This is a genomic window from Promicromonospora sp. NPDC057138 (assembly GCF_042670845.1).
Taxonomy (GTDB): domain Bacteria; phylum Actinomycetota; class Actinomycetes; order Actinomycetales; family Cellulomonadaceae; genus Promicromonospora.
Genome location: NZ_JBHUUX010000017.1, coordinates 1 through 56,950, shown reverse-complemented (window position 1 = coordinate 56,950; position 56,950 = coordinate 1). Strand labels below are relative to the sequence as shown.

The 56,950-nt window shown below is 71.3% G+C and carries 49 protein-coding genes (1 of these 49 cut by a window edge); 21 read left to right on the top strand and 28 right to left on the bottom strand.

All coding sequences use genetic code 11. From position 1 onward, the window contains the following. Positions 1-343, bottom strand: partial view of a BTAD domain-containing putative transcriptional regulator gene (locus tag ACFT2C_RS12405; protein WP_377207364.1) — the 5' portion only. 3,275 nt of this gene lie to the left of the window's left edge; the window shows 343 of its 3,618 coding nt (coding positions 1-343); it begins with the start codon at positions 341-343; its stop codon lies off the left edge, out of view. A gap of 181 nt (positions 344-524) precedes the next feature. On the opposite strand from ACFT2C_RS12405, the gene ACFT2C_RS12400 reads away from it, so the two are divergent. Next, a complete protein-coding gene (locus tag ACFT2C_RS12400; protein ID WP_377207363.1) occupies positions 525-2,612 on the top strand; it encodes a glycoside hydrolase family 48 protein in 2,088 nt (695 codons plus the stop codon). A 101-nt stretch (positions 2,613-2,713) separates the two neighbouring features. On the opposite strand, the gene ACFT2C_RS12395 is transcribed toward ACFT2C_RS12400, so the two are convergent. The 3 genes from ACFT2C_RS12395 to ACFT2C_RS12385 all read right to left on the bottom strand — a co-directional run bounded on the left by ACFT2C_RS12395 (position 2,714) and on the right by ACFT2C_RS12385 (position 6,413). Further along, a complete protein-coding gene (locus ACFT2C_RS12395) occupies positions 2,714-3,727 on the bottom strand; it encodes an aldo/keto reductase family protein (protein ID WP_377207362.1) in 1,014 nt (337 codons plus the stop codon). A gap of 100 nt (positions 3,728-3,827) precedes the next feature. Then, positions 3,828-5,681 (bottom strand): SigE family RNA polymerase sigma factor, encoded by a 1,854-nt coding sequence (locus ACFT2C_RS12390; RefSeq protein WP_377207361.1) that lies wholly within the window; start codon positions 5,679-5,681, stop codon positions 3,828-3,830. A 69-nt stretch (positions 5,682-5,750) separates the two neighbouring features. Then, the gene (locus ACFT2C_RS12385) at positions 5,751-6,413 is read right to left on the bottom strand and encodes a YitT family protein (RefSeq protein WP_377207360.1); all 663 of its coding nucleotides are present in this window, start codon (positions 6,411-6,413) and stop codon (positions 5,751-5,753) included. A gap of 61 nt (positions 6,414-6,474) precedes the next feature. Here ACFT2C_RS12385 and ACFT2C_RS12380 point away from each other — a divergent pair, with 61 nt between their 5' ends. Continuing rightward, positions 6,475-7,968, top strand: coding sequence for a PLP-dependent aminotransferase family protein (locus ACFT2C_RS12380; protein WP_377207359.1), 1,494 nt, complete (start codon positions 6,475-6,477; stop codon positions 7,966-7,968). Between the two features lie 5 nt (positions 7,969-7,973). Here the strand turns inward: ACFT2C_RS12380 and ACFT2C_RS12375 are convergent, their stop codons facing one another. The 5 genes from ACFT2C_RS12375 to ACFT2C_RS12355 are packed head-to-tail and all read right to left on the bottom strand — an operon-like array spanning position 7,974 to position 10,899. Next, complete coding sequence (locus ACFT2C_RS12375; protein WP_377207358.1) at positions 7,974-8,774, bottom strand: putative hydro-lyase; 801 nt, start codon at positions 8,772-8,774, stop codon at positions 7,974-7,976. A 43-nt stretch (positions 8,775-8,817) separates the two neighbouring features. Beyond that, positions 8,818-9,027, bottom strand: a complete 210-nt coding sequence (locus tag ACFT2C_RS12370) for a hypothetical protein (protein ID WP_377207357.1) — start codon at positions 9,025-9,027, stop codon at positions 8,818-8,820. Further along, complete coding sequence (locus ACFT2C_RS12365; protein ID WP_377207356.1) at positions 9,024-10,115, bottom strand: quinone-dependent dihydroorotate dehydrogenase; 1,092 nt, start codon at positions 10,113-10,115, stop codon at positions 9,024-9,026. The genes ACFT2C_RS12370 and ACFT2C_RS12365 overlap by 4 nt, the downstream gene beginning before the upstream one ends. After that, on the bottom strand, positions 10,112-10,540 hold the full coding sequence (locus ACFT2C_RS12360) for a hypothetical protein (protein WP_377207355.1): 429 nt from the start codon (positions 10,538-10,540) through the stop codon (positions 10,112-10,114). Before ACFT2C_RS12360 ends, ACFT2C_RS12365 begins: the two co-directional genes overlap by 4 nt. Then, the gene (locus ACFT2C_RS12355) at positions 10,540-10,899 is read right to left on the bottom strand and encodes a hypothetical protein (RefSeq protein WP_377207354.1); all 360 of its coding nucleotides are present in this window, start codon (positions 10,897-10,899) and stop codon (positions 10,540-10,542) included. The genes ACFT2C_RS12360 and ACFT2C_RS12355 overlap by 1 nt, the downstream gene beginning before the upstream one ends. Before the next feature lie 159 nt (positions 10,900-11,058). On the opposite strand from ACFT2C_RS12355, the gene ACFT2C_RS12350 reads away from it, so the two are divergent. After that, the gene (locus ACFT2C_RS12350) at positions 11,059-12,585 is read left to right on the top strand and encodes a leucyl aminopeptidase (RefSeq protein ID WP_377207353.1); all 1,527 of its coding nucleotides are present in this window, start codon (positions 11,059-11,061) and stop codon (positions 12,583-12,585) included. A 75-nt stretch (positions 12,586-12,660) separates the two neighbouring features. On the opposite strand, the gene ACFT2C_RS12345 is transcribed toward ACFT2C_RS12350, so the two are convergent. Next, the gene (locus ACFT2C_RS12345; RefSeq protein WP_377207352.1) at positions 12,661-13,014 is read right to left on the bottom strand and encodes an oxidoreductase; all 354 of its coding nucleotides are present in this window, start codon (positions 13,012-13,014) and stop codon (positions 12,661-12,663) included. Positions 13,015-13,270: 256 nt separating this feature from the next. Here ACFT2C_RS12345 and lpdA point away from each other — a divergent pair, with 256 nt between their 5' ends. The 3 genes from lpdA to ACFT2C_RS12330 all read left to right on the top strand — a co-directional run bounded on the left by lpdA (position 13,271) and on the right by ACFT2C_RS12330 (position 17,730). Further along, a complete protein-coding gene (gene lpdA / locus ACFT2C_RS12340) occupies positions 13,271-14,731 on the top strand; it encodes a dihydrolipoyl dehydrogenase (protein ID WP_377207351.1) in 1,461 nt (486 codons plus the stop codon). Positions 14,732-14,760: 29 nt separating this feature from the next. Then, a complete protein-coding gene (gene sucB / locus ACFT2C_RS12335) occupies positions 14,761-16,593 on the top strand; it encodes a 2-oxoglutarate dehydrogenase, E2 component, dihydrolipoamide succinyltransferase (RefSeq protein ID WP_377207350.1) in 1,833 nt (610 codons plus the stop codon). Between the two features lie 159 nt (positions 16,594-16,752). After that, the gene (locus tag ACFT2C_RS12330) at positions 16,753-17,730 is read left to right on the top strand and encodes a TIGR01777 family oxidoreductase (RefSeq protein WP_377207349.1); all 978 of its coding nucleotides are present in this window, start codon (positions 16,753-16,755) and stop codon (positions 17,728-17,730) included. Here the strand turns inward: ACFT2C_RS12330 and ACFT2C_RS12325 are convergent. Then, positions 17,714-19,135 (bottom strand): hypothetical protein, encoded by a 1,422-nt coding sequence (locus tag ACFT2C_RS12325; RefSeq protein ID WP_377207348.1) that lies wholly within the window; start codon positions 19,133-19,135, stop codon positions 17,714-17,716. The genes ACFT2C_RS12330 and ACFT2C_RS12325 overlap by 17 nt on opposite strands. Positions 19,136-19,335: 200 nt before the next feature. After that, positions 19,336-20,424, bottom strand: coding sequence for a Gfo/Idh/MocA family oxidoreductase (locus ACFT2C_RS12320; protein WP_377207347.1), 1,089 nt, complete (start codon positions 20,422-20,424; stop codon positions 19,336-19,338). Positions 20,425-20,593: 169 nt separating this feature from the next. On the opposite strand from ACFT2C_RS12320, the gene ACFT2C_RS12315 reads away from it, so the two are divergent. The 7 genes from ACFT2C_RS12315 to ACFT2C_RS12285 all read left to right on the top strand — a co-directional run bounded on the left by ACFT2C_RS12315 (position 20,594) and on the right by ACFT2C_RS12285 (position 27,788). Then, on the top strand, positions 20,594-21,307 hold the full coding sequence (locus tag ACFT2C_RS12315; RefSeq protein ID WP_377207346.1) for an HNH endonuclease family protein: 714 nt from the start codon (positions 20,594-20,596) through the stop codon (positions 21,305-21,307). Between the two features lie 331 nt (positions 21,308-21,638). Next, entirely contained in the window at positions 21,639-22,634 is a 996-nt protein-coding gene (locus ACFT2C_RS12310; protein ID WP_377207345.1) for a type IV toxin-antitoxin system AbiEi family antitoxin domain-containing protein, read from the top strand. A gap of 142 nt (positions 22,635-22,776) precedes the next feature. Then, a complete protein-coding gene (gene lipB / locus ACFT2C_RS12305) occupies positions 22,777-23,487 on the top strand; it encodes a lipoyl(octanoyl) transferase LipB (RefSeq protein ID WP_377207344.1) in 711 nt (236 codons plus the stop codon). Between the two features lie 91 nt (positions 23,488-23,578). After that, positions 23,579-24,580 carry a lipoyl synthase gene (gene lipA / locus ACFT2C_RS12300; RefSeq protein WP_377207343.1) on the top strand — a complete coding sequence of 334 codons (1,002 nt, stop codon included), beginning with the start codon at positions 23,579-23,581 and terminating at the stop codon, positions 24,578-24,580. Positions 24,581-24,622: 42 nt separating this feature from the next. Continuing rightward, complete coding sequence (locus ACFT2C_RS12295) at positions 24,623-25,363, top strand: DUF4191 domain-containing protein (RefSeq protein ID WP_377207342.1); 741 nt, start codon at positions 24,623-24,625, stop codon at positions 25,361-25,363. 347 nt (positions 25,364-25,710) lie between these two features. After that, positions 25,711-27,135, top strand: coding sequence for a type I glutamate--ammonia ligase (gene glnA / locus ACFT2C_RS12290; RefSeq protein WP_377207341.1), 1,425 nt, complete (start codon positions 25,711-25,713; stop codon positions 27,133-27,135). A gap of 449 nt (positions 27,136-27,584) precedes the next feature. Continuing rightward, positions 27,585-27,788, top strand: coding sequence for a hypothetical protein (locus tag ACFT2C_RS12285; RefSeq protein ID WP_377207340.1), 204 nt, complete (start codon positions 27,585-27,587; stop codon positions 27,786-27,788). Positions 27,789-28,389: 601 nt separating this feature from the next. Here ACFT2C_RS12285 and ACFT2C_RS12280 read toward each other — a convergent pair. Continuing rightward, complete coding sequence (locus ACFT2C_RS12280; RefSeq protein WP_377207339.1) at positions 28,390-29,514, bottom strand: HAD family hydrolase; 1,125 nt, start codon at positions 29,512-29,514, stop codon at positions 28,390-28,392. Beyond that, entirely contained in the window at positions 29,511-29,777 is a 267-nt protein-coding gene (locus ACFT2C_RS12275) for a hypothetical protein (protein WP_377207338.1), read from the bottom strand. Before ACFT2C_RS12275 ends, ACFT2C_RS12280 begins: the two co-directional genes overlap by 4 nt. A gap of 251 nt (positions 29,778-30,028) precedes the next feature. Between ACFT2C_RS12275 and ACFT2C_RS12270 the strand changes: the two genes are divergently transcribed. The 3 genes from ACFT2C_RS12270 (at position 30,029) to ACFT2C_RS12260 (ending at position 32,649) form a co-directional block, all read left to right on the top strand. Next, entirely contained in the window at positions 30,029-31,432 is a 1,404-nt protein-coding gene (locus ACFT2C_RS12270) for a hypothetical protein (RefSeq protein WP_377207337.1), read from the top strand. A gap of 14 nt (positions 31,433-31,446) precedes the next feature. After that, on the top strand, positions 31,447-31,932 hold the full coding sequence (locus tag ACFT2C_RS12265; RefSeq protein ID WP_377207336.1) for an SAM-dependent methyltransferase: 486 nt from the start codon (positions 31,447-31,449) through the stop codon (positions 31,930-31,932). A 114-nt stretch (positions 31,933-32,046) separates the two neighbouring features. After that, positions 32,047-32,649, top strand: coding sequence for a hypothetical protein (locus ACFT2C_RS12260; protein WP_377207335.1), 603 nt, complete (start codon positions 32,047-32,049; stop codon positions 32,647-32,649). Positions 32,650-32,696: 47 nt separating this feature from the next. On the opposite strand, the gene ACFT2C_RS12255 is transcribed toward ACFT2C_RS12260, so the two are convergent. From ACFT2C_RS12255 to ACFT2C_RS12240, 4 genes are all read right to left on the bottom strand, one after another. Then, positions 32,697-33,044, bottom strand: coding sequence for a hypothetical protein (locus tag ACFT2C_RS12255; protein ID WP_377207334.1), 348 nt, complete (start codon positions 33,042-33,044; stop codon positions 32,697-32,699). Between the two features lie 29 nt (positions 33,045-33,073). Further along, the gene (locus tag ACFT2C_RS12250; protein ID WP_377207333.1) at positions 33,074-33,409 is read right to left on the bottom strand and encodes a hypothetical protein; all 336 of its coding nucleotides are present in this window, start codon (positions 33,407-33,409) and stop codon (positions 33,074-33,076) included. A 332-nt stretch (positions 33,410-33,741) separates the two neighbouring features. After that, the gene (locus ACFT2C_RS12245; protein WP_377207332.1) at positions 33,742-34,305 is read right to left on the bottom strand and encodes a DinB family protein; all 564 of its coding nucleotides are present in this window, start codon (positions 34,303-34,305) and stop codon (positions 33,742-33,744) included. Between the two features lie 319 nt (positions 34,306-34,624). Continuing rightward, positions 34,625-35,677 (bottom strand): peptide ligase PGM1-related protein, encoded by a 1,053-nt coding sequence (locus tag ACFT2C_RS12240; protein ID WP_377207331.1) that lies wholly within the window; start codon positions 35,675-35,677, stop codon positions 34,625-34,627. A gap of 551 nt (positions 35,678-36,228) precedes the next feature. On the opposite strand from ACFT2C_RS12240, the gene ACFT2C_RS12235 reads away from it, so the two are divergent. The 3 genes from ACFT2C_RS12235 (at position 36,229) to ACFT2C_RS12225 (ending at position 38,814) form a co-directional block, all read left to right on the top strand. Next, positions 36,229-37,065 (top strand): class II glutamine amidotransferase, encoded by an 837-nt coding sequence (locus tag ACFT2C_RS12235; protein ID WP_377207330.1) that lies wholly within the window; start codon positions 36,229-36,231, stop codon positions 37,063-37,065. Positions 37,066-37,103: 38 nt separating this feature from the next. Then, complete coding sequence (locus tag ACFT2C_RS12230) at positions 37,104-37,529, top strand: hypothetical protein (RefSeq protein WP_377207329.1); 426 nt, start codon at positions 37,104-37,106, stop codon at positions 37,527-37,529. Positions 37,530-37,623: 94 nt separating this feature from the next. Beyond that, complete coding sequence (locus ACFT2C_RS12225; protein ID WP_377207328.1) at positions 37,624-38,814, top strand: cation:proton antiporter; 1,191 nt, start codon at positions 37,624-37,626, stop codon at positions 38,812-38,814. A gap of 48 nt (positions 38,815-38,862) precedes the next feature. On the opposite strand, the gene ACFT2C_RS12220 is transcribed toward ACFT2C_RS12225, so the two are convergent. Both ACFT2C_RS12220 and ACFT2C_RS12215 read right to left on the bottom strand, forming a co-directional pair. After that, complete coding sequence (locus ACFT2C_RS12220) at positions 38,863-41,634, bottom strand: cation-translocating P-type ATPase (RefSeq protein WP_377207327.1); 2,772 nt, start codon at positions 41,632-41,634, stop codon at positions 38,863-38,865. A 110-nt stretch (positions 41,635-41,744) separates the two neighbouring features. Further along, a complete protein-coding gene (locus ACFT2C_RS12215) occupies positions 41,745-43,577 on the bottom strand; it encodes a GTP-binding protein (RefSeq protein WP_377207326.1) in 1,833 nt (610 codons plus the stop codon). Between the two features lie 182 nt (positions 43,578-43,759). On the opposite strand from ACFT2C_RS12215, the gene ACFT2C_RS12210 reads away from it, so the two are divergent. Then, positions 43,760-44,545, top strand: coding sequence for an alpha/beta fold hydrolase (locus ACFT2C_RS12210; RefSeq protein WP_377207325.1), 786 nt, complete (start codon positions 43,760-43,762; stop codon positions 44,543-44,545). Positions 44,546-44,711: 166 nt separating this feature from the next. Here the strand turns inward: ACFT2C_RS12210 and ACFT2C_RS12205 are convergent, their stop codons facing one another. Next, on the bottom strand, positions 44,712-44,945 hold the full coding sequence (locus tag ACFT2C_RS12205; protein WP_377207324.1) for a DUF433 domain-containing protein: 234 nt from the start codon (positions 44,943-44,945) through the stop codon (positions 44,712-44,714). Positions 44,946-45,070: 125 nt separating this feature from the next. Continuing rightward, a complete protein-coding gene (locus tag ACFT2C_RS12200) occupies positions 45,071-46,039 on the bottom strand; it encodes an EamA family transporter (RefSeq protein WP_377207323.1) in 969 nt (322 codons plus the stop codon). An 81-nt stretch (positions 46,040-46,120) separates the two neighbouring features. On the opposite strand from ACFT2C_RS12200, the gene ACFT2C_RS12195 reads away from it, so the two are divergent. Next, on the top strand, positions 46,121-47,014 hold the full coding sequence (locus ACFT2C_RS12195) for a LysR family transcriptional regulator (RefSeq protein WP_377207322.1): 894 nt from the start codon (positions 46,121-46,123) through the stop codon (positions 47,012-47,014). A 26-nt stretch (positions 47,015-47,040) separates the two neighbouring features. Here the strand turns inward: ACFT2C_RS12195 and ACFT2C_RS12190 are convergent, their stop codons facing one another. The 6 genes from ACFT2C_RS12190 to ACFT2C_RS12165 all read right to left on the bottom strand — a co-directional run bounded on the left by ACFT2C_RS12190 (position 47,041) and on the right by ACFT2C_RS12165 (position 56,870). Further along, positions 47,041-47,967, bottom strand: coding sequence for an OmpA family protein (locus tag ACFT2C_RS12190; protein WP_377207321.1), 927 nt, complete (start codon positions 47,965-47,967; stop codon positions 47,041-47,043). After that, positions 47,964-50,498 carry an Hsp70 family protein gene (locus tag ACFT2C_RS12185; RefSeq protein ID WP_377207320.1) on the bottom strand — a complete coding sequence of 845 codons (2,535 nt, stop codon included), beginning with the start codon at positions 50,496-50,498 and terminating at the stop codon, positions 47,964-47,966. Before ACFT2C_RS12185 ends, ACFT2C_RS12190 begins: the two co-directional genes overlap by 4 nt. Continuing rightward, positions 50,485-51,114 carry a hypothetical protein gene (locus tag ACFT2C_RS12180; RefSeq protein ID WP_377207319.1) on the bottom strand — a complete coding sequence of 210 codons (630 nt, stop codon included), beginning with the start codon at positions 51,112-51,114 and terminating at the stop codon, positions 50,485-50,487. The genes ACFT2C_RS12185 and ACFT2C_RS12180 overlap by 14 nt, the downstream gene beginning before the upstream one ends. A 40-nt stretch (positions 51,115-51,154) precedes the next feature. Next, positions 51,155-52,396 (bottom strand): hypothetical protein, encoded by a 1,242-nt coding sequence (locus tag ACFT2C_RS12175; protein ID WP_377207318.1) that lies wholly within the window; start codon positions 52,394-52,396, stop codon positions 51,155-51,157. A 57-nt stretch (positions 52,397-52,453) separates the two neighbouring features. After that, complete coding sequence (locus ACFT2C_RS12170) at positions 52,454-53,335, bottom strand: serine/threonine-protein kinase (RefSeq protein ID WP_377207317.1); 882 nt, start codon at positions 53,333-53,335, stop codon at positions 52,454-52,456. Between the two features lie 145 nt (positions 53,336-53,480). After that, positions 53,481-56,870, bottom strand: coding sequence for a bifunctional [glutamine synthetase] adenylyltransferase/[glutamine synthetase]-adenylyl-L-tyrosine phosphorylase (locus ACFT2C_RS12165; RefSeq protein WP_377207316.1), 3,390 nt, complete (start codon positions 56,868-56,870; stop codon positions 53,481-53,483). Between the last annotated feature and the right edge of the window lie 80 nt (positions 56,871-56,950).

The following is a 56,950-nucleotide window of genomic DNA, read 5'->3' as shown; positions in this document are numbered from 1 at the left end:
AAGCCGCCCGCGCCCGGTCCAGGTCGCTCGGGCCGCCGAGCGCGTATCCCGCGGGCGTGGACCGCACCACGTCGGGGCCGAGCGACCGGAGCCGGGACACGAGGCTCTGCAGGGCGGCACGCGGGTTGGCCGGCAGGTCGTCGGCCCAGAGCTCGTCGATCAGCGTCGATACCGTCACCGCACGGGGCGAGGCCAGCGCCAGCAGCGCCACGAGGGCGGCGGCGCGGGTGCCTCGCGGGGCGACCGGACCGGCGTCGGACAGGACGGCGACCGGCCCGAGAACCGCCACCGCCGGCCGGTCCTCGCGCGCTCCGGGCGCGGGGACGGAGGTGACGGGCAGCATGTGCGCCACTCTAAAGCGTGCGGCGGATCCGGGACCACGGAACTGACCCGCCGCACCCTGCTCGACGGCGCCCCGTGTGAATCAGTTAAGTCCGTTGCCTGCGCCGGCCCGCGCGCCGACCGTCTGAGGTGCGCCCGCACCGCGGGTGCCGTTCGACGACGCACGCACCGGAGGCCACGCCATGAACCGAGTCCGAAGGCGGTCAGTCCTCGCCGCCGCAGCACTGGCAGCCCTGTCGCTGGGCGCCCTGGGCATCCTTCCCGCGGCCGCCGGCCCGGCCGACGCCGATCCGGCAGGCGCCGGCCCGGACCCCGCCACGCGGGCGGCGCCCCGGGCCGTGACCGGCGAGTACGCGGACCGGTTCCTGGAGCTGTACGCGAAGATGCACGACCCCGCGAACGGCTACTTCTCCGCGCAGGGCATCCCGTACCACTCGGCGGAGACGCTCCTGGTGGAGGCGCCGGACTACGGCCACGAGACGACGTCGGAGGCGTACAGCTTCTGGCTGTGGCTGGAGACGTCGTACGGCCAGATCACGGGCGACTGGGAGCCGTTCAACCACGCGTGGGACACGCTCGAGGCGTACATGATCCCCACCACCGAGAACCAGCCGACCAACGGCGCGTACAACCCGGCGTCCCCGGCCACGTACGCCCCGGAGCACAACCACCCGAGCGCCTACCCGTCCCGGCTCGACTCGGGCGTCGCGGTGGGCCAGGACCCGATCGGCGCGGAGCTCCGCCAGACCTACGGCACCAGCGAGGTCTACGGCATGCACTGGCTGGCCGACGTCGACAACGTGTACGGCTTCGGCGCCGCGCCCGGCTCCTCGGAGCTGCTGGGCCCGGACTACGAGGGCACGTCCTACATCAACACGTTCCAGCGCGGCCCGCAGGAGTCGGTCTGGGAGACGATCCCGCAGCCCGCCATCGACGACTTCTCCTACGGCGGCCCGAACGGCTACCTGGACCTGTTCACCGGCGACGCGAGCTACGCCCGCCAGTGGAAGTACACCAACGCGCCCGACGCCGACGCCCGCGCCGTGGAGGCCGTCTACTGGGCCAAGCAGTTCGCGACCGAGCAGGGCGCCGGCGGCGAGATCTCCGGCACGGTCGACAAGGCGTCCAAGATGGGCGACTACCTGCGGTACTCCCTGTTCGACAAGTACTTCAAGGAGATCGGCTGCGAGTCGACGAGCTGTTCGCCCGGGTCGGGGCGCAGCTCGGCGCACTACCTGCTGTCCTGGTACTACGCCTGGGGCGGCGCGCTGGACACGAGCGGCCCCTGGGCCTGGCGCATCGGCTCCTCGCACGCCCACTTCGGCTACCAGAACCCGCTCGCGGCCTACGCCCTGTCCACCGACGCCGACCTGGTGCCGGCGTCCCCGACCGCCAAGGACGACTGGTCGACCAGCCTGGACCGGCAGCTCGAGTTCTTCCAGTGGCTGCAGTCCGCCGAGGGCGGCATCGCGGGCGGCGCCACCAACAGCGTCGACGGGGCCTACGGCTCGCACCCCGCGGGCACGCCCACGTTCTACGACATGGTGTACGACGAGGCGCCGGTCTACCACGACCCGCCGTCGAACCAGTGGTTCGGCATGCAGGGCTGGGGCGTGGAGCGGATAGCCCAGCTCTACCAGCAGACGGGCGACGAGCGGGCCAAGGCCATCCTCGACAAGTGGGTGCCCTGGGTGCTCGACGAGATCACCGTGACCGCCGACTCCTGGCAGGTGCCGTCCGAGCTGTCCTGGTCCGGCGCCCCGGACGCCTGGAACCCGGGCACCCCCGGGGCCAACACGGGCCTGCACGTCCAGGTCACGTCCCACGGGCAGGACGTCGGCGTGGCCGGCGCGATCGCGCGCACGCTCACCTACTACGCCGCGGTGTCGGGCGACCAGGAGTCCGCGGACACCGCCAAGGCGCTGCTCGACGCCATGTGGGAGCAGAACAGCGACGCGAAGGGCATCGGCACCGTCGAGTCCCGCGCCGACTTCCGCCGGTTCGACGACGAGTACCAGCCCGGCGGCGACGGCGTCTACGTCCCGCCGGGCTGGACGGGCACCTACCCGAACGGCGACCAGGCTTCGGCGGGCGTCTCGTTCCTGGACATCCGGTCGTTCTACGAGGACGACCCGATGTTCCCCGAGGTGCAGGAGTACCTCGACGGCGGCGACGTCCCGCAGTTCACCTACCACCGCTTCTGGGCCCAGACCGCCGTGGCGACGGCCATGGCCGAATACGACCGCCTCCTGGGCGCAGGCGCCGAGTGAACACTGCCGCGAAGTAGAGCGCCTGTCCGGTCTCGACAGGCTCGACCACCGGTGGTCGAGCCTGTCGAGACCGAACAGGCGCTCTCCTTCGTGACGATCGATCAGGCGGGGCGCTTCTTGGGCATGCCCTCGAGGGTCTTCGCCGGGTCCCGCACGACGACGCCGTCGAGGGCCGCGTCGATCTGCTTCAGCAGCTCCGCCGGGATGGTCACACCCGACGCCTTGACGTTCTCTGCGACCTGCTCGGGCCGCGAGGCGCCGACGAGCGCGGCGGCCACGTTGTCGTTCTGCAGCACCCACGCGACGGCGAGCTGCGCCATCGACAGGTCCAGCTCGGCGGCAACGGGCTTGAGGTTCTGCACGGCGGCCAGGGTCTCGTCGTTCATGAAGCGGCTGATCGTCTGCGCGCCGCCCTTCTCGTCGGTGGCCCGCGAGCCGGCGGGGGCCGGCTGACCCGGCAGGTACTTGCCCGACAGGACGCCCTGCGCCATGGGCGACCACACGATCTGCGAGACGCCGGCCTCCTTCGACGCCGGGACGACCTCGTCCTCGATGACCCGCCACAGCATCGAGTACTGCGGCTGCGAGGAGATCAGCTGGAAGCCGAGCTCCTTGGCCAGGGCCGCGCCGTCGCGGATCTGGTCGGCGGTCCACTCGGAGACGCCGATGTAGAGGGCCTTGCCCTGCCGGACGACATCGGCGAACGCCTGCATCGTCTCCTCGAGCGGGGTCTCCACGTCGTACCGGTGCGCCTGGTACAGGTCGACGTAGTCGGTGCCGAGGCGCGTCAGCGAGCCGTTGATGGACTCCATGATGTGCTTGCGCGACAGGCCCGTGTCGTTGGGGCCCTTGGGCCCGGTGGGCCAGTAGACCTTGGTGAAGATCTCGAGCGACTCGCGGCGCTCGCCCTTCAGCGCGTCGCCGAGCACCTGCTCTGCGGCCGTGTTGGCGTACACGTCAGCCGTGTCAAAGGTGGTGATGCCCGCGTCCAGGGCGGCGCGGACGCACGCCGAGGCGACGTCGTTCTCGACCTGCGAGCCGTGCGTGAGCCAGTTGCCGTACGTGATCTCCGAGATCTTGAGACCACTGTGACCGAGGTACCGATAGTTGACCATGGCCGCACCCTATGACAAACAGTCGAATCGAATCGACCCTCTCTGCGCGCCGGAAGGACCAAGTGCGTGGAGCGGCTGATCCAGGTCGCCGCCTCGCCACTCATCGCTCGAACCGGGCTCGGTGCAGCGACGCCGTACCGGTGTCCACGGCCTCCACCCGCCACGCGACGAGGTCCCCGGCGATCGCGACCGAGCCCACCCCGGCGCCCTGGTCCAGGACCTCGGTCCGTCCGTCGCCGAGCGCGTCGGCGAGCAGGTACGCGGTGTTCTCGTCCTCACCCGCCGTGCTCCACACCACGTCGCCCGCCGACACGCCGATCGACGTCACGACTTCCCCTGGGGCTCCCGGTTCGAAGGCCCGCTCCCGCCCCGTCCTGCGATCGAGCACGTGGACCGCGGCGCCGTCGTTCCACGCCACGAGCCTGTCGGAGACAGCGAGCTCGGTGCCCCAGCCGGACGCGTCCCCAGGCTCGGCCGGGGTGGCGGGCAGGATGATCTCCGTGCGCCCGTCGTCGCGGAAGGAGGTGATGGCGTGCCGCGTCACACCGTCGGCGCCCGTCTTCGCGGTCGTGGTGACCACCTCGTCGTCGTGGGTCGCGAACGTCAGCACATCCGTCGCGACGACGTGCTCGTCGCCCTCGCCGTCCACGGCTTTCGCCGAGACAGTGCGCACGCCCTCGCCGTCCGGTCCCGGAGCGACGGTCAGCCAGGCGACTCGTCCGGCGGTGAGCCCGATCCACGGGTCGCTGAGGACAGCGCCGTCCGCCGGCTGGTCGGACGCGTGGTGCTCCGCCACCGGAGACGGCCTCGATGTTCCTTCGTCGTACACGCGGATCTCCCAGACGTCCGGGTCGCCGTCGACCACCGGTGACTCGACCCAGGCCAGGCGGGCACCCTGGCGTACCGCCGCGAGAATCTTGGCGCCCCGGCCGTCGACCGGCCCCGAACCTGTGTACTCGACGGCGTGCGCGATCCCGTCCTCCTGGATCTCCACGGCCTCGACCACGGACGAGCCGGCACCGTCCGGCACCCCGGGCATCCCGGAATCCGGGGAGGACTTCACCATGAAGTACGAGCCGTCCGCGGCGAGCGTTGCCGTAGCGGTCTCGTCGCCCAGGACGGCGAAGGTCTCGCGCAGCGGCGCCACCTCCGCGGCGGGAACGGCCGGGGCGGTCGGGCCCGGCGCGGGCTCCGCGTCGTCGAGCAGCCGCTCGATGCCGGTCACCTCCCGGAACCACTCGCTCCCCGGCAGGGCGACTTCCCCCAGGCCCGGCACCCGCACCGGTCCCGCCAGGAACCACAAAACGAGCAGCGCGGCCGCGCCCGACGTCGTCCCCTGCGCCACCCGACGACGGCGCAGCGCCGCCCGGCTGTCGCGCAGCACTGCGGCGGCGTCCACAGCGGGCGCGTCGACGAGCTCCAGGTCGACGCCCGCGACCATGCCGCGCAGGCGTTCCAGCGCGCGGGCGTTGGTCGCCTTGACCGTGCCGACGCTCCGGCCGAGCTCCGCAGCGACGTCAGCCTCGGAAAGATCAAGCAGGTGTCGGAGCACCACTACGCGCCGCTGTTGTGGCGCGAGCCGCGCGAGGGCGCGCACGAGCGCATCCCGCACCTCCACCTCCCGAGACCCGTCCTGAGCGACCCGCACCGGGATGTGGTCGTCGCCCGGCACGACCTCACGCCGGGTGTGCCGCCACGTGTCGATGCGCAGGTTCACCAGGACACGCCGGGCGTAGGCGCGAGGTTCGCCGTCGCGCACCGTGTCCCAGACCCGGTAGGTGCGCTCGAACGCGGTCTGCACCAGGTCCTCCGCCCGGTGGCTGTCGCCGGCCAGGAGGTATGCGGTGCGGTAGAGGTAGGGTCCGGCCGTCTCGACGAACGCGACGAAGTCGTCGTCTCGCGATCGAGCCACGCGCACGGTGGTGCGCTCGGTGTCTTCGGTGTCGATGCTCATACCCCCCACCACGTTCAACGAGGCTCGCAGGTTTATCGGCCGACGGCGAAGGGTAGGGGCGAGGTTAGGTCAATGGCCGCCCGCCAGGCCGGACGGCGCGAGCCACCGCGCGGCGACCTGCACCACCGGGCCGACGCCGAACGCGAACACGACGGTCGCCCAGCCGAACGTCCCTCCGAGCAGCACGCCGAGCACGACGACGGAGACCTCGAGGACTGTCTTGACCAGCCAGACCGGCCACCCGGTCCGGTGCACCAGCCCGGTCATCAGCCCGTCGCGCGGGCCGGGCCCCAGCCGAGCGCCCACGTAGGCGGCGGTGCTCACCCCGAGCAGCACGGTCCCGCCCAGCGACAGCCCGATCCCGGCCGGGAGCGCGGGAGCGGGCAGCAGCCGCTCCAGCACCCACAGCGTCGGGTCGATCACCAGGCTGATGACGATGATGTTGACGATCGTGCCGATCCCCGGCTTCTGGCGCAGCGGGATCCAGGCGAGCATCACCAGGAGCCCGACCCCGAGCACCACCCATCCGTAGGCCAGGCCCGTGCGGTCCACGATGCCCTGGTCCAGCACCGCCCAGGGCATCGCGCCCTGGCCCGAGTGCAGCATCAGCGCCGTGGCGACGCCGAAGCCCACGAGCCCGAGCAGGAGCTGCGTGCCCCGGCGCACGGGGTGCATCAGGACGGCTACGGGGCTTTGCGCGTGCTCGGCCGGACGGCCGGTGGTCGTGGTCATGCCACCCATGGTGCCGACCAATGGCCTTGTCTTCCATGGCCAATCGCGCAAGAGTGGCCCCATGTCCGCTGCGTCTCCGACCGTACTACGCCAGCTCTCCCCCGCGTCCGCCGCGCGCCTGCTCGGCACGTGGCATGCGGGCGGCCCGGCCTACGTGGCGCTTGCCGACGCGCTCCGGGCCGCCGTCCTGTCGGGGACGCTGGCGCCGCACACCCGCCTGCCCAGCGAGCGGGAGCTGGCGGCCACGCTCAGCGTCTCGCGCACCACCACCTCCGGCGCGTACGCGCGGCTTCGGGAGCTCGGCTTCGCGGTCAGCCGCGTCGGCTCGGGCACGGTCACGACCCTGCCGCAACGGGCCGTCGAGCCGGGGCCGGGCCGGCCCTCCGGCGGGGACGCGCCCCTGGCCGACGACGCCCTGCGCAGGGGCGGACGGCCAGGCCTCGTTCCCGACGCCGGGCACCTGGACCTGTGGCAGGCCACGCCGCCTGCTCCGCCCGAGCTGCACGAGGCCTTCGCGCGGGCGCTGGACCGGATGCCCGCCTACCTCGACTCCGGCGGGTACGAGCCGTACGGCCTCGCGCCGCTGCGCGAGGCCATCGCCGCGCGGTACCGCGAGCGCGGCGTGCCGACCACCGCCGACGAGATCCTGGTCACGACCGGCGCGCAGCAGGCGATCGCCCTGCTGGCGCACACCCACCTGCGCCCCGGCGACCGCGCGCTCGTGGAGTCGCCCACCTACTTCCACGCCATGGAGGCCATGCGCGACGCCGGGGGCCGCGTGATCGGGGTGCCCACCGGGCCGCTCGACGTCGACCAGCTCGCCTCTGCCGTGCGCCGCGCCCGGCCGCGGCTCGTGTACCTGGTGCCGGACTACCAGAACCCGACGGGGTTCGTGCTGTCCGCCGACGAACGCGCGGCGGTCCGGGAGATCGCCGAACGGCACGGCGTGACGGTCGTGGGCGACGAGACGCTCGTCGAGCTCGGGCTGTCGGACGACAGCACGCCGCCCGCGTTCGCCGGGGACGGGACGTCGCCGCACGTGGTGTGCGTCGGGTCGGCCTCGAAGTCGTTCTGGGGCGGGCTCCGTGTCGGCTGGATCCGGGCGCACCCGCAGGTGATCGCCCAGCTCGCGCGGGCGCGCCAGTCGGCCGACATCGCGACGGCGGTCCTGGAGCAGCTCGCCGTGACGGAGCTGCTCGGGCGCCGCGCCGAGGTGATGGCGGGCCGGCGCCGCATGCTGCGCGAACGCCGTGACCTGCTGGTCGGCATGCTCCGTCAGTCCTTCCCCTGGGACGTCCCGGAGCCGCAGGGCGGGCTGTTCTGCTGGGTCGACCTGGGCCGGCCGGTCGCGCAGGCCTTCGCCGCCGCGGCCGCGGCGGAGGGCGCCCTCGTCACGGCGGGCCCGCTGTTCACGCCGGACAACGCCGGCGCGGCCTCGCGCGTGCGGCTCACCTTCACGCGGTCGCCGGCCGAGCTGGCCGACGCCGTGCCGCGCCTGGTCCGGGCGTGGGGCCGGGTGGCGAGGCGCCAGCGGTCCGCCGGCTCCCGCACGTGACGACGTCACGGCACGAGGTAGCTCGAGTCCCGGGCGTCGGTGATCGCCATGTGCCCCGGCGCGTGGCCGATCGCGAACGACGGGCGCGACCGCATCACCGCGGCCTGCGGCGTCACGCCGCACGCCCAGAACACGGGAACCTCGCCGTCACGGACCTCGACCGCGTCCCCGAAGTCCGGGGCCGCCAGGTCGGCGATGCCCAGCTCGGCCGGGTCGCCCACGTGCACCGGCGCACCGTGCACGGCGGGATACCGCGAGGTGATCCGGACGGCGTCGGCCACCTGGCTCGCCGGGACCGGACGCATCGACACGACGAGCGGGCCGGACAGGGCACCGGCAGGCCGGCACTCCCGGTCCGTGCGGTACATCGGCACGTTGGAGCCGGCCTCGATATGGCGCACGGGCAGGCCCGCCTCCAGCAGCGCGGCCTCGAAGGTGAAGCTGCAGCCCACCAGGAAGGTGACCAGGTCGTCCCGCCACAGGTGCGTAACGGAGGTGAGCTCCTCGGCGAGCTCGCCGTCGCGGTAGACGCGGTAGGCGGGCAGGTCGGTGCGCAGGTCGCCCGCGAAGATCGACGCCGACGTCTCGCCCGGCTCGGTCACGTCCAGCACCGGGCACGGCTTGGGGTTGCGCTGCGCGAACAGCAGGAAGTCGTACGCGTCGGCGTGCGGCAGGGCGATCAGGTTGGCCTGGGTCCAGCCCGCGGCCCAGCCCGACGTCGGCACGCGCAGGCCGGCGCGGAACCGGGCCCTGGCCTGGTCCGGCGTGAGCTGGGACGGGACGAGCTCTACGGCATCGAGATCCATCGGACCATCATGCCGCCGCCCGCCCCGGCCTCCGAGCGGAGGCTCACGGCAACCGCAGCTCCACGCTCGGTGCGGCCTGGGTGCCGTCGTGCAGCAGCCGCGCCTGCAGCGCACCGGCCTCAGCCAGCGCACGCCAGTGCTCGCCCAGCCACTGCTCGGCGTCGTACTGCGCGGTGAAGACGGGCGTGACGGGCTCGTTCAGGCGACGCCCCTCGGCGTCGTCGAGGGCCCACTCCCACTGCGGACGGATCACTCCAGCCTCCCACTTGCGGTCGAGCCTGCCGAGCGGGTCAGCGCGCGGTTGATCCGCGACGCCCACAGTGGCCCCTCGTAGACGAATGACGTGTAACCCTGGGTCAGGTCGGCACCGGCGCGCAGATAGGCGCGGACGTCGTCGGCCCGCGTGATGCCGCCCACTCCGATGATGACGGGGCCCGTGCCGAGCCGCCCGCGCAGCCGCGCGACCACCTCGAGGCCCCGGCCCAGCAGCGGCGGGCCGGACAGCCCACCTGGGCCGCGGTCGTGGCCGATCGTCGTGTTGACGGCGACCACGCCGTCCAGCCCCAGCTCGAGCACGAGGTCGGCGACGGCGTCGACGTCCTCGCCCGCGAGATCGGGCGCGATCTTCACCAGGAGCGGGACGCGCCGGCCGCCGCCGGTGAACACCGAGGCGTTGGCCTCGTCCGCGGCGGCACGCACCGCCTGCAGGATGGGCCGCAGCGACTCGGTGGCTTGCAGGTCGCGCAAGCCCGGAGTGTTCGGGGAGGAGACGTTGACCACGAGGTAGTCCGCCCAGGGCGCCAGCAGCCGGGCCGACGTGGCGTAGTCGGCCGGCGCGTCCTCGGGCGCCGTCGTCTTGGTCTTGCCGATGTTGGCGCCGACCACTACCGCGCGGCCCGCAGCGGTGCGCCGCAGGTCCCGCAGCCGGTCCGCCGCGGCCGCGGCGCCCTCGTTGTTGAAGCCCATCCGGTTGCGCACGCCGCGTACGTCGAGCTCGCGCCACATGCGCGGCTTCTCGTTGCCGGGCTGCGGGTGCGCCGTCACCGTGCCGATCTCGACGAACCCGAAGCCGAGCATCGTCAGGCCGCGGACCGCTCGCGCGTTCTTGTCGAACCCTCCGGCCAGGCCGAACGGGGCCGGCACCACCCTGCCGAAGAGGCGGACGCTGCCCGGCCCCCCGGCGCGCTGGCCGAGGTAGGGGGCGACGGCGCCCTGCACGATGTCGCGCAGGACCGGCACGTTCCCCGCGCGCTCGATCAGCGAGAACGCGAGCTCGTGCGCCCGCTCGGGGTCCATGCCACGGAAGACGCCGTTGAACAACAGCGAGTACGGCCAGCTCATGCAGTCCTCTCCTCGGACTGGCTGTGCGACGTCCGCCACAGCCACCACAACCCCACGAAGGGCAGGACCAGCGGCACGTAACCGTAGCCCTGGCCGAACCCGGACCATACGGTCGACTCGCCGAACGCCTCGGCGTCGGCGAGCGACAGCGCGCCGACGGTCACTACGCCGACGGCCTCGATGCCCACGGTGATCCATGCGACCACGCGCCAGGTCGGAGTACCGATCGCGAGGGCGAACGTCGCCACCACGTAGACGACGGCGGCGAGCGTCGACAGCGTGTACGCCACCGGCGCCTCGCCGAACTTCACGACCAGCTCGTAGGACGAGCGGCCGAGCGCGGCGAACGCCAGGATCCCGTAGATGGTCACCAGGACACGGCCGAAGCCCTGCCCGGTCCGCCGTCCGGCTGTCGGTCGCGCCATCATGCCCCCGTCCAGATCTGCCACATGCGCCACTGAAGGAATGCCACGGTCAGGGAAGCCACCAGCAGCACCACCGAGCTCCACTTGGTGCGCTCGGCGAAGGCCCACGCGGCGGCGACGGGGAGGATGACCAGGGTGGTGGCGAAGTAGCCCCAGAACAGCAGCGGGTCGCCCCCACCCGTGCCCGTGGCGCTCAGCACGATCGCCACGACGCCCTGTATCAGGACTACACCCTCGACGACGGCGCCGCCCCAGAGCTGGTTCAGGATGACTGCCCGGTCGCGGGCCACGAACCAGCCGGCCCACCCGGCCAGGACCACGCACAGCGCGACCGCGAGGAGCAGGAGGGCAAGGATCACGTCTCGCAGACTACCGGGCGGCACCGACGGGGCGGCAATCGGATCGCGCGTGACCTGCGCCTCTATCTGGTCCTTGTCCTGCCGCCGTCTGGCGCCGGACCGCCCCTGCCCCCGCCCCTGCCCGGACCCGTGTCAGGGGCGCGGGTTACGATCGGCCCCGTGACCGACGTGACACTCTCCAGCAAGAATCCCACCGCCGTGAAGGCCGAAGCGCTCGTGGTGGCGACCGCCCAGACGTCGGACGGCGTAGCCGTCGTGTCCGACCTGCTCCCCACGGACCTGCTGACGCAGCTCGAGTCGCTCGCGCCGCAGCTCGGTGTCACCGGCGCGCGCGACGAGGTCCGCAAGATCCCCGCCGGCCCGCAGCTCGCCGCCGAGGTGCTGGTCCTGACCGGCCTGGGCGAGCGCGCCGACGACGGCACCTTCGCCACCGAGACCCTGCGCCGGGCCGCGGGCGCGGCGACCCGCGAGCTGGCGGGCCTCGAGTCCGCCGCGATCGCGCTGCCCGCGTCGGACGACGACGAGATCACCGCCGTGACGGAGGGCGCGCTGCTGGGCGCCTACGCGTTCAACCGCTACCGCACCACCGGTAAGGACTCGGCCAAGGACGCCACGAAGGCCGCGAAGAACGGCAAGGACCCGGTCGCCACCATCGAGATCCTGACGCCGCTGCACAAGAACGCGAAGGCGAAGGCCGCCGCCGAGCGCGCCCAGGTCCTCGCCGCGGCGGTCCACGCCACCCGCGACCTCGTCAACACGGCGCCCAACGAGCTGTACCCGGCCACGTTCGCCGACGCCGCGAAGGCCGCCGCCAAGGACGTGAAGCACGTGCGCGTGACCGTCCTGGACGACAAGCAGCTCGCGTCGGGCGGCTACGGCGGCCTCACCGCCGTCGGGCAGGGCTCCTCGCGCGGGCCGCGCCTCGTCAAGGTCGCCTACACGCCGGCCAAGCCGAACGCGAAGGTCGCGCTGGTGGGCAAGGGCATCACGTTCGACTCCGGCGGCATCTCCATCAAGCCGGCCGCCGGCATGGAGGCCATGAAGTCGGACATGGCCGGCGCCGCCGCCGTCCTGTCCACGGTGGTCGCCGCCGCCAAGCTGAACCTGCCGGTCGCAGTCACCGGCTACCTCTGCCTCGCCGAGAACATGCCGGGCGGCAACGCGCAGCGCCCCGCCGACGTCATCACCATCTACGGCGGCAAGACCGTCGAGGTGCTGAACACCGACGCCGAGGGCCGCCTCGTCATGGCCGACGGCCTCGTGTCGGCCGTCGAGGACGGCCACGACGTCGTGCTCGACATCGCCACCCTCACGGGCTCCCAGATGGTCGCGCTCGGCACCCGCACCTCCGGCGTCATGGGCACCGACGAGGTGCGCGACGAGGTCAAGGCCGCCGCGGACGCATCGGGCGAGCTGTTCTGGCCGATGCCGCTCCCTGAGGAGCTCAAGTCGAACATCAAGTCCAAGGTGGCCGACGTCGCGAACTCGGGACCGCGCTGGGGCGGCATGCTCAACGCGGGCCTGTTCCTGCAGACCTTCGTGGGCGACCACCCGTGGGCCCACCTCGACATCGCGGGCCCTGCCTTCAACGAGGGCGGCGCGCACGGCTACACGGCGGGCGGCGGCACCGGTGTCGGCGTCCGCACCCTCCTGACCTTCCTCGAGGCCCGCGCCACAGCGAAGTAGGACGATCGTTGGTCGAGCTGGTCGAGACCCTTGTCAAGGTCCGGGGGGTCTCGACAAGCTCGACCAACGGCGGTTCTACTTCGGCCGGCGCTGGGCGCTGTTCCAGTCGCGCATCCGCTGGGGGTAGCCGGTGAACCGGACGTTGTACACCGGCACCCCCAGCTGGTTCGCGAGGTCGAACGCGGTGCGCTCGTCCGGCACCCGGCGTCGCGTCCACTCGCCCGTGCTCGCCACGAGCAGGATGGTGCTGGGGATGTCCGTGGTCGGCGGCTCCACGTAGGCCTCGACACCGACCCGCGTCCTGATGAACTCACCGAGGTGCGTCAAGGTCTGACGGCGCGCGTCGCCGCCGCCGGGGCGCGATCCGCTGCCGGACGAGGTGCGTCGCTGGAAGAATCGCGCGAGCGAGCTACGAGACTGGCGGGGCATGGAACGAGAGTACTAGCGAGACCCGCACCGGCCTAGGCAACCAGGCGCAGATCCAGGGAATGCCACATTCCTGTTACAGGCCGCCCACCGCCCGTCACAGACCCACGAACCCGCCGGTCCACCTTTCACAGCCCGGCTCACCCGTCAATGTCACCACGGTCACACCCGACAAGCCGGGTTCACAATTGGGGCCACGCCCGCTGAAGTGTCAAGATGGCATGCGGTGCCATCTGCATGCAGCCCGCACGCGGAGTGCATGCACGGCCCAGAGTCAACGCAGTCAACGAGGAGCCAGCACGTGCCAACGCATGACAGTCCGGACACGTTCGACGTCGTCGTGCTCGGCGGGGGAAGCGGTGGCTACGCCACCGCGCTCCGGGCCGCACAGCTGGGTCTGCGCGTGGCCCTCGTCGAGGAGGGCAAGCTCGGCGGCACCTGCCTCCACGTGGGGTGCGTGCCCACCAAGGCGCTCCTGCACGCGGCCGAGGTGGCGGACGCCGCCACGCACGGCGCGCAGTTCGGCGTCCGCACCTCGCTGGACGGCATCGACATGCCGGGCGTGCTCGCCTACAAGGACTCCGTGGTCGCCGGCCTGTACAAGGGCCTGCAGGGGCTGATCGCCTCGCGGAAGATCACGGTCGCCGAGGGGCACGGCACGCTCGCCGCCCCCGGCGTCGTCGAGGTCACCGCAGCGGACGGCACGACCTCCCGCTACACCGGCACCCACGTGGTGCTCGCCACCGGCTCGTACGCCCGGACCCTGCCCGGCCTGGAGCTCGGCGGCCGCATCCTCACCTCCGACGACGCGCTCACGCTGGACACCGTGCCGAAGTCGGTGGTGGTGCTCGGCGGCGGTGTGATCGGCGTCGAGTTCGCGTCCGTCTGGAAGTCCTTCGGCGCCGACGTCCAGATCGTCGAGGCGCTGCCCCATCTCGTCCCGAACGAGGACGTCGCCCTCTCGAAGGCGCTGGAGCGGGCGTTCCGCAAGCGCGGCATCAAGTTCTCCCTGGGTGAGCGCTTCGCCCAGGCCAAGCAGTCCGACGACGGCGTCAAGGTGGAGCTCGAGTCGGGCACCACGTTCGACGCCGACCTGCTGCTCGTCGCCGTCGGGCGCGGCGCGCGGACCGCCGACCTCGGCTACGAGGCGGCCGGCGTGCGGGTCGACCGCGGGTTCGTCCTGACCGACGAGCTCCTGCGCACCGGCGTCGCCACTCCCGCGGGCGGTCAGGTCTGGGCCGTCGGCGACATCGTGCCCGGCCTGCAGCTCGCCCACCGCGGGTTCGCGCAGGGCATCTTCGTGGCCGAGCAGATCGCGGGCCTGGCGCCCGCGCCGATCGACGAGGCCACGATCCCGCGCGTCACCTACTGCGAGCCCGAGGTAGCGTCCGTCGGCGTCACCGAGGCACGGGCCGCCGAGCTGTACGGCCCGGACCAGGTCGAGACCATCGAGTACAACCTCGCGGGCAACGGCAAGAGCAAGATCCTGGGTACCCAGGGTTTCGCCAAGCTGGTGCGCCGCAAGGACGGACCGGTGGTCGGCATGCACCTGATCGGCTCGCGTGTGGGCGAGCTGATCGGCGAGGGTCAGCTCATCGTGGGCTGGGAGGCGTTCCCTGAGGACGTCGCCTCGCTCGTCCACGCACATCCCACCCAGAACGAGGCACTCGGAGAGGCACACATGGCGCTGGCCGGCAAGCCTCTGCACGCCCACAACTGACCAGAACGATAAAGGAGACCTCACAGGTCATGTCTGAGAACGTGCAGCTGCCGGCCCTCGGCGAATCCGTTACCGAGGGCACTGTCACCCGTTGGCTCAAGGCTGTCGGCGACGAGGTCGCCGTCGACGAGCCGCTGCTCGAGGTGTCGACCGACAAGGTCGACACCGAGATCCCGTCGCCCATCGCGGGCGTGCTCGAGCAGATACTCGTCCAGGAGGACGACACCGTCGAGGTCGGCGCCACCCTCGCCGTCATCGGCTCCGGCTCCGGTGCCGCACCGGCGGCTCCGGCCGCCGAGCCGGCAGCCGCTGAGGCTCCCGCCCCCGAGCCGACGCCGGAGGTGGCCGCGCCCGCCGAGGCCGCCCCCACCGAGGCGCCCGCCGCCGAGTCCCCCGCGCCCGCCCCCGAGGCTGCTGCCCCGGCCGAGGCCCCGGCTGCGGCCAGCGGCGGTACCGAGGTCCCCCTGCCCGCACTGGGCGAGTCGGTCACCGAGGGCACCGTGACGCGCTGGCTCAAGGAGGTCGGTGACGACGTCGCCGTCGACGAGCCGCTCCTCGAGGTATCGACCGACAAGGTCGACACCGAGATCCCGTCGCCGGTCGCCGGCACGCTCCAGAAGATCCTGGTCCAGGAGGACGAGACCGTCGAGGTCGGCGCCGTCCTGGCGCTCGTCGGTTCGGGTGCGGCTGCCCTGGCCGCCGCACCGGCGCCGGCTGCTCCGGCGCCCGCCGCACCCGCACCCGCACCGGCCGCTCCGGCTCCGGTCGCCGAGGCGCCCGCCGCTCCGGCACCGGCTCCCGCGCCGGCAGCTCCGGCTCCGGCCCCCGCCGCTCCGGCTCCCGCACCCGCCGCCGCTCCGGCGCCTGCTCCCGCACCTGCGGCGGCTCCGGCGGCGGCTCCGGCGGTGTCCGGCGGCCGCACCATCGGCTCGTACCTGACCCCGCTCGTGCGCAAGCTCGCCGCGGAGAAGGGCGTCGACGTCGCCGAGGTGAAGGGCACCGGCGTCGGTGGCCGGATCCGCAAGGAGGACGTGCTCGCGGCCGCCGAGGCCAAGGCCGCTCCGGCAGCGGCAGCGCCCGCCGCCGCACCCGCGGCGGCCACGGCGCCGTCGACCCCGGCGAAGCTCGAGGTGTCGCCGCTGCGCGGCACGACCGAGAAGATGTCGCGCCTGCGCAAGATCGTCGCCGAGCGGATGCTCGAGGCGGTGCAGTCGCAGGCCCAGCTGACCACGGTCATGGAGGTCGACGTCACCCGCGTCGCGCAGCTCCGGGCCAAGGCCAAGGAGTCCTTCGCCGCTCGCGAGGGTGCCAAGCTGACGTTCCTGCCGTTCTTCACGCAGGCCGCGATCGAGGCGCTCAAGGCGTACCCGAAGATCAACGCCACGATCGACACCGACAAGGGCGAGATCACCTACCACCCCTCGGAGAACGTCGGTATCGCCGTCGACACCGAGCGTGGGCTCGTGGTCCCCGTCATCAAGAACGCGGGCGACCTGAACCTGGCCGGCATCGCGCGGCAGATCCAGGACCTGGGCGCCCGCACCCGGGCGAACAAGGTGACGCCGGACGAGCTGTCGGGCGGCACGTTCAACATCACCAACACCGGTTCGGGCGGGTCGCTCATCGACACCCCGATCGTGCCCCTGGGCCACGCCGCGATCCTGGGCACCGGCACCATCACGAAGCGCCCGGTCGTCGTGACAGACAAGGACGGCAACGAGAGCATCGCGGTGCGCTCGATGGCGTACATCTTCCTGTCCTACGACCACCGCCTGGTCGACGGCGCGGACGCCGCCCGCTTCCTGACGGCGATCAAGAACCGGATCGAGGAGGGCGCGTTCGAGTCGGAGGTCGGTCTCTGACGCGGACGAACGTGTCGCGCGCGTAGCGCTCAGCAGGTGACGGTGGCCGGTTCCGGGTTCGGGACCGGCCACCGTCGTCCGCCCGAGGGGGTCCCGGCGCGCCGCGAGTCGGGCGCGAGGCGGCACCTCGCACGGGCATCCGGCGGGTAGATTCGCGGCATGGATGTGGTGGTCGCGGGCTCACACGGCTTCATCGGCTCCGCGCTGGTCGCGGACCTCGTCGCGCGCGGGGACAGCGTGCGACGGCTGGTACGCCGCGGCGCCAAGCCGTCCGACGGAGGCGCCGCCGGTCCCGGCAGCGGCGCCAAGCCCGCCGCCGACGAGGGCACGACGCCAGGCATCCGCGACCTGCTGTGGGACCCGCGAACCGGCGAGCTCGACCCCTCGGCGCTGGAGGGTGCGGACGCCGTCGTGAACCTGGCGGGTGCCGGGATCGGCGCCCACCGCTGGACCCCGGCCTACAAGCAGACGCTCGTCGGCTCGCGGACCACCACCACGAGCCTGCTCGCCCGCACGATCGCCCGGCTGGACGAGCGGCCGGCGCTGGTCAACGCCTCGGCGATCGGGGCGTACGGGAGCCGCGGCGACGAGGTCCTCACCGAGGCGTCGGAGCGCGGTGCCGACTTCCTCGCGGGCCTGGTCAAGGCGTGGGAGAACGCCACCTCGCCCGCCGCCGAGGCCGGTGCGCGCGTGGTCTGGCTGCGCAGCGGCCTGGTGCTGTCGCCGTCCGGCGGGGCGCTCGGCAAGCTGCTGCCACTCCTCCGCCTCGGCCTCGGCGGGCCGCTCGGCAGCGGCCGTCAGTGGTGGAGCTGGATCACCCTGACGGACGAGGTGGCGGCGATCCGTCACGCCATCGGCGCGGACGTCAGCGGGCCGGTCAACGCCGTCGCCCCGGAGCCCACCACGAACCGGGCGGTCACCCGCGCACTCGCCCAGGCCCTGCACCGGCCGGCGGTGCTTCCGGTGCCCCGGTTCGCGCTCCGGATCGCCGTCGGCCAGTTCACCGGCGACCTCGTCGCCTCCCAGCGGGTCGTGCCCGGGGTACTCGCCCGGACGGGTTTCGCCTGGACGCACGCGGACTTGTCGGACGCGGCCCGCTGGGTGGTGGAGGCGAACGAGGTCAGCGCACCTCGCTGACGCGCCAGCCGCCGGGCGTCCACACCAGGGTCAGGTCGGCCGACTCCTTGGACGCGGGCACCGCCGTCTCGGCGTCGGCGGAGACCTGCATGTGCGCGGTGATCGTGTACTCGATGCGGACCACCGCCTCGATGGCCTCCTTCTCGGCCGCCTGCTCCCCCTCGGCGGCACCAGCCGTCTCGGTGCGCGACGCCGTCGTGGCGCTCTGCAGCGCCGACGCGGCACCCGGCCCCATCGTCACGACCTCCGTCGATGCCACCTCGGCGGACGCGCCGACCACCTGGGCGCCGGTCTCCTTGAGCTCGTCGAGGATCTGCTTGTCGGCCGTGTAGGCCGGCGAGCCCTCTACGTTGACGGTGCTGATGTCGGACACCGCCCCCGCCAGCAGCGCCAGGCGGCGCTCGGTGAGCTCGACCGCCGCACCGGCCGGGTCCTTGGCGTTGGCCACGGGGCTGATGCCGCCCCAGCGCGGCTCCGACGCCCCGGGCGACGGCGCGGCGACCGCCGGTTCCTCGCCGCCGAAGATCCCGGGCAGCGCCATGGCCCCCGCGGTGACGCCCGCGATGACGCCGGCCGCGATCATGCCCGTGGCGACGACGGACACCATTGTGGTCCGCGGCGGGGCGACCTTCGCGATCAGACCCGTCGTGGGACGGCCGGTGAGCGGCATCGTCGCCCGGCGCCGCGCCGACGCGGCCCAGGTCCTGCCGTCGACCGCCGCGAGGGAACCGGTCAGCGTCTTGGCGGCCGAGCGCCAGCCCGACGGCGTGTGCGCGCCGAGCGGCACGTGGCCCGCGATGGGCACCGGCCCGCTGAGCGCGGCCGAGACCAGCGACGAGCCCTCCGGGAGCCGCACGGGATCGGGCTTCACCGCGTCGTGTGCGAGCGCCGCGAGGGTGCCCGGCTCGGGCCGGTCGCGCGGGTCCTCAGCGCGGGCGCGGGCCAGCACGGCGCGCAGCGCCTCGTCGGCCTCGGAGTTCAGGCTCGGGCCGGGGAAGCCCAGCACCGACTCCACGAGCGTGGCCAGCGACGTGACATCGACCGGGTCGTCGCTGTGGTCCGGGAGCGTCACACGGGGCCGCAGCATGGCGCTGCCGTCGGAGCGCAGCAGCACATCCGTCGGCCGGACCCCGCCATGGACGAGGCCCACGCTGTGCAGGGCCGCGAGCGCCTGCGCGATCGCGACGGCGATGCCGGAGCCTTCCGCGGCGGTCAGGGGACCCCGCGAGCCGACGGCGGTGGGCAGATCGACAGCTCCCGTCCGAGACAGCCTCACGTCCAGGTTGTCCGGCCCGTTCGGAGAGATGGCGATGAGCGGCACCAGGTGGGGGTGGTCCAGTGTCGCGAGAGTGTCTAGACGGCGCACCAGAAGGGCACGCGCCACGGCGTCCGTGGGGACGGCCACGCGGACCAGTTCCGCTGATTCGATGTAGTGCACCCGTTCATGAGAACCCCGCGATTCGACGCCCGCTCTTTATCCACAGGATTTGCCGAATCGATCGCCCTGTGGGTGAACTCACCGGATGCTTGACGCGCGGACTGGGTCTACCGCAGGCGCCCTGTGGCCCACCATCCGCCCGGCGGGTCACACGTCGAGCCCGGCGGTCACAGGTCGATGAGCCGCCCCTCCTTGGCGGAGAGCCGCGCGGCGTCCAGGACCTCCGCGTTGCGGACGGCGTCCGCGGGGTCGACGGGGACCTCGGCCTCGCCGGCGAGCCAGTCGGCGACGGCCGTGTAGAAGTCGTCGTGCCCGCCGCGGGGCTGCGGCACGGGCGTCCGCTCGCGGCCGCGGACCAGCCAGCCGTGGGTGCCCTCGGGTTGTTCACCGTCGAGCACCTCGAAGGGCGAGGCGTCGCCCTCGAACGAGTTCACGAGGTAGGCGCCGCGGTCGCCCAGCACGCGGGTGCGCGGGCCGGGCGCGCCGACGAGGGAACCGGCCCACAGCCGGGAGACGACGCCCTTGGCGGGCGGCTCGACCCCGAACAGCACGTCCGTCGCGGCGGCCCGCCCGGGGACGACGCCGGGCTTGCTGCCGGGCGCGGCGTGGTGCAGCACGAGGAACACGTCGTCCTCGGTGGGTGTGGAGTGCGCTCGCGTCTCGGCGTACACCGCGACGACGGGGCCGAACAGCTGGGTCGCGGAGTCCACGAGGTGGGGGCCGAGGTCGAGCAGGAGCCCGCCGCCCACGACGTCGTTCTCCTTCCACCGCTGCTGCGGCTTGGGCCGCCATCGTTCCCAGTGCCGCTCGAAGGTGTGCACCGTGCCGAGGTCGCCCCGCTTCAGCAGGGCCGCGAGGGTCAGCTGCTCGGGGTCCCAGCGCCGGTTCTGGAACACGGTGAACGGCGTGCCCGACGACGACGCCGCGCTCACCACCCGCCGTGCCTCGGCCGCCGTGGTCGCTATGGGCTTGTCGAGCACGAAGGGCTTGCCCGCCACGGACACAGCGGCCGCGTGCTCGGCGTGCAGGGACGAGGGACTCGCGATGACCACCAGGTCGTAGAGACCGGCCTCGCCGAGCATCGACGGCAGGTCGTTGAACAGGCGCGCGCCCGGCCAGTCGCCGGCCGCCTGCACCCGCCGTCCCGAGTCCCGCGCGACGACAGCCGTCACCGCCATTCCCGCAGCTCGCGCCAGGCGGGCGTGAATTTGCCTGCCCGCACCCCCGTAGCCGACTATCCCGATCCGAAGAGCCATGGCCCCATGGTGCCCCGCGAGGCGCGACGACGCGAGATCACTGGTCAGCGGGTCAACTGCCGTAACACGACTCTGGCAGACTGAGGCAAGAGGTACGTTTCGCACGTTTTTTCTCTTGTCCGGGCAGCCGTTCGTCCGGGCAGCACCGGCCGACAGAATGAGGGGGCTCGTGTCCGCCACAGCCAAGAAGTCCAGCCAGACCCGCAAGACTCTGCAGCTCGTACTCATCGCAGTGGCGGCACTCGTGCTCGCCGGCAACTTCGTCCTCCAGTCCTTCGGGGACGACGCCGCCCCCGCCGAGCGCGCCGAGGGCTCGGCCCTCGCGACGCTCGACTCGCTCACGGTGCAGGACGCCGCCACCAAGGACGGCTACGACCGCGAGGCCGACTTCGGCACCGCCTGGCAGGACGCCGACGACAACGGCTGCGACACCCGGAACGACATGCTCCAGCGGGACCTCGAGGACATCGAGCTCTCCGCCGGCGACACCTGCGAGGTCGCCTCCGGCACGCTCGACGACCCGTACACGGGCGAGACCATCGCGTTCGAGCGCGGCGAGAACTCCGGCGACGTGCAGATCGACCACGTGGTGGCGCTGATGAACGCCTGGACCACCGGCGCGGCGGACTGGGACGAGGCCAAGCGCGTCCAGATCGCGAACGACCCGCTCAACCTCATCGCCTCCGACGGCCCGGCCAACATGGGCAAGGGCGCGAAGGACGCGGCGGAGTGGCTGCCCGAGAACCAGGCCTTCCGCTGCGAGTACGTCGCCCGGCAGATCGCGGTCAAGGCCAAGTACGAGCTGTGGGTCACGCCGGCCGAGCGCGACGCCATGGAGGACGTCCTGACGAGCTGCCCGGCGGAGCCCCTCCCAGCCTCCTGACCGGCTGGCTCTCCCCAACCCCGGCCCGCGGTGGCAGGGTCTGCTGAGTCCGGTTCAGCAGGCGGAGGCCGACCACAATCGGCCCGATAACGGCCGTCGGGCACCTGCTGAATCCCAGTCAGGAGTCAGCCGGCATCACCCGCTGGCGATGCTTGCCTCCGCCGGCTCTCGTCGGGAGCGGCACTCCTCTGCGGTCGCCGACGTCGGTCACAGCCGCTCCTGACGGGAGCAGACCGACTTGAGGTCGACCACAGCTCTGTGCTGGTCGAGGTTGTGCACAACCTCGACCGGCACACGCCAGGCGGGGGCCCGGCGGTGATCTGATCCCGGCATGCGTCTACTCAGCGCGGTCCCCCCAGCGGTGGGCACGCTTGCCGCCCGGCAGGAGGGTCTGGTCTCCGTGCGGCAGTGCTACGCCGCCGGCGTCGACCGGCGCCGGATACATCGGCTTGTCAGGCATGGCGTCTGGCGGTGGGAAGGCGACAGCGTCGTCGACACGGATCCCGTCCCGCCGTCGACCAGGATTCGAGACGACTACTTCGACCACATCCGACGCCGGTCGGCCGTCAAGGGTCTGCTGGTCCGGCCCGGAGCGGCGGCAGTCGGAGCTGCTGCGCTCGCCCTGCACGGAGTAGCGGGCCTGCCCCGCCACATCGAGCCCGAGGTCTCGTTTCCCAGGGGCGTTCACCACGGAGGGCGGGACGGTGTGGTCGTGCGTCAGTACGGGGACTTCGAGACCCTGCGGTACGGCAGCTGGCGCATCGCGAAGATCGAGCACGCGCTCGCCCAGGCCCTACCGCGCCTCTCCCGGGACGACGCCGTCGCCGTCGTCAGCAGCGCCCTCAACAAGGAACTGATCAACGAAGCCGGGCTCGCCAAGGTCGAGCGGCTGCTGCACGGTCGCCGCGATGCCGGCCAAGCACTGAGCTGGCTCAGCCTCGCCAACAGCAATGACGAGTCTCCCGCCGAGAGCGACGCTCGGCTCTCGTGCATCGACAACGGCATACCGCCGGACCGTGTCCAGGTCGTGTTCCACACGGACGGACGCTTCCTCGCCCGGTGCGACTTCGGCTGGCGCCTGCGCGACGGGCGTTGGCTCGTGGTCGAGATCGACGGCGTCGGGCCGCACTCCACACCGGAAGCGCTCGTCAAGGACGCGCCCCGGCAGAACCGGCTGCTGGCGACCGGGAAGATCGTGATGCTGCGCTTCAAGCCCGCCGACAACGACAAGCCCGGCGGGATCGGTGCCGCAGTGGCCGCTCGCCTTGACGAACTGGGCGGCTGGACGCCGTCCCCCACCCCCACGGAAGCCCCGGTCAACCTCTGACGACTGCTGAGCATGGTTCAACAGGCCAAAACCGACCACAATCGGGCCGATAACAGCCGTCTTCCGCCTGCTGAATCCCGGTCAACGGACGCTGCCCGGGCCCCGGTGCTGTCCTCCGGGCGGCGGGCTTACAGTTGCGGGCATGGACATCCGCCACCTCACCGGGCACGTCGAGTACCACGAGGCCTGGGACCTGCAGCGCAGCACGCACGAGTCCGTCCGTACCGAGGAGCAGGCCGACACCGTCTTCCTCCTCGAGCACCTGTCCGTCTACACGGCGGGCGTGCGCACGCACCGCGACGAGTACCCGACCGACGGCACCGAGGTCATCAAGGTGGACCGGGGCGGCCAGATCACGTGGCACGGCCCGGGCCAGCTCGTGGCGTACCCGATCATCAAGCTGGCCAAGCCGTTCGACGTCGTCGAGTACATCCGCACGCTGGAGCAGGCGGTGATGGACGTGTGCGCCACGCTCGGCGTCGAGACCATGCGCGTCGAGGGCCGTTCCGGGGTGTGGGTCGCCGCCGACTCACCAGAGGTGCCGAACGCGCGCCGCGAGCGCAAGGTCTGCGCCATCGGCGCGCGGGTCGCCAAGGGCGTCACCATGCACGGCCTGGCGCTGAACTGCGACTCCGACCTGACCGCGTTCGACCACATAGTGCCCTGCGGCATCGACGACGCCGACGTCACATCGCTGACCGCCGAGCTCGGCCGGCAGGTCACGGTCGACGACGTCCGCCCGCTGCTGGAGGCGGCACTGGTCGAGCGCCTCGCGCCGCTGCTCGCGCGGAGCGCGGCGCCGTCCGGTATGCCGTCCCACGCGCCGTCGGAGCCGGCCGGCGCCCTCGCGTGACGAACGCCACTGGCCGCCGCCGGGAGGACCGCTCGACGTCGGGCACCCGAGGCATAGGCTGGGCGAACCCGCTGACCTGGGAGGGATCTGCGTGACCATCGCACCTGAAGGCCGACGCATGTTGCGCATCGAAGCGCGCAACTCGGCCACGCCCATCGAGAAGAAGCCCGAGTGGATCAAGACCCGGGCCGTGATGGGACCCGAGTACCGCGACATGAAATCGCTCGTCAAGGGCGAGGGCCTCCACACGGTCTGCGAAGAGGCCGGCTGTCCCAACATCTTCGAGTGCTGGGAGGACCGCGAGGCCACGTTCCTCATCGGCGGCGACCAGTGCACGCGACGCTGCGACTTCTGCCAGATCGACACCGGCAAGCCCGCCGACTTCGACAAGGACGAGCCGCGCCGCGTCGCCGAGTCCGTGCGGACCATGGGCCTGAAGTACTCGACCGTCACGGGCGTCGCCCGCGACGACCTGGCCGACGGCGGCGCCTGGCTCTATGCGGAGACCGTCCGCCAGATCCACGCGCTGAACCCCGGCACCGGTGTCGAGCTGCTGATCCCGGACTTCAACGCCATCCCCGAGCTGCTCGACGCCGTCAACGAGTCCCGTCCCGAGGTGCTCGCGCACAACGTCGAGACCGTGCCGCGCATCTTCAAGCAGATCCGCCCGGCGTTCACCTACGAGCGCTCGCTGTCCGTGATCACCCGGGCCCGCGACGCCGGCCTGGTCACCAAGTCGAACCTGATCCTCGGCATGGGCGAGACGATCGACGAGGTCAAGCAGGCCCTGCAGGACCTGCACGACGCCGGTTGCGACATCATCACGATCACGCAGTACCTCCGCCCCTCCCTGCGCCACCACCCGGTGGACCGCTGGGTGCGGCCCGAGGAGTTCGTGGAGCTCTCCGAGACCGCCGAGGTGATCGGCTTCCTCGGCGTCATGGCGGGGCCGCTGGTGCGTTCCTCCTACCGCGCGGGCCGCCTCTGGGGCCAGGCGATGACCAAGCACGGCCGCGCGATCCCCGAGGCGCTCTCGCACCTCGCACAGCCGACCACCTCCCGTCAGGAGGCGGCGAGCCTGCTGGCTCGCTGATCCGGCAAGCAGACCGCTCTCAGCACACTAAGATTGACGACCATGGCCCGAACCTCGTCCGGGGGCGATGCGCGCAAGGATGTAGCAGCCGCCTCCCAGCAGAAGAAGCCCAAGAAGCGCCGCTGGTATCACCAGCTGTGGGACGTCTACCAGATGACCCGCAAGCAGAACCCGCTGGTCACCTGGTGGATGCTCGCGTCGTTCGTCGGCGTGGTGGCAGTGGCGCTGCTCATCGGCGTCCTGACGGGCCCCTGGATCTACGCGCTGGTCGTCGGCGTGCCGTTCGGCGTGCTCGCGGCGATGTTCGTGCTGTCGCGCAGCGCGGAGAAGGCCGCGTACACGCAGATCGCCGGCCAGCCCGGGGCCGCTCGCGCGGCGCTGGGGACCGTCCGCGGTGGCTGGACGTTCGAGGACGAGCCCGTCGCGGTCGACGCCCGCAACCAGGACTTCGTGTTCCGGGGCGTCGGCCGGGCCGGTGTGGTGCTCGTCTCCGAGGGGCCGCCGCACCGCGTCAACCGTCTGCTCGACCAGGAGCGCAAGAAGGTCGGCCGCATCCTGTCCAACGTGCCCGTCACGCTGATCCAGTGCGGTGACGGCGAGGGGCAGGTGCCGCTCACCAAGGTGGCGCGCGCCGTCACCAAGCTCAAGTCGACCCTGACCCGGGCAGAGGTCGCCGAGATCAGCAAGCGGCTCAAGGCCATCGGCGGCGTCAAGCTGCCGATCCCCAAGGGCGTCGACCCGACCCGTGCCCGCCCCGACCGCAAGGGCATGCGCGGCCGCTGACCGGCCACCACCGCCATCCGCCAGCCGCCTCGCGGCCGTGGCACAGGGCGCCTCCCGCAGGGGAGGCGCCCTTTTCGCCGACGTTTCATCCGTCCGATGGACGGACGCCGCCAGGCCGCGCCTTGTGAGTTCTGGCACTCTGGGGTTCGCTGCCGGAGCCTCGACCAGCACATCTCCCCGGGGTTACACAGCCGAGAGGCCCAAGAAACATTCCCGCAACAATCAGTAACCAGAGAGAAACCACCTGCCCATAGGTTCATGGCGATCCGCGAGCGACTGTGCCCAGCTCGTCCCGGGCATGGTCCGACGGACTCCCCCTGAACTTATCGAGCGAGCAAGGAGCGCAGATGTTCAAGAACGCCGAGGAGGCGATCGCCTTCACCCGCAACGAGGGGGTGGAGTTCGTCGACGTCCGGTTTATCGACCTGCCGGGCGTCACGCAGCACTTCAACATCCCGGTCGAGCAGTTCGACGAGGACGCCTTCAGCGAGGGCCTCATGTTCGACGGCTCGTCCATCCGCGGTTTCCAGGCGATCCACGAGTCCGACATGAAGCTCGTGCCGGACATTGCAACGGCGTTCATCGACCCGTTCCGCAAGGCCAAGACGCTGATCGTGAACTTCTCGATCGTGGACCCGTTCACGAACGAGCCCTACGCCCGCGACCCGCGCAACATCGCGGCCAAGGCCGAGGCCTACCTGAAGTCGACTGGCATCGCCGACACCGTGTTCTTCGGTGCCGAGGCCGAGTTCTACGTGTTCGACGACGTGCGCTTCAAGACGTCCGCGAACGAGAGCTACTACTCCATCGACTCCGTCGAGGCCGCGTGGAACACCGGCCGCGAGGAGGAGGGTGGCAACCTCGGGTACAAGACCCGCTACAAGGGCGGCTACTTCCCCACGTCGCCGAGCGACCGCTTCGCGGACCTGCGCGACGACATGGTCAAGACCCTCGGCCAGGTCGGTCTCTCCGTCGAGCGCGCGCACCACGAGGTGGGCACCGCCGGCCAGCAGGAGATCAACTACAAGTTCAACTCGCTGCTGCACGCCGCCGACGACCTGATGAAGTTCAAGTACGTCATCAAGAACGTCGCGTTCGAGGCCGGCAAGTCGGCCACGTTCATGCCGAAGCCGATCTTCGGCGACAACGGCTCGGGAATGCACTCGCACCAGTCGCTCTGGAAGAACGGCGAGCCGCTGTTCTACGACGAGAAGGGCTACGGCGGCCTGTCCGACCTCGCCCGCTGGTACATCGGCGGCATCCTGAAGCACGCGCCGTCGCTGCTCGCCTTCACCAACCCGTCGGTGAACTCGTACCACCGCCTGGTGCCGGGCTTCGAGGCTCCCGTGAACCTCGTCTACTCGGCCCGTAACCGCTCCGCCTCGATCCGTATCCCGATCACGGGTACCTCCCCGAAGGCGAAGCGCATCGAGTTCCGCGCGCCGGACCCGTCGTCGAACCCGTACCTGGCGTTCTCGGCGATGCTGATGGCCGGCCTGGACGGCATCAAGAACCGCATCGAGCCGCCGGCACCGGTCGACAAGGACCTGTACGAGCTGCCGCCGGAGGAGCACGCGCAGATCGCGCAGGTGCCGACGTCGCTCCCGGGCGTGCTCGACGCGCTCGAGGCCGACCACGAGTTCCTCACCGCCGGTGACGTGTTCACCGAGGACCTGATCGAGACCTGGATCGCGTACAAGCGCGAGAACGAGATCGACCCGATCCGCCTGCGGCCGCACCCGCACGAGTTCGAGCTCTACTACGACATCTAAGCCTGATCGGCTAGATTCCGGGCTTCCGGGGCCTTCTTCGACCCCCTAGTCCATGAAGAGTCCACGCGAGCCGCAATCACCTTCCCGGTGGCGGTCCGCGTGGACTCTTCTGTGTCCGGCCGCAGGTGCGCGTACGTGTCGTAGGTTGCCGTCGCGCATGCGTGCCGCAGTGAACGGCTGAGTCGCGTGGCCCGTGCCCGGCCTCAAACCGGGTGCAGGCAGGCCCAACGGGACCGTGACCAATCCGCGCTCAACAATGGACGGAACCGGATCGCCGGCCTCATCCCGCGCGCCCAAGGACAGTTCCCCCAGGATGTCCGCGAAGCCCTCGGCCGCCGCGCCGAACTCATCGAGCGCCGAGCCCGAACCCTGGCCGAGCAGGCACTGCGGGACCGGGAACCCTGGACTCTGCATCTGCCACCACGCCCCCAAGGTCCCGCTGAACGCGAGTGGCAGAAGTCAACGTCCTGGCCGCCTATCGCGATCTCTACAGAGTGGCGGGAGACAGCCTGCTCGGTGAACCACCCACCACGCTGACCCAGCGCTACGACGCCCGGCGTATCGATGCCCGTGTGCAAAACCAGTTTCGAGTTGGCCATAGGGATCGGTTCAGTGCCCGGCGCGCCGAAGTGGACGAGCGCACGATCGGATGAGTCGACGTCAGCGACCGATGAGCTGGGTTGCTGGCTTGGGCGGATCAGAAGCCGCAGTGGCACTTCTGCCCCACCAAGTCCCACCCGTAGCATCAGAAGATGAACAGAGGTTCAGCTGGTGGAGTGGATCCTGCTGATCTGACAACGCTGGTCGAGGTCCTTGCCGTGTTGCAGGGCAGGATCTATGGGGGCGATGTCTCAGACGACGCGGTGGCCGCGCTCGGCAAGCGACTGGTCGACGAAGCAGGTCAACAGGATCGAGACGTTGAGCGTCACGTCCGGCAGGCGTTGGACGATCTTGGGCAACGGCTTCGCTACGCGGCCGGAGAGTACGACGTTCCGCCCAGGAGCGAGCCAGTCCCACCGTCACGGCTGCGTGGCTCACGCTGAGTGGCGGAGTCGGTGAGCGGTGTCTGTTCGGTCAACGTGGTCATGGCGGTGCTCGTTCTGCTGTGCAGTGCAGGTGAGTGCTGCTGGCAGGGGGGCGGCCGGGGCTCCAAAGGGGTTTAGGAGCCCGTGGCATTGATTCCCGGCGTCTGGGGGCGGGCTCGCGGCCGGGCAGGGCGGGGTCGGCCGCAAGATCGGGCGGTCAGATGGCTCGTCAGAGGTTGCTGAGGGGCAACTCGAAACCAGCCGGACCACTGTGCGTGGTGGCGCTGCGCCACTGGGCGCGGCGGCGGCCCTCGTCCCCGCGTGGGAACGGCAGGCCTGCTTCGAGGGCTGCGGCCTCGATCGCGCGCATCGTGGTGCCGACGCCGGACGGGATTGGCGCATGTCGCACCCAGTGACCGGTCTGGAGGGTCCAGACCTCGCACCGAGATAGGTCTGGTCCGGTGCCGTGCCACACCCGCAGGACGGCCGGTCCAGGCGCGGTGCGCTCACCGATGGTGATCTGTGCGGCCAGCGATGACAGCGAGCTGTCGACGTCTGGGACGAGGGACCGCAGCACCGGCAGCGCACCGGCCTGGGCGATGGTGCCGGTCGTTTTGTCGGCTGCACTGCGCACGATCGCGGGCGCGTGCCCCATCGATACCGAGCGTGCGGCCCAGGCCAGCATCGTCAGATCGTTGACGCCATCCCCAACCGCTACGGTGCGGTCGGCGGGGATGCGCAGGTGCTTGCGCACGCCGTCGAGCGCGGCGGCCTTGTCCACCTCCGGGGCTGTCGCGTCGCACCAGTCCGGTCCCATCGGGGCAAGCGTGACTCCGGTCGCGTGCAGGGCGTCGACGAACCGGCGGATGCCCGGAGCGCCGAGCACGACTCGGGTGGCAGGCTCAGTCATCAGATCGTCCGTGGTGGCGTGCGTCTGCTGCCCGTTCAGCTCCCTCGGAGCGAACGGGGTGTTCGTACGCCAGCCCCACCCGACCACTTCGACCGCGACACGTACGTCCGGAACGAGTTCCATGGCGCGAGCGATCACCGGCGCTGGGTCGAAGGTGCGGGCGGCCACGACGTCGTAGCCCGACGGTGCTGACTGGTCCAGACGCACGGTGACCGAACCGTTCGAGCACACGGCCGTTCCTTCGGTGAGCCCCAGCCGGATCGCGATCGGCAGCAGACCGGCGAGTGATCGTCCTGAGGCGAGCACGATCTCGTGCCCTGCGGCGCGGACCAGGTCCAGCGCCTCGACCGTGCCAGGTGGGATTCGGCTCTCGCTGTCTACGAGCGTCCCGTCGATGTCGAGCGCGACGAGCGTCCGGGGGCACGTGGTGGCGACGGCGCTCATCGGGCCACCACCCGGCGCAGAACGGACCTGACCTGGACCTCGAAGCCGTCGAGCTCACCAGTCCACAACGTGTTGCCGGGCACGAACATTCGGTGATCCAGCGGCACGTCCAACCCGAGCATGCGGGCGATATCCTCGCCTTCTTTGAGGTGGGTCGGCTGGAGACTGACACGGTTGCGCGTCACGGTCACCAACTCGATGCGGTCGGCCCCGACGAGGGCCAGAATGCGTGACGCTGCTGTGAGTCCGTCGCCGATATCCATCGGGCCCCCTCCTTCTTGGCTGGTAGGCATCGCCGTCTGCGCCGGCCGGTGCGGCTCATCAAGGTGTCGCGTCGTTGCTGCGGTGCTCTTCACGGGACTCTCCGGAACTTTGCAAAGCCATCTGGGGCGCTCGCCGGGAGCGAGCGTGCTGGCTAGTCTTGTTGCGTTCTGATCGGCCGGGCAGGGCAATCAACGGGGCATTCTGGGAGCGTCCTTCTGGACGACTACGCGTCCCGCGAGGGGGCTGAGTAGTGGGTAACGACCTGCTCCGTGCGCGGCGCGAGGCGCTGCCGTCCCGCATGCGCTCCGGGGAGCCGATGTCGCGCTCGGAGCTCGCGGAGGCCGTCAACGCGCACATCTGGGTGAAAACGGGCCAGCGCACCACCCTCGACGCCCATGCGATAGCCCGGTACGAGCGGGGTCAATCGCGGTGGCCCGGCAAGCAGTACCGCGACAGCTTGCGTGCCGTTCTCGGCGTCGAGACGGACGCCGAGATCGGCTTCTACAGAACGAAGCGCGGCAGCGCGGCGCGAGAAGTTGGTCGATTGTCCACGTGGGACATGGATACGCTGACCGGGCTGACTGACCTGGGGAGCAAGTTCGTGGATCTCACCCGTCGAGGCCTTCTCGGCGTGGCCGCCTATACGGCCGTCGCCACCGCGCTACCCAGCGATTCCTGGTGGTCGGAGATGGCGCGCCGATCCGCCGAGCGCGCAGCACACGGCGTTCGCTCGGTCGGACGCGGCGACATCGAAGCCGTGCGCGAGTCCGTGACGTTCTTCTCTCGGATGGATCAGCGGCACGGCGGCGGACACGCACGAGCCGCCGCGATGCAGTACCTCACTGATGACGTGAACCGACTCCTGAACGGCTCGTTCGCGAGCGACATGCTCCGGAGAGAGATGTTCTCCGCCGCCTCCGAGCTGGCCTATGTCGCAGGCTGGATGGCCTTCGACAACGCGGAGCACGGTATAGCCCAGGGCCTGTTCACCTCATCCGTCAAGCTCGCCGCGGAGGCCGAAGACCCCGCGATGGCAGGGCACACACTCCGGGCGATGGCACACCAGGCAATCGACCTCGGACACCTCACCCAAGGTCATCAACTCGCAGCAGCCTCCGTGGACGGCGACCGCTACGAAGCCGCCGCACCACGAGAACGCGCGTTGCTCGGCGTCGTCCACGCCCGCGCCCTCGCCGCGACCGGCCAGAAGAGCGCGGCAACATCAGCGCTCCTCCAAGCCGAGCAAGACCTCGCAGCCGCAACGCCGGGTGGCGACGAACCTGCGCGGGTGTTCTTCTTCGGAGAGGCATCGCTGGCGCATGAGACCGGCAACACTCTTCGCGACATCGGCGACCTTGCCGGCGCCGAGCAGCAGCTCGAACACTCCGTAGCGACCCGGAAGGCGTCCGCCTTCAAGCGAACCCACGCCGTCACGCTGGGCTACCTCGGAGACGTCCAGGCCAGACGCGGCGAACTCGAACTCGCATGCGCCACCTGGAGCACCGCGCTCGACGCGATGGACGGCGTCCAGTCAGCACGGGCCCGCCAGACCATCATCGAGATGCGATCTGCGCTCGCGATGCACAAGGCCGCGAACTCGGACGTCGCTATTCTCGACGAGCGTGCTCGTGCCTACCTGGCCGCTACGAACTGATCCTCGGAGGACTGTTGACCGACCCCATCGTCATGACCCCTGTCGCTCGTGTCGTCGGAGGTCGTACCGAGCCCACCGACGACTACTGGGGCGGCACCCGCTCGATCATCCGGATCAACTCGGATGCCTACACCGAGGCGTCGGTGGCCGGGCTCGATGAGTTCTCGCACCTCGAGGTCGTGTTCTTCTTCCACCTGACCGACCAGACCGACCTCAACCCCGGTGCGCGCAGGCCACGTGAGAACCCGGAGTGGCCTGAGGTCGGGATTTTCGGCCACCGGAACATGCGCCGCCAGAACTGGCTCGGCGTCTCACGCTGCCGGCTGGTATCGATCGACGGAATGGACCTGCACGTTGAAGACCTCGACGCGGTCGACGGGACACCGGTTCTCGATATCAAGCCGTGGTTCGCGGAGATGGGGCCGCGCGGCGAGACTCACCAACCGGCGTGGGTCTCCGAGATGCTCGGCGACTACTTCGCCTCCGCCCAGAGCGAATAGCCTGAGTCCTGACTCTGCGCAGGTTGCACTGTCGAGGCACACCGGTCCCAGTTCTCGATGCCGCAGCTCCCCTCCAAGAAGGAGTAGGTCTCGGTCGTCTGCGATGATCCGAGAATGCCATCGAGCCCATCGGCCGGCCTTTCGCGGGCAACGGTCCTGCTCTCACTCCAGCGGGCGCTGTGGGATGTGGTCACGCCTGGTCTGCGCGGCGTGACGGTGCGCATCGGCGAGTCCACGATCGAGGGCCGAATGATCTACGACCACGGTCCCGACGCCACGGATCGCGAGGACTGTTCGCTGGCGGAGACGTACGTCATCGCCGACTTCCCCGCTGATGTCGCGGTCAGCTTGGACGCCGTCGCCGTCGTCCCTCCTGATGAGCGGATGCTGCTCGCCGGAGAGGAATGGGTCTATCTGCGCAAGGAACCCGCACCACCGGAGCCGTGGCATCCGCACCCGAATCCGGCAGCATCGCCGCTGCTGGACTCACCGCGCACCCGGGGCGAACTCGCATTGTTCATCGACAAACTAGCGGAAGCGAGTGCGGCTTCGCCCGATGCCTGGGAGAACGCCACCCTGTCCGACTATCTCCACGCGCTCGCCGCATGGATCCGTGACCTCGACGGCTACTACTCGGGCAACGATGAGCCGGTACCCGAGGCCCCTTCATGGAACCTCGTCGCGCGGATGCTCCACGCCGCGACCACCTACGAGTAGACGGCCACCGTCAGATGCGAGGTCCCGATCGTGTCCAGCTGGCGGCCTCAGCCGGAGCCTGCTCTCATCCCGCAGGACCACCAGCCCTCGTCCAGCCGAGCCGGGGCAGTGCAGGCCATGCCACGCATGTTTACGTCGGGTCTGCGGTGAGGCGAGTAGATGTAGCCGCCTGCATCGTCGACCAGCCGTGCCCATTGCGGAACGAAGATGGTCACCGCGTCGTGGTCTCCGGTCTCGTGGTAGACGTCGACGGAGCCGGTCGCGGAGACGAACTTGAGGGTCCGGGAGAGCTCGGCGTACGGCCCGTCGAGGTCACCCTTCACGACGTGTTCGACGACGTCGTCGAGCGCGGGGCGCAGCGTGTGGAAATCCCGCCGCACGTCGTCATGCGCCAAGCCGGCTCCTCCTGGCACCACCCAGGACGTCAGGAACACCGCTCCGAGCACGACGACGGCCGTGGGAGCCTGTGGACCGCTTGGCGTCTCACCATGCCGAGCACGACCGCCGAGACGATGGCGAAGCCGACGGTCCATGCGAGACCTCGCCCGATCGCGGCGTCAGCGTTCTCACCGAGGACCCCGTTGAATCCTCCATGTTCCAGAACATGCCACAGTCCCATCGGCAAGGCCCCGAGCTTGTACGCCGTCCAGGCGAAGACCTGGGAAGCCCCGATGAGCATGAGCACGACGCCAACCGCCACCAGGGCGACTCTCGTCCAGCCGGGTGAAATCCGTGGAGGAGTGCGCTGATCGGCTGTCATGCCGGGATGCTACTGGCGCGACCGGAACCTGGAACGTTGGAATTCCAACGTTCCCGGCCGTCCCGGCCGTTATCGCGTTCGTCAGACCATGCCGGTTGACCGGACTGCGATCCACGAACTACTGCTCGCAGTAGCAATCGCGCGGAGCTGGTGGCGGCATAAAGGCCCAAGGTCCCCTCGATCTCGCCGAGGATCTCGTGCCTGTCCGGCGAATGCCCGGTCACAGTGTTCGCAGTGATCCGGCCGAATGCCTTCGCGCCTCTCGGAGGCAAACATGGAGCGTCACGCTGTCCAGGTAGGTTCCCGAACCTCGATCGCCGGACAGCGAGAAGTCATATTCGCCGGGGCACGGTTCCGTCCTGCCAGAGGTACAGGTCGCGCAGCAAGGAAATCTCGGCGCCGTGATGGATCAGCTCCCTGTTGACGTGCAGGACCCTGTTCTCCATGGGAAGCCGCTCGGGACCGATCGCGGGCGGACTCTCCAGGTCGTCGTCCGAGAGTTCGCGAACCCCCGAATTCCACTTCCCGTACATCTCATCGAGTTGTCCTAGCGCCTCGTCGGCGGTCCCCGCGTAAGCGAATGTCTGGGAGTCGACGTCCTTGCCGCCGAAGTACCATCCGACCCGATAGCCCAGGCACGAGACGATGATGTGCGCCAGCCGCCAGGCGATCGTGGTCACCGGAGCCGGCTCCGGTGCAGGGGAGGCGAAATCCATCGTCCACTCTCCTGAGCCTTCCGACATCGGTGCGGCCGCCGTGCCGCGGGGGCGGATGCTCCAGCAGTCGCGCACCGGCTCCCAGAGGTACTCCTCATCGGTAAGACCATCGAGCCGCGGTCGCAGGCTGTTGTGCCAGTGCCAGTTCAGTTGCTCTGCGAGCCGCTCGCTTCTTGTCATTTCCGCACACTACATAGAACGGTCGGTCATGATCTGTGGAGTATGTGAGCAATCCGTTGTGAGCTGCTTCGGCAGTTTGCGCCGACCGAGGACCTCTTCTACTGGCGGCGCGGGAGCGGCTGGTGGGCGTATGAGATGGCGAGGCGCTAGTCGGCATGGCGCACGGCGTCGCCTTCGTGGCCGAGTCCAAGAAAAGTCCACACCGGCCGTCTGCCAGGTACGACTTCGAGCTCTACTACGACATCTAGACCTGTCGTTCGTCGAAACCCCCGGATCTGAGCGTGGATCCGGGGGTTTCGCGCTTCTCCGGAACGTGGCGTCAGGCGGGCGCCTCGATCGCGGCCACAGCTGCCTGGTGAAGCCGTTCGGCGTGGTCAGGTGAGCGGCCGATCGTCGTGAGTCCGATCCGACCGTCGATGTCGAGTCCGATGAAGCTGTGGAGGATCGCGCCGGTTCCGGACCGTGGGTCGAACTCCAGTCCGGCCGAGCGGACGGCGTCGATGACATCGTCGGCGGGGCGCCCGCGCCATGCAGGATCGACGACGTTGTCGGTCGAGAGATAGCAGCGTTCAGAACCGTCCTTGGCCGACCAGCTGCCCGTCTCTGCGTCGTAGCGCCCTGGAACCAGGTTGTGCAACAGGGAGAGTGGGTGCGACGTGCCCGTCTTGCGCAAGTTGATCTCGAGGCCGTGTACCTGCCATCCCGACGAGGAAGATCGTGTTGCCGCGAAATCGACGCAGAAGCGGCCCATCGCACCCTGGTCCGCGAGAAGCTCCCCCACGGCCTGGCCGTACGACATGAGGTGGCTGCCGTAGTCCGGGTTCGCCGGGAACTGACATCCCAGGTATACCTGTCCGCCGGCACCGCCGAGGAGCTGTTCGTGGGTGGAGATGACTTCCACGCGGCGGACCGGTGCGATGTCGACCTGCACGCTGGGACTGGAGAACTGGTGCCCGGTGACGAGCTCCTCGACGACGGCTCCGCCCGCGAGGTTGGAGAGATACCACGGCTCCAGAGACTCGACGGCTGCCCGCAGCTCGGCAGCGGTGGGCGAGCCTGTGAACCGGACCACGCGATTGCCGTGGCCCGCGCCGCTGTTGTCCAGCTTGATGACCACCCCGGCCGCGCCGGCATGCTGCCGCCTGATGGCCTCCGCGGCCGCCAGGACGTCGGTGACGGAGCGGACGTCTTCCTGTCCGAGCGGAAGCGGCACTCCGGCGCTGCGCATGAGTCTTCGGCCGTTGCTCTTGAACCCGAGCGGCCACAGGCGCGGCGGGGTGCCGTTGAGCGGCAGCTCGAGGCGGCGGGCGACGTCCATCTCCAGATGCGTGACGTTCCACGGCTCGATATAGGCCAGGCGGCCGGACGTCATCGTCCGGATCCTCGCCATGAGGTCCGGCCGGTCCAAGAGCTTCGAGGTGATCGAACGCGGGGTCGGGTCAGGGACCTCGAGAAGCCGGATCCGTGCCCGCGTGTCGGGTCGGCGGTCCGCCGGCACGAAGGACAGGTAGTACTCGAGCACGCGCTCCGTGGGGCGTTTGGCCGTCACGAAGATCATCTCCGCCTCTGGTACCAGCGGAAGCATCAGCATGGTCAGCAGCTGTCGGTGTTCCAGGGCAGGGATGCGCGGCCCGTACTGCGCCAGCAGCGACGAGTCCACGCTGTACGACGGGAGAACCACCACAGTGTGGGGCACGCGGGATCGGGGCTGGTTTGCCGACCTCGCGCGGGCCAACCGCGCCTGCGAGTTGAAGGCTCCCATGTCACTCCGATCCTGAGTCTCAGGTGATGGGGGTCGCCGGGCGGGCGTAGGTCGACAGTGGGGACCATCCTATTTGGCCCACTACGGGTTCGACCTCACCCAATTCGGATGACCCCCGGCGTCTGTCCCCGACGCATACTGCAGGGGAGAGTGAGGTTGACATGTGTCGTTGGCTCGCGTATTCGGGTTCGCCCGTACTTCTGGAAGATCTTCTCTACAAGCCTGAGAACTCGCTCGTCGTGCAGAGCAAGCACTCCCGGCTGGGCGTGGAGACCATCAACGGTGACGGTTTCGGTGTCGGCTGGTACGGCGCCCCGGAGACACCAGGCATCTACCACAGCACCGATCCGGCATGGAACGACCGCAACCTGCAAGAGCTCTCAGCCCATGCGTCCGCCGGGCGAGTCTTCGCTCACATCCGCGCGTCGACCGGCACAGCGGTCCAGCAGACCAACTGTCATCCGTTCCGCCACGACAACTGGCTCTGGATGCACAACGGGGCCATCGCGGACTTCAAGTCGCTGAAGCGCGACCTGATCCTGGCCGTCGATCCTGCCCTCTACACGGATATCGAGGGATCGACGGACTCCGAGCTCTTCTTCTTCCTGGCCCTGACTTTCGGGCTCGAAAAAGATCCACCGGAAGCAGTCGCCCGAGCCGTCGGTCTCATCGAGGAGACAGGGCGACGGCACGGCATCCAGTACCCGATCCAGATGACGGTGGCCACTACCGACGGGACGACCACGTGGGCGTTCCGCTATTCCAGCGAGGGCATGTCCCGGTCGCTGTTCCACAGCACTGACATCTCTACGCTGCGTCTCCAGTACCCCGACAACCCCGTTCTGCACGAGCTCTCCGAGGATGCACGGCTCGTCGTGTCCGAACCACTGGGGAACCTGCACGGAGCCTGGCGAGAGGTGCCGGAGTCCACGTGTCTCGTCGTCCAGGGTGGCAGCGAGGAGCTGCACGGGTTCTCACCCACACATGCCCTCGGATGATGCCGGAGTGAGTTCTGCCCCGCAGGAAAGGATTCGAAATGACTCAGCAACCCATAGCGAGCCCGCTGGCAGGTAGCAAACCTCCCAGCACCTGGGCGACCGGCTTCATCATCTTCGCAGCCGTGATGATGATGCTGTCCGGAGCATTCCAGGCCCTCGCCGGGCTCGTGGCCCTGTTCGAGAACGAGTTCTACGTCACGACGTCCGACTACGTGCTGCAGCTCGACACCACCACATGGGGGTGGATCCACCTGCTGCTCGGCCTGCTCGTGGTGATCGCGAGCTTCGCGGTCCTGGGCGGCAGGATCTGGGGTCGCGTCATCGGAGTCACCCTGGCCGCTCTCAGCGCCCTGGCGAACTTCGCCTTCATCCCCTACTACCCGGTGTGGTCCCTGGTGGTCATCACGCTGGACGTGTTCGTCATCTGGGCACTTACCGTGCACGGACGCGACAACGTCCGATGACAGCTCCCTGAACCGTCGGCGACGACGAACCGTCGGCCAGGACGAACCGGCGGCGACGACGCCGTGCCCCGGCGGGTGAACGGAGAGCTGTCGCATGGAGATCCTGCCGGTGTGCGTGGCGCTCGCCACGATCTTCGTCTGGTGCGCGCTCGCCGGTCGACTCGAACGCACCGGCCTGACCGCTCCGATCGTGTTCGTGGCGGCCGGCTTCGTGCTGGTCGAGGTCTTCGATGCGCACGACCTCGGTCTCGAACCTGAGCTGGTCAAGCTGATCGCCGAGGTCACGCTGGTCTGGGTCCTGTTCGGGGACGCTTCCGGGGTCCGCTGGCGCGAGTTCCGCCGCGACCTCGGCACGTACTGGCGTCTGCTCGGGATCGGGCTCCCCCTCACCATGGCACTCGGGACGGGCGTCGCGATGGTGGTCCTCGGCCTCGACCCGTGGCCCGCCCTGCTGGTCGGCGCCGCACTCGCACCCACCGATGCGGCCTTGGGGGCGAGCGTCATGGCCAACCCTCGGGTGCCCGGCAGGGTGCGCAGCGCACTCAACGTCGAGAGCGGACTCAACGACGGCATCGCCACACCGATCGTCCTGGTGGCCATCGCCGGAACCGCGGTCGCCGAAGGAATCACCGGGGTGGAAAGCCCGGAGCGTGCAGTGCTCTCGCTGGTCGTGGGTGTCGCGGTCGGCGCGTTGATCGGTGGGCTGGGGGCCTGGGCGACCAAGCGAGCCCGTCACCTGGGATGGCTGCACGAGAAGCTCGACGGGGTCGCTGTCCTGGCCCTTGCACTGCTCGCCTATGCCGGGGCCCTGTTGATCGACGGCAACGGCTTCGTCGCAGCCTTCGTCGCCGGGCTGGTCTTCGGCAACGTCGCGGGGCGCCGCCAGGAGAAGGAGGTGACCTTCGTCGAGCAGTCCGGGTACCTCGCTTCGATGATCAGCTGGCTGGTCTTCGGTGCCCTGGCCGTGCCGGTGATCGTGGAGTGGTGGAGCTGGAGCGTGCTCGCCTACGTCGCCCTGAGTCTCACGCTCGTGCGCATGCTCCCCGTCCTCGTGTCGTTGCTCGGCGCCGGATTCGACCGCTACTCGGTCGCCTTCATCAGCTGGTTCGGCCCCCGTGGGCTCGCCTCGGTCATCTTCGCCCTGCTCGCCCTGGAGGGACTCGGGGACGCCGGCCAGGAGGTCGTCGCCGTCATCTCGCTCGCGGTTCTGGTCAGCGTCGTCGTCCACGGGTTCAGCGCCAGACCGCTGTCGGCGAGATTTCCCCAGGTGTCCAGGGCGGCCTAGCCGGCCGGTCAAGACCGCGCAGCCTCCGGCACCGGCGTCGACGCCGCGTCAGGCCGCACGCGCGATCGCAGCCTCAGGCACAGCCCGCGCCGCGCCGACGGCGGCCGCACGCCGGCGGAGGAAGAGCTTGATGATCTCCTCAACGACCAGCAGGCTCGCCGCGAGCGCGATGCAGATGCCCCACTGCTGTGCGTCGAGCCCAGTGGTGCCGAAGATCCGTTCGAGCAGGTCGATGGTCGTGACCAGCACGATCGCCAGCAGCGCCAGGCCGTAGCGGCGCAGCTGCGCGAGACCGGGCACTGCGTCGCGGTCGAAGATCGTGCCGAGCTGGTCGCGGGACAGCAGACCGGCGATCACGTGGAAGACCGAGAGCGTGGTGAGCAGCATGGTCGCCGCGACGACGGGGCCGTCGCGGCCGTCGCCGATCTGGTAGGCCACGAGGGAGCCGGCGGTCATGACCGCGCCCTGGACGCAGAGCCGGATCCAGCTCGTCCGGGACAGGACCGGTGCGCTGACCGGGCGCGGGGGCCGGCCCATCAGGCCCTTGGTGGCCTGGTCGAAGCCGAGCGCGATCGCGATCGGGATGTCGACGACCATGTTGAGCCACAGGATCTGCAGGGGGTTCAGGGGCGTGCCGGCCGCGATGTTCAGGACGCCCGCGAGCAGGAAGATAGCGATGTACGCCACCAGCGTGGACATCTGGAAGCGCAGGTACTTCACGAGGTTGTCGTACAGGGAGCGGCCGTACGAGACGGCGCCCACGATGGTCGCGAAGTTGTCGTCGGTCAGGATCATCACCGCTGCCTCCTTGGAGACCTCCGTGCCGGTGATACCCATGGCGACGCCGATGTCGGCGGCCTTCAGCGCCGGTGCGTCGTTCACGCCGTCGCCGGTCATCGCGACCACGTTGCCCGAACGCTTGAGCAGCTGGACCAGCCGGATCTTGTCCTCGGGCGCGACCCGCGCGACCACCCCGATGTCGTCGAGCTGGGCCAGCAGCTCGTCGTCGCTCATGGCCGCGAACTCGGCCCCTGTCAGCGCCCGGCCCTCGATGCCGAGCTCCCCGGCGATAGCGGCCGCCGTGGTGGCGTGGTCACCGGTGATCATCCGGACCCGGATCCCCGCCGAGTGGCACTCCGCGATCGCCGCCTTGGCCTCCGGGCGCGGCGGGTCCACGATGCCCACCATTGCCAGCAGCGTCAGGTCGGTGACCAGGCCGATCAGGTTTCCGCCGCCGCCCGATACCGCGGCGTCGAAGGTCGCGCGGTCGAGGTCGCGCCGGGCGACGACCATCACTCGCTCGCCGGAGTTCGCCATCCGGTCGTTCGCCTCGAGCGCCAGGTGCCGGTTCTGGTCGGTGACCGGCACGATGGCGCCGTCCGGCGACCGGTAGGCGGCGCCGCGCCCGATCAGCACGTCCGGGGCGCCCTTGACGTAGCAGCGCACCACCGGGCGTCCGTCACCCGCGGTCATCTCGTGGAAGGTGGCCATGAACTTGTACTCGGAGTCGAACGGCACCTCGGCGACGCGGGGGAAGTCCCGCCGGGTGCCGTCGATGTCGAGCCCGCCCTTGGCACCGAGCACGATCAGTGCGCCCTCGGTGGGGTCGCCGATCAGGCTCTCGCCGTCGAGGACCGCGTCCGCGCACAGGATCATCGGCAGCAGGTATGGGTCGAGGTCGATGTGGGAGCCTCCGACGTGCCGGATCTCGCCGGCGATGCCGTAACCCTCGCCCGTGACGGTGAACCGGTTGTAGCCGGGAATCGCCATCTCCCGGGCGGTCATCTTGTTCAGGGTCAGCGTTCCGGTCTTGTCCGAGCAGATCGCGGACGTCGCGCCGAGCGTCTCCACCGCGGGCAGCCGCTTGACGATCGCGTTGCGGCGCGCGATCTCGCGGGTGCCCATGGAGAGCAGCGCGGTCACGACGGCGGGCAGGCCGGTCGGGATCGCGGCCACCGCGAGCGCCACGCCGGTGATGAACAGGGTGTCGAACGACACGCCTCGGACCAGCCCGAACACCATCACGAGGACCAGTGCTACGGCCGCGATGGACGCGATGATCCTGGACAGGCCGTCGAGCTGCTTCTGCAGCGGCGTCTTGTCCGCCTCGGTGTTGGCCAGCAGGTCGGCGATGTGCCCGATCTCGGTGTTCATGCCCGTCGCGGTGACGACCATCTCGCCGCGGCCGCGGGTGACCGAGGTGTTCATGTAGGCCATGCAGGTCCGGTCGCCCAGCGGCACGTCGTCGCCAGGTACCGGGTCGGTCGACTTGCTCACCGGGAGGCTCTCCCCGGTCAGTGCGGCTTCCTCGATCTCCAGGGTGGCGGCCAGCATGATCCGGCCGTCCGCCGGCACCCGGTTTCCCGCCTCGACCAGCACCATGTCGCCCGGCACCAGCTCCCCGGCGTCGATCTCGACCGCCTGACCGTCGCGCCGGACCCGGGCGACCGTCTTCATCATCTTCGCCAGCGCGGCGACGCTCTCCTCTGCCTTCGCCTCCTGCCTCAGTCCAATAACCGCGTTGAACAGGGTCAGGCCGGCCAGCACCAGGGACGTGCCGACGTCGCCGGTGACCACGAGGTTGACCACCGCCGCCACCAGTAGGACGAGCTGCATGAAGTCGCGGTACTGCCGCAGGAACGCCTGCAGCCCTGACTCCTTCTTCGCCGCGGTCAGCCGGTTCGGCCCGTACGTCTCCAGCCTGCGGGCTGCCTCGGCGACGGCGAGCCCCTGCGTCAGGTCCACATGGAGCCTGTTGGCAACTTCGATCGCATGCGTGGACGCCGGGTCCACCGCGATCCGGCCCGCAGCCCGCGACATCGTCGCCTCCAACGCTCCGTCGGGCGCACCTGAAGCCGGGCGACGCCTCCTCCGCAAGGCACACAATGGTTGACCGACGGCCTGGAGGCCTCCCCCGAAACGGGCGATCGTCAGGACCGCGCCGCCTCCCGCACCGGCTCGAACCGGTCGTGCTCCGTCTGGCACACGCCCTCCCCGTGGGTCAGGCCCGGCAGGTCCCGCTGCAGCGCGGCGACCGCGCCGGCCGGGATCTCGCCCCGCACGACGGCGATCCCGGCGCCCGGGGCCCCTGCGCCGGCGACGGCCGACTCGAACGGCACCCCGCCCAGCCGTCCGACCAGCGAGGTCACCGACCCGACGGCGTCGTCGGGCAGCTCGATCACGAACCGGTGGACCGGCTCGCACACCACCGTCCCGGCCCGGCGGACCGCGGCAGCCAGCACGCGCGGCGTCAGGCCCCGGAAGTCGGCGCCGGTGCTGGACATCGCCTTGTTGAACTTCTGGTGCATGTGGCTCTGCCGCGGCGCGTAGCCCGAGTGGGTCATGACCACCCGGGCGTCCGGGACCGGCCACCGCAGCGGCCCGCGGGCCAGCTCGCGGCGGACGGTGTCCTCCACGGCGTCGAAGAACGCGGGCGGCATCGAGCCCCGCTCGCACTCCAGCTCGAACGTCACGCCCGAGCCGACCGGCGCGGGCTCCACCCGCAGCCCGATCGTCGCCAGGAACTCGTTGCCGTCCTGCTTCTTCACCTCCAGCGCGTGGCCCGTGCCGACGACCCGCTCCTGGCGCGCCGTGCGGACCTCCCCGAACCGCGCGTCGACCCCGTACTCCCGCTGCAGGACGGCACCCAGCACCTCGCGCTGGACCTCGCCGTACAGCGAGACGGTGATCTCCTCGTCCCGCCGCCGCACGCGGATCAGCGGGTCCTGCTCGGCCAGCTCGGTGAGCGCGGCGTACAACCGCCCGCGGTCGGCCGGGTCGACGTCGACCACCGTCTCGTACGACGGCGGCGGGAACTGGCTCGCGCGCTCGTCCCCGGGCAGCACCGGCCCGACGACGTCACCGACGCGCGCCGTCGACAGCCCCTGGACGACGGCGATCTGGCCGGACTCCGCCGTCGGGCGCGGTTCGAGCGACCCGCGGTGCGCGATCCGCAGCCCGGTGATCCGCTCGGCCCGGCCGTGGCCGAGGTCGATCTTGTCGCGGACCCGCAGCGCGCCCGACCGCATCCTGACGAACGTCCGCTTACGGCCGTCCTCCCGGTCGATGGCAAAGACGACGCCGGAGGGCCCGGCGGCACCGGCTCCGCGGTCCACCACCGGGAGGTACATCCCCAGGGCGGCGGCCAGCTCGGGCACGCCTGCGCCCGTCACCGCCGATCCGAACAGCACGGGGTGAGCGGCTCCCCGCCGTGACTCCCCCGCGAGCCAGGGGCGCAGGCCGTCGTCGGGCAGCGGCTCGACCCGGGCGTCCGGCGTGCCCGCGGCAAGCACCCGCTGCACGGGCAGGACGTCCGGGCTCAGGCGGCGCGCGACGGCGTCGGCCACGGCACCCGGCCGCGCCCCGCGCCGGTCGATCTTGTTCACGAACACGATCACGGGCAACCGCAGCCGTTGCAGGGCGCGCATCAGCACGAGGGTCTGGGCCTGCACGCCCTCGACGGCCGACAGCACGAGCACCGCGCCGTCGAGCACGGCGAGGCTGCGGTCCACCTCGGCGATGAAGTCCGGGTGGCCCGGTGTGTCGAGCACGTTGACGGTGACGTTCCCGGCAGGGAACGACGCCACCGAGGCGCGGATGGTGATGCCGCGCTCCCGCTCCAGCGCGAGGGTGTCGGTGGTGGTGTCGCCGCCGTCCACGCTGCCGGGGCGGTCGATCACGCCCGCGTGGTGCAGCAGGCGTTCGGTCAGGCTGGTCTTACCGGCGTCGACATGAGCGACGATCCCGAGGTTGAGGTACGACAAAGGCAGTCACGTCCGTGGTGCGGAGGGTCAGGGCACGGGGCGTGACAGCTGTCATGGGAGTTCCAATCTCTCGGGTTCGGCACCACGATGCTCCGGCGGGCGCGATCGGGGCAACGCTTTTTCCGTCGGCTGTGCCACGAGCGGGACCGCGCACGACGCCGTCGTCGTGGAAGGCTTCGCGCATGTACCGACGCGCGGAGGATGAGCTGGGAGTGGCACACACGTGGGGCACAGGCCCTGAGGTGGTCTTCCTGAGCAATCCGCTGGCCGATCCCGTTCAATGGTCGGCCGGTGTTCGCGACGAGCTTCTCGCCCTGGGCTACCGGGTGACGACCTTCGAGCATCGCCCGAACGGCCTGGACTGGCGCAGCGCTGTTACCTGCGTCCAGACGTACATCGCGCGCGGGCGAGAACCGGCCGCGCTCGTGGGGTGGTCACAGGGGGCGGCGCTCGCGCAGGAGGTAGCGCTTGCTTCCCCCGAGCACGTGCGAGCAGCCGCGCTGCTCGCCACCTACGGGCGGCAGAACGAGATCGACAGGATCTTGCAGGAATCCTGGGACATCCTGGCCGACGGCGGAGCAGACTCCCTGCGACTTGCGCTAGGCCTCCTGACGGCGTTCCCGCCGGACCGTCTTGCTGATGACTCGTTCGTGCGGAGCTTGCGGGAGGCTCAGTCGTCCTGGGCGGGCCCACCCGACCCACACGCGCGACGACGAGCAGCCACGTTCATATCGACGTACCAGGATCGACTTCAGGACCTCGCAGGTATCACGATTCCCTGTCTGATCATGGGCTTCGAGCTCGACACCGACACCTACGCCCCGCGGGCACGCGAGGTCGCGCAGGCGATCCCGCGCGGGGAGTACGTCGAACTGCCCGGCCTCGGGCATGCCGCCCCCTTCAGCGACCCCGATCTGGTCTGGCCGAGGGTGGTCGGCTTCCTCAAGGAGCACCACTCTCCGGCGTAGTCCCATGGTCGTCGCCCAGGTTGGCTGCCGGCCTCGAGCGAACGTGTTTCATTCGTATCCGAGGAGTGGTTGCCGTCCGGTAGCTCGGTCGTGTGCTTCGCGTCATGACCAGCCTTGGTCAGCGCACGCGCCAGCCGTGCGGGCAGCTGCGCGTCGACGAGGAACTTCACGCCGCGCTGACGGACACGACGGTGTGCCCACCCGACGCCAGCGCCCCATACTCGAGCGCCGCAAGGACGTCGTCCCGCTCCAGGTCGGGATAGTCATCCATGATCTCGTCAACGCTCATACCCGACGCCATCAGCTCCAGGAGCATCTGCACCGGGTACCGCAGCCCGCGCACAACCGGCTGGCCGTGGCAGATCTGCGGATCTGATGTGATGCGCTCAAGACGGGACATGGTGCCATCTTAACGACGCGCGCCAAGGTCACACATGGGGACCGCGACGACGTCGCGCCCCACACCGACGCCTCGTTGACCAGGCGGGCACCGACCATGCCGGCTGCCCCCGAAGACCACGATCCTCATCGCACGGCCTCCAGCGCCGCGCCCTCGTTCGACGCCGCGGGGAGCGCCGTCCGCCTGGCTCGGGGCGGGAGCTGACCCGCGAGCACCGCGGCGAGCGCGAGCACCAGTCCGGCCACCTGGACCAGGGTCAGGGTCTCGCCGAGCAGGCCGACGCCGATCCCCGCCGCCACCAGGGGCGCGAGCGGGCCGAGAAACGCCACGGACGTCACCGGCAGTCGCCCGATCCCCCGGAACCACAGCACGTACGCGACGAGGCCGCCCACCAGCCCGAGCCAGAGGTAGCCGAGGGCCGCCTGGCCGTCGACGGCGGGCGGGGCACCCTCGACGAGGAAGGTCACCGGGAGGAGGAAGAGACCGCCCGCGGTGAGCTGCCAGCCGGCGGACGAGACCGGGCCGACTCCCTCGGGCCGTCCCCAGCGCTTGGTCAGGGCGATGCCGAGCGCCATCGAGCCGGCGCCACCGAGCCCGGCGATGACGCCGACGACGTCGAGACCCGCGTCCGGGCCGAGCACCACGAGACCGACGCCGACCACGCCCCCGGCTCCCCAGACGAGCCGCCGCACCGACAGTCGCTCCCCGAGCACCGGAACCGCGAGAAGCGCGACGACCACCGGCGTGATGGCGCCGAAGGTGGCGGCGACGCCGCCGGGCAGCCGCTCGGCGGCAAGGAAGAGCATCGGGAAGAAGAGGCCGATGTTGAGGATGCCGAGCACCGCGCCCTTCCACCACCACGAGCCACGGGGCAGGGCGGAGCCGCCCGGCAGCACCATCCCGATCGCGACGGCGACCAGCCCGGCGGGTAGCGCACGCACGAGCCCGGCGAAGAGTGGGTGCCCGGCCGGAAGCATCTCGGTAGTGACGAAGTAGGTAGTGCCCCAGACGATCGGAGCGAATGCCGTGACGGCAGTGAGCGCCACGATCCTGGCCCGCGTGCGGCCCTCCGGCGAGAGCGTCCTCATGTCCATGCCGCCCAGTCTTGGCTCCGAGGCAGCTATGAGTCCAACACATCCTTTTCATCTGATCGATCGTGATCCACGATTGATCGTATGGAGCTTCAGCAGATGCGATACGTCGTGGCGGTCGCCGAGGCGGCCAACTTCACCAGGGCCGCTGAACGCTGCCACGTGGTGCAGTCCGCGCTGAGCCACCAGATCAAGCGGCTCGAGCACGAGCTCGGCGCCACGCTCTTCGCGCGCACCAGCCGGCGGGTCAGCCTGACGCCGGCGGGCGAGGCGTTCCTGCCCGCGGCGCGGCAGGCCCTGGAGGCAGCCGAGCGCGCGGCTGCCGACGCCGCGGCCACCGTCGGCGAGGTGCGCGGGCGGCTCCGTGTCGGCGTCATCCCGACGGTCGCGGCCGTCGACGTGCCCGCGGCGCTGCGCGACCTGCGCCGTCGTCACCCGCAGGTGCGCGTCGCGCTGCGCACCGGCGCGAGCGACAAGCTGACGGCCGACGTCGCCAACGGGCAGCTCGACGTCGCGTTCCTCGGTCTGCCGAGCACCGCGCGGCCGACGGGCGTGCGCAGCCACGAGCTGGCCCGCGAGCGCCTGGTCGCCGTCCTCGCCCCGGACCACCACCTGGCCGGCGCCAAGGACCTGGATCTCGCGGACCTCGCGGCCGAGCCGTTCGTCGACTTCCCGTACGGCTCGGCCGGCCGGGCCCAGACGGACCAGGCCTTCGCGCGCTCCGGGCTCAGCCGGGACGTGGCCTTCGAGGTGACCGACGCGCCGCTCATGGCGCAGGTGATCCGGCATGGGCTCGCGATCGGCTTCCTGCCGGCGACCTATCTCCAGCGCGCCCCCGAGCTCAGCGGTCTGGCCACCGCCACCGTGTCGAACGCGCCCAGCCGGGTCGAGTACGTCGTATGGGGCAAGGCCGGGCCCACCCCCGCGACCCGCGCGTTCCTGACGGCGATCGGGCTCCCGCCGACGCCGGCGGCGTGATCTTCGATCTTCCAGGGCACCACGTCCTACTGCGCCACCTCGATCACGACGGTCACGGTCTGGTTCCTCGTCCGGCCCGCCTCGTCCGTGTTGGGATACGGCGGGTCGACGTCGCCCGCGCTCGCCACACCCACCGCGCTCAGTGGGATCCCGCTGTCCGACGAGAGCACCTGCGCCGCCGCGAGGGCGCGGGCCAGCCCCACCTCTGCGTTGTCCGCGTACGGGCTGCCCGGCACGGGGGCGGTGTCGCTGGTGTGGCCGACGACCGTCACGTCCACGTCCACGGCAAGACCACCGAGCCGGCCGGCGAGGCCGGCCAGCATGTCGGCCCCGCTGCCCGACGTCTCGGCGCCGCCGGCCAGGAACACCGGTTCGCGGAACGTCACGACCACCGATCGCGCGTCGAGCCTGGTGGTCCACCGTGGGTCGCCCAGCGCGCCCCGCAGCTCCCGGAGGGCCGTCCCGTCGTCCGGCGTCGTCCCGTCGGCCGACGTCGGCCCGTCCCGCTGGGCGGAGGCCAGCTCGCTCACCTCCTGCCGCAGCCGGGTGAGCGCCTCGGCCACCGCCGGGTCCGAACCCTGCTCCGCAGCCTGGCGCGGAGCCAAGGCCCAGCCGACCGCCGCGCCGCCGCCGACGAGCAGGAGGCAGACCGCGGCGGCGCCCGCGGCCACACCGGCCCGTGGGCGTTTCCCGGCCCAGGTCGCGCGGATCCGACGGCGCCCCTCCCGCGCCCCGGCGTGGTCGGGGTCCAGGTGCTCGACGCGCGCCCAGCACGCGTCGGCCCGGGCGAGGTCGCCGCGCTGAGCGTGCACGCGCGCCAGCAGGTCGAGGACCTCCACGTCGTCGCTGTCCTCGCCACCGAGCGTGTCGAGCAGACGCCGCGCGGTGTCGTACCGGCCGGCGCGGGCAGACAGTGTTGCTTCGACGACGGCGGCCTCGATGACGGCGCTCACCGCTCACCGCCGTTCCCCAGGAGCCCGTCCCCGAGGATCGACGGCGTCGTGGCACTCCCGCCGGTCCGGTCGACGAACCGGCCGAGCCGGGTGCTGATCCCGTCGAGCCGGTTGAGGTCGCCGACGGCGACCGCCGCGCGCCCGTCGGCGAGGTGCCGCTGCACCTCGGGGCGTGGGTCGCCGTCCAGCTCGCCCTCGAGGCTCGCGAACCGGACCAGGGGAAGCTGCCCGTTGTCCTGGAACACCCGCATCGCGATGGACCTGACCTCGTTCGTCCGCCGTTCGATCACCGTTCGGTTGCCGTCCGCGATGGCTTCCTCGAGCTCTGCGTCGGCCTTGCGCAGATCCAGTGCGTACTGACGACCGCCCGCGTCCTGGACGATCTCGTGCGCCATGGTCTGCGCCTCCCGTCCTTCCTGGACGACCCTGGGCAGCTCCAGCAGAGCGTCGGTCTCGTCCAGCGCGGAGTCGGCGTCGAGCAGGCGTGCCTGACAGGTCGCGATCGCGTCCTGGTCCGCCTCGGACTGCTGCAGGAGTCGGTCGATCTCCTCCATGATGCCGTCCGAGCCCAGCCGGTCCAGGCGGGCCAGCGCCTCCGTGGCCCTGATCTGGTCGGCCTGGCTCCACAGGTCGTGGTATCTGCCTTCGAGCGCCGCGCGGGACGCATCCAGGTCAGCGAGGCTGGGCAGCACGGGGCGGGCAAGGTCGACGTCGATCTCGAACTCGGCGTCGAGGAAGGGGACGAACGCCTCGGCCTCGATCCGGAAGCTGGTGTCGACGCGCACGACCACCTCGACCTCCGTACCCACGGGAAGGTCGCGCTCGATGTCGTCCGACCGGACGTCGAGCTGCCCCACCACCGTGTTGCGGTCGGCCCGCGCGTGCTCGCCGGACAGGATCGGGATGCGGACCAACCCGTCCCCGGACGCCTTGCTCACCGCCTGCGTCGTCCGCAGCCCGCGGATCTCTCCCTTGCTCGGCAGCTCGGTGTTGCGCAGGACCAGGGGCGCCACGACGTTGCCCGCAAGGGCGACGCCGAGCGAGTGGCTCATGGTCGGAGCCCCGCCCATGCCGCTCTTCTTGCGCTGGTAGGTGATGCCGGGCTGATCTGTCGCGACCTCGGTGCCCGCGGGGTCGCGCAGGGTCACGGTGAACGAGTGGGTGGTGAAGTCCTCGGCGCGCAGCCGCACGGAGAACGACCCGTCCGGGCGGAGCGGCACGGCCCCGGTGCTCCAGGGCGGGTTCGCCGTCGTGTTCCGGATCTCGACGATGCCGCCGGTCCAGTCGGCGACGCCGTCCGTCTGGACCTGGCCGCCGAGCAGCGGGTCGGGGTCGAGCCCGGCCGCCGCGTACTCGAGGTTCAGCCGCGCTCGGCCCGGCGCGAGCGGGACCGTCGCCCGGACCTCCCGGGGGATGCGCTGCGTCCCGGCGTAGACCGCCGCGCCGCGCGCCACCACGGTCATCGGGTCGAGGCTGTGATCGAGCGGGATGCCGAGGCCCTCGGCCGGGTCGGCCAGCATCTCGCGCACCAGGGAGAGCTGGGACGAACCGCCGACCAGCAGGACCCGTTCGAACGCCTCGGGCCGGATCCCGCTCTCGGACAGCGACTGGCGGCAGAGCCGGATCGAGCTGGACACCAGGGGCCACGCCACCTCCTCGAGGTCGTCGCGCGTCAGCACGCAGGTGAAGTCGATCTCGCGGCCGGCCGCGATCTTGATCTCCGCCTCGATCTCGACCGTCTCCTGCTGCGACAGCTCGATCTTCGCCGTCTCCGCCAGCCCCTTGAGCTGCGCGAGCACACCCCGGTAGCGCGGGTCGTCCGCAGTGACGTCGCTCAGGCCGTGCTCCTCCTGCAGCTCGGGAAGCAGGATGTCCTCGACGATCGCCCAGTCGATCCGCTTGCCGCCCAGCGAGTTGTCTCCGGCGTGGTTGACGACGATGAACTCGCCGTCCTCGATCTTCACGACGGCCGCGTCGAAGGTGCCGCCGCCGAAGTCGTAGACGAGCCAGAACCCCTTGTCCGGCAGCTCTTCGGCGTCTGCCGTGTAGGCCCAGACGGCGGCGGTGGGCTCCTGCAGCAGCGGCGCGAACCGCAGGCCGGCGAGCTCGGCCGCCCGGCCGGTGGCGGCCGTCTGGTCCGCGGTGAACGCGGCCGGGACCGTGATCACGGCCGTCTCGACCTGCTCGCCCGTGCGCCGCTGCACGTCGCCGCGCAGGGACTTGAGCACCTCCGCCGACAGCTCCTCCGGCGACATGGTGCGGCGCGCGGCCTCGAACAGCTTGTCCTGGTCACGCCGTCCCATGCGGAGCTTGAACTCAGCGCACGAGTTGTCCGGGTCGGACACCACGCGGTCGCTGGCCTTCTGGCCGACGAGCACGTTCCCCGAGCGGCTCAGGTACACGGCCGAGGGCGTGAACTCCTGGTTGTGGTTGTTCCGGACCACCTCGGCGCCCGCGCCCTTCGCCATGGCGACGGCGCTGTTGGTGGTGCCCAGGTCGATCCCGACGTCGATGGTGTCACGCATCGTCATGTCCCCTCGTCTCGGGTGCTGCCTTCACGGGTGCTGCCTTTTCCGGCACCGCCTTCTCGGGTGCTGCCTTCTCCGGGACCGCCACGATCACTTCCCCCTCCTGGATGACCCGCCCGGCGCGACGCACCGACGGCCGGACGGTCTCCACGACCGTCTCCTCGGTGACGCCCGGATCGTCCTGGTAGGCCAGGACGCGCAGGTCCATCCCTACGTCGAACCGCAGCCCGTCGTGCCCGTGCGCCTCGATCCCCGCGCGGGCCAGGCGGTCCGCGGCGGCGCCCAGGTAGCGGTTGGCCCAGCGCACCGCGCGCGGCGGGTCCTGGTCGGCGCCGGGGCCGCCCACCTTGTTGCGGGCCCGCCAGATCTCCGTCACCAGGTCCGCGACGACGTCGTCGGGCAGGTCGTCCACCGGCTGTCCGTCCGGGACGACGTCCGACAGGTCATCCGGCAGGGCGTCCGGCACCTCGGCAGGCGGCAGGTCATCCGGCAGAGCGTCCGGCAGGGCGTGCGGCAACTCGGCGGGCGGCAGGATCCGGAACTCGGCCGGAAACCGACGCTGCCGGAACCAGGCCGCCAGGCTGGAGGCGCCGTCCCGGCGCCCTGGTGCGGCGTTCACCCATCCACTCCTTCACGTTCGTGTGCCTGCGGCCTTCGCATCAGAGCCCCCGGAAGAAGCCGATGACCCGCCCGACGACGTCCACCGCCATGAACGCCCCGAGGATGGCGCCCAGGCTGGACCACACCGGCCCGGAGTCGAGCTGGTGGTAGAGGAACCACCAGGACCCCGCGCCACCGGCCGCGAAGACGATGAGGGTGGCCACGCAGCCGAAGGCGCGACCCTGAGCGGACACGGTCACCCCCCGCGCCGCGAGGTTCTCAAGATCGGCGACGTTCGTGTCCAGGAGCGTGCTGGCCGACGGGGACCACGCCAGGGGGCGGGCCCGGCGGAGCAGGTCCAGGGCCGGCTCCGCCGACGCCGCACTGAGCTGGCCGGACTCCAGGCGCTCATTGACGTACGCGAACACACAGTTGTTGGCGGTCCGGGCAACCTCGTCCCGGACGGCGCCGGTCAGGTCGTCGCGGTAGCCGAGCACCGCCGTGACGGTCGCCAGCGCCGTCGTCGTCTCGTCGAGCAGCGTGGCGGCCGCCGAGAGCCCGGCGGACGGATCAGCGCTCCGTGCGGCCTCGCAGGCGCCCCGCACTCGGTCCGTGGCGGGCTCGACGGCCGCCCGGGCGACGTCGCGCACCTGCCTCGGCTCGAACCCCGACCCGCGCAGCGCCTCCAGGTGGTGCTCCGCGTCCGCGGGAGCGGCACCGGCGGCCCCCACGGCCAGCCCGACGGACACGCCGATCACGTGCTCCTGCACCCGGTCGCGCAGCGCGCGGAGCACGGTGACCGAGAGCCGCGGGTCGTCGATCTCGCTCGCGCGCCGACGCACCCACGCCCACGTCTCCTCGGCGGCGAGCGCGTGCGCCCAGAGGCGCAGGCCCACCTTCCAGTCCTCCCGGGCCGCCTCGCCGGCCACCCTCCCGTCGGGCAGGGTGGCCTCCAGCGCCCGGCAGTGCGCGAACACCGCGAGGTCGTGCTCGTCCCCGCCGCCGGGCCGGAGCCAGAACAGCTCGTGCACGAGCCGCGCCAGCGGGTCGCGCAAGACTTCGAAGCCGCCGCGCAGCGCGTCCACATCGTCCGACGGCGGCAGCGGCACGTCGCCGTCGGGCGCCGGTGTCACGTAGTACGGGTTCTGGGTCTCCTCCCGGTGCCGGCGCACCTGCCGGGGAGTCACGTCGGTGGGCAGGCCCGTGACCCGGAACGCGTTGTTCCGGTACAGGCCGTGCCCCTCCAGGGGGCGCAGCACCCGGTCGATGTCGCGGGCGACGGCGGACGTCATGCTCTCCATGTCCTCTCCTTGTCAGCCCTCTCCTTGCCAGCCCTCGCCATGTCAGCCCTCGCCATGTCAGCGACTCCCAGATCGGGGCTGTCCGGGCTTTCGGGACGCCTGCCATGCCGCCAGCTCACGACCCAGCATGGCCGCGTCGGCCGGGCGGCGCGGCAGCTCCGGCTCGAGGGCGCCGAGCACGACCTGCGCCAGCTCGTGGTCCACGTCGCGGTTGAGGTCGTGGGGCGAGATCGGTGGCGCCCGGTGCCGGGCGCCGAAGACCGTGAGCGGCACGTCCGAGTAGGGCAGGAGGTCCGTCAGCAGGAGATACGCCACCGTCCCTACGGCGTACACGTCGCCGGCCGGCGAGGTGCCCTGCCCGTACCTGAGCGCCTCCGGCGCCATGAAGGCGAGGGTGCCCCCGGAGCCGGCCAGGCCGGTCTCGGCGTCGACGCGCCGAGCCAGCCCGAAGTCGCCGACCCGCACCCGCAGCCGGCCCTGGTCGTACCCGACGAGGACGTTCCACGGCGTCACGTCGCGATGGACGATCGGCGGGGCCGCCTGGTGGGCCACCGCGAGACCGGCGCAGAGCTGCACGAGGATCTCGACGGCGTCGTCGACCGGGACGAACCCGTCCGCGTGCGACCGCCGGAAGTCGTCGAGGTTCCCGGCCGCGACATACTCCATCGTGAAGAAGCCGCGGTCGCCCGCCGGCGTCTCGACGGTACCGGCGTCGAAGACCCGCACGATGTTCCGGTGGCCGAGCTTCGACAACAGCACGGCCTCGCCGAGCATCCGTCGCGTCTCGGCCAGGGTCCCGACCCGCTTGAAGACCTTCATGGCCTGGCGTCCCAGGAACCGGTGCCGGACCCGGTACACCTCGGAGTAGGCGCCCTCGCCGAGGTAGCGCTCGACCTCGTACGTGTCGCCGATCGCTCGGCCCTCGGCAAGAAGACGCACTGACTCTCCCCTCCCGACCCGGGCCCTACCAGCGACGACGCCGCTACCCTACCGCCATGAGCCTCTGGCTCAACGGACATTTCGGCGGGGGAAAGACCACCACTGCGGCAGAGCTCGACGCCCTCCTGATCGCGAACCGCCTCGCTCACTCCGCGCCGTAGAACACCCGCTCCATCACGGCCCGCGCCCGCCGGGCGACCCGCAGGTACAGCTCCTCGAGCTCCGGCCCGGTGCCCACGTCCCCCAGCAGGCGGGCCAGCCCGGTCAGGGCGTGGCTGTCGTGCGGCAGCATGTCGACGCCGGCGCCCGTCGTCCGCCCGGACCACAGCACGATCGCCGACCGCAGCCGCGACGCGAGCCGCCAGGCCTCCAGCAGCACCTCGGCGTCGTCGTCGGTCAGGAGGTCCGCCTCCTTGGCGGCCTTCAGGGCGGCGACCGTGCCGGTGGTCCGCAGGCCCGGCACCTCGAACGCGTGCTGGAGCTGCAGCAGCTGGACCGTCCACTCGACGTCGGACACCCCGCCGCGCCCCAGCTTCAGGTGCCGCGCCGGGTCAGCGCCGCGCGGCAGCCGCTCCGACTCGACGCGCGCCTTGATCCGCCGGACCTCGCGCAGGACCGCGGCGTCCGGCCCGCCCTCCGGGTAGCGCAGCGGGTCGATGAGCGCCGTGAACCACGCGCCCAGCGATACGCCGCCCTCCGCACCCGGTCCCAGGTCGAGCTCGGGGCCGACGCCGGGCACTTCGCCCGCCGTCGCACCATCCGACGCCGTCGCACCACCCCCGGCGCCCGTCACCCCGCCGTCCGGCAGCGAGCCCGCCACCGCGCCCTCCTCCGGGCCGCCCGCCGCGACCACGCTCAGCGTGCCCGACAGGGCCCGCGCCCGCAGGAGCGCCTGCGCCTCCCAGGGCGAGGACCAGCGGCCGTAGTACTTCACGTACGACTCGAAGGACCGCACCAGGGGCCCGTTGCGGCCCTCGGGCCGCAGGTCGGCGTCCACGGGCAGGCTCGGCTCCGGCCCGACGGCGGTGAGGATGCGCCGCATGGTCTTCGCCACGGTCAGGGCGTAGTCGTTGGCCTCCTTGTCCGGCGCGCCGCCGACCGCCTCGTACACGAACATGATGTCGGCGTCCGAGCCGTACCCCATCTCCTGGCCGCCGAGGCGGCCCATCGCGACGATGAGCAGGCGCGCGGGCTCGTCCCCGCGCGCAACCTTCCGCTCGGCGCGCGCCTCGTGCTCCGCGATGCGCAGCCCGCCGGCCAGGACGACGTCGGCGGCGTCCGAGATGGCCTTGGCCGCACTGACCGGCCCGAGCGCCCCCAGCACCTCGGCGACGCCGGTGCGGGCCAGCTCGCGGCGCCGCAGAGCGCGCAGCGCGACGGTGGCGCCGTCCACATCCTGGGCCCGCCCGAGCAGGGCGTCCGCCTCCGACGCCAGTCGGCGCACCCCGCGCGGCGCCAGCGACTCCGACTCGGCGAGCCAGCGCACCGACTCCGGGGAGCGCCCGATCGCGTCCGCGAGGTACCGCGACGAGGACAGCACCTGCGCCAGCCGCGACGCCGCCTCGGCCGAGTCGCGCAGCAGCCGCAGGTACCAGTGGGTCCCGCCCAGGGTGTCCGACAGCTTCCGGAACGCGAGCAGCCCCTCGTCCGGGTCGGCGCCCTCGGCGAACCAGCCGAGCAGGACCGGCAGCAGCTGGCGCTGGATCGCCGCCCGCCGCGAGACGCCGTCCGTCAGGGCCTGGACGTGGCGCATCGCGCCGGCCGGGTCACGGTAGCCCATCGCCGCGAACCGGGCCATGGCGGCCCGGGGCGCGAGCGACGCCTCGCCCCTGGACAGCAGCGCCGTGGCCGGCAGGAGCGGCCGGTAGAACACGGCCTCGTGCAGGTCGCGCACCTCGCGCCGCACCGCCCGCCAGGTCTTGACGAGGTCGTCGGCGCTGCCGTAGGCCAGCCCGCGGCCGAGCCGCCGCAGGTCGGCCTCGGCGGTCGGCATGAGGTGGGTCCGGCGCAGCCGGAAGAGCTGGATCCGGTGCTCCAGGGCCCGCAGGAACCGGTAGCACTCCCCCATCCGCTGGGCGTGGTCGCGTCCCACGTAGCCGCCACGGGACAGCGCGGCCAGGGCGTCGAGCGTGGTCCGCGACCGGATGTCCTCGTCCGCGCGCCCGTGCACGAGCTGCAGGAGCTGCACGGTGAACTCGACGTCGCGCAGGCCGCCCTTGCCGAGCTTAATCTGCCGGTCCGCCTCGGCCACGGGCACGTTGTCCTCGACGCGCTTGCGCATCGCGCGGGCGTCCTCGACGAAGTTGGGCCGCTCCACGGCCTGCCACACCAGCGGCCCGACGGCGGCCACGTACTCCTCCCCCAGCGCCACGTCGCCCGCGACGGGACGCGCCTTGAGCAGCGCCTGGAACTCCCACGTCACGGCCCACCGCTCGTAGTAGGCGACGTGGCTGGCCAGCGTCCGCACGAGCGGCCCCTGCTTGCCCTCCGGCCGCAGCGCAGCGTCGACCTGCCACAGCGCCGGCTCCGCCGAGGCCCCGGAGCACACCTGCGCGAGCCGTCCCGCGAGCCGGGTGGCGACCCGCAGGGCGTGGTCCTCGTCGCACGCCGGCGCGCCGTCGGGCAGGAGGCCGGGCTCGGCGACGTAGATGACGTCCACGTCGGAGATGTAGTTGAGCTCGCGGCCGCCGGTCTTGCCCATGCCCAGCACGGCCAGGCGGACGCCGGCCGCGTGGTCGGCCTCCTCCGAGCGGGCGATGGCCAGCGCGCCCTCCAGCGCGGCGGCCGCGAGATCCGCGAGCGCGGCGGCGACGCCGGGCAGCACGGCCGTCGGGTCGGGTGCCGTCACGTCGGTCGCGGCGATCCGCAGCAGGCGTGCCCGGTAGGCGCGCCGCAGGCGGTCCGTGTACGACGGCGACTGGTCCCCGGACGACGCCGTCGACCCGGCCGGGCCGTGCACGCCCGCGACGGGCTCCTCGGCCTCGGGGTCCGCGTCGACGGCCCGCAGCAGCTCGGCACGGACCGCGCCGGCCGGCACGCCGGTGCCCGAGGCGCAGTCGCCGATCAGGTCGAGCAGCGAGGGGTGCCGGACCAGCTCGTCGCCGAGCGCCGAGGACGCGCCCAGCACGCGCAGCAGGCGGTCGCGCGCGGTCGTGCTGGGCGGCTCCGCGTCGTCGGGCGCCGCGGCATCCGCGTCACCGCGCGGCTCGGCCGGCGTCCCCTCGGGAATCGCGAGGACCGGGCGCAGCCGGTCCGGGGCGGCCGCCGCGAGGCGGACGAGCTGCAGCAGCGCGAGGTCCGGATCGGCGACGGCGGCGAGCGAGCGCAGCAGTGCGGCGTCGGCCGGCTCGAGGACTACCACGTCGCGATCGGGGCCGGCGTCCGGGCCGACGGCGCGGTCGGCGCCATGCCTGGTCCGGGTGTCCAGGACCGAGACCAGGTCGGGATCCCGCCACAGCGAGGAGGACCGGGTGAGGTCGGCGAACCCTGCCCGGATCAGATGGGTCGTCAGGGTCTCGGGTCGGCGGCTCTGCACCCCCTGACCCTACGACGCAAACTCGCCGAAGTAGAGCGCGTGTCCGAGTCCTCCTGGTGCAACCAGGGAGACTCGGACAC

What these genes read in the sequence shown, in the direction of transcription:
- ACFT2C_RS12400 (WP_377207363.1), top strand. Translation starts at nt 525, where the DNA reads ATGAACCGAGTCCGAAGGCGGTCAGTCCTCGCCGCCGCAGCACTGGCA.
- ACFT2C_RS12395 (WP_377207362.1), bottom strand. Translation starts at nt 3,727, where the DNA reads ATGGTCAACTATCGGTACCTCGGTCACAGTGGTCTCAAGATCTCGGAG.
- ACFT2C_RS12390 (WP_377207361.1), bottom strand. Translation starts at nt 5,681, where the DNA reads ATGAGCATCGACACCGAAGACACCGAGCGCACCACCGTGCGCGTGGCT.
- ACFT2C_RS12385 (WP_377207360.1), bottom strand. Translation starts at nt 6,413, where the DNA reads ATGACCACGACCACCGGCCGTCCGGCCGAGCACGCGCAAAGCCCCGTA.
- ACFT2C_RS12380 (WP_377207359.1), top strand. Translation starts at nt 6,475, where the DNA reads ATGTCCGCTGCGTCTCCGACCGTACTACGCCAGCTCTCCCCCGCGTCC.
- ACFT2C_RS12375 (WP_377207358.1), bottom strand. Translation starts at nt 8,774, where the DNA reads ATGGATCTCGATGCCGTAGAGCTCGTCCCGTCCCAGCTCACGCCGGAC.
- ACFT2C_RS12365 (WP_377207356.1), bottom strand. Translation starts at nt 10,115, where the DNA reads ATGAGCTGGCCGTACTCGCTGTTGTTCAACGGCGTCTTCCGTGGCATG.
- ACFT2C_RS12360 (WP_377207355.1), bottom strand. Translation starts at nt 10,540, where the DNA reads ATGGCGCGACCGACAGCCGGACGGCGGACCGGGCAGGGCTTCGGCCGT.
- ACFT2C_RS12345 (WP_377207352.1), bottom strand. Translation starts at nt 13,014, where the DNA reads ATGCCCCGCCAGTCTCGTAGCTCGCTCGCGCGATTCTTCCAGCGACGC.
- lpdA (WP_377207351.1), top strand. Translation starts at nt 13,271, where the DNA reads ATGCACGGCCCAGAGTCAACGCAGTCAACGAGGAGCCAGCACGTGCCA.
- sucB (WP_377207350.1), top strand. Translation starts at nt 14,761, where the DNA reads ATGTCTGAGAACGTGCAGCTGCCGGCCCTCGGCGAATCCGTTACCGAG.
- ACFT2C_RS12330 (WP_377207349.1), top strand. Translation starts at nt 16,753, where the DNA reads ATGGATGTGGTGGTCGCGGGCTCACACGGCTTCATCGGCTCCGCGCTG.
- ACFT2C_RS12320 (WP_377207347.1), bottom strand. Translation starts at nt 20,424, where the DNA reads ATGGCTCTTCGGATCGGGATAGTCGGCTACGGGGGTGCGGGCAGGCAA.
- ACFT2C_RS12310 (WP_377207345.1), top strand. Translation starts at nt 21,639, where the DNA reads ATGCGTCTACTCAGCGCGGTCCCCCCAGCGGTGGGCACGCTTGCCGCC.
- lipB (WP_377207344.1), top strand. Translation starts at nt 22,777, where the DNA reads ATGGACATCCGCCACCTCACCGGGCACGTCGAGTACCACGAGGCCTGG.
- ACFT2C_RS12295 (WP_377207342.1), top strand. Translation starts at nt 24,623, where the DNA reads ATGGCCCGAACCTCGTCCGGGGGCGATGCGCGCAAGGATGTAGCAGCC.
- glnA (WP_377207341.1), top strand. Translation starts at nt 25,711, where the DNA reads ATGTTCAAGAACGCCGAGGAGGCGATCGCCTTCACCCGCAACGAGGGG.
- ACFT2C_RS12280 (WP_377207339.1), bottom strand. Translation starts at nt 29,514, where the DNA reads ATGAGCGCCGTCGCCACCACGTGCCCCCGGACGCTCGTCGCGCTCGAC.
- ACFT2C_RS12275 (WP_377207338.1), bottom strand. Translation starts at nt 29,777, where the DNA reads ATGGATATCGGCGACGGACTCACAGCAGCGTCACGCATTCTGGCCCTC.
- ACFT2C_RS12260 (WP_377207335.1), top strand. Translation starts at nt 32,047, where the DNA reads ATGCCATCGAGCCCATCGGCCGGCCTTTCGCGGGCAACGGTCCTGCTC.
- ACFT2C_RS12250 (WP_377207333.1), bottom strand. Translation starts at nt 33,409, where the DNA reads ATGACAGCCGATCAGCGCACTCCTCCACGGATTTCACCCGGCTGGACG.
- ACFT2C_RS12245 (WP_377207332.1), bottom strand. Translation starts at nt 34,305, where the DNA reads ATGACAAGAAGCGAGCGGCTCGCAGAGCAACTGAACTGGCACTGGCAC.
- ACFT2C_RS12240 (WP_377207331.1), bottom strand. Translation starts at nt 35,677, where the DNA reads ATGACGTCCGGCCGCCTGGCCTATATCGAGCCGTGGAACGTCACGCAT.
- ACFT2C_RS12235 (WP_377207330.1), top strand. Translation starts at nt 36,229, where the DNA reads ATGTGTCGTTGGCTCGCGTATTCGGGTTCGCCCGTACTTCTGGAAGAT.
- ACFT2C_RS12230 (WP_377207329.1), top strand. Translation starts at nt 37,104, where the DNA reads ATGACTCAGCAACCCATAGCGAGCCCGCTGGCAGGTAGCAAACCTCCC.
- ACFT2C_RS12225 (WP_377207328.1), top strand. Translation starts at nt 37,624, where the DNA reads ATGGAGATCCTGCCGGTGTGCGTGGCGCTCGCCACGATCTTCGTCTGG.
- ACFT2C_RS12220 (WP_377207327.1), bottom strand. Translation starts at nt 41,634, where the DNA reads ATGTCGCGGGCTGCGGGCCGGATCGCGGTGGACCCGGCGTCCACGCAT.
- ACFT2C_RS12210 (WP_377207325.1), top strand. Translation starts at nt 43,760, where the DNA reads ATGTACCGACGCGCGGAGGATGAGCTGGGAGTGGCACACACGTGGGGC.
- ACFT2C_RS12205 (WP_377207324.1), bottom strand. Translation starts at nt 44,945, where the DNA reads ATGTCCCGTCTTGAGCGCATCACATCAGATCCGCAGATCTGCCACGGC.
- ACFT2C_RS12200 (WP_377207323.1), bottom strand. Translation starts at nt 46,039, where the DNA reads ATGGACATGAGGACGCTCTCGCCGGAGGGCCGCACGCGGGCCAGGATC.
- ACFT2C_RS12195 (WP_377207322.1), top strand. Translation starts at nt 46,121, where the DNA reads ATGGAGCTTCAGCAGATGCGATACGTCGTGGCGGTCGCCGAGGCGGCC.
- ACFT2C_RS12185 (WP_377207320.1), bottom strand. Translation starts at nt 50,498, where the DNA reads ATGACGATGCGTGACACCATCGACGTCGGGATCGACCTGGGCACCACC.
- ACFT2C_RS12175 (WP_377207318.1), bottom strand. Translation starts at nt 52,396, where the DNA reads ATGGAGAGCATGACGTCCGCCGTCGCCCGCGACATCGACCGGGTGCTG.